This is a genomic window from Streptomyces sp. NRRL S-31 (assembly GCF_000718775.1).
Taxonomy (GTDB): domain Bacteria; phylum Actinomycetota; class Actinomycetes; order Streptomycetales; family Streptomycetaceae; genus Streptomyces.
Map to the genome: position 1 here is coordinate 56,411 of NZ_JOCB01000009.1, position 57,671 is coordinate 114,081.

The following is a 57,671-nucleotide window of genomic DNA, read 5'->3' on the forward strand; positions in this document are numbered from 1 at the left end:
ATCGGCTGACCGAATGGGACTGGGTGAGCGCAGCATGAGTGGCAGCAAGACGTGCACTAAGTGCCATCAGTCAAAGCCGCTAGCTGAATTCCCCCCGGATAATCGCCGGAAGGGAGGGCGACAGAGTCAGTGCCGAAAGTGCAAGGCAAAAGATCAGGCTGAGCGCCGGTCAGAGCAGACAGCCGAAGAGAAGGCGGAAGCGCAAGCCGCGTATCGGGCCGGCATGCGTGACTTCCGATGTGCCATCTGCGGCACGCCTATCTCGGATCAGCACGGCATCTGCGTCACCTGCCAGGAATGCGTAGACGTATTGGGAGGGCTCGAAGGGGTCAGGAAGGCGGTCCGGGCTGTGCGGTACCTGACGGAGCGCGCCGGCCGCTGAGGGCGAGAGGTAAGCCACCTGGGGCGTTCACTGGCTACGGCTGGTGGGCGCCCTTCGGCGTGTCAGCGGGCATGAGCGGGTGGAGTGCCCACACCCTGACCTGCCTAAATGTAGAAGTGTAGTTTCAGATACACCCCCCGTAATAGCTATGGGTTTCTAAGGGGATACCCGGCTCAGCCTGCCCATCTACACTTCTACACTCCAGCCCCAAAATCAGCGGCTTTCCACTCCGACGGGTCAGGCATTCGACTCACTAGATAAGGGGTGAAGCAAGATGATCCCGCGCACCTATCACAGACACGATGTCAGGCGGACCGTTGGCCTTGCTCAGCTCCCTGTTGCTCCCCTGCCTCTCTCCCAGGGTTGTAGTACAGGGCGCGCTTCGCGCTAGGACCAGCCACTTGCGGCGCGTCCCAGAATGCGCGAAGCGCCTGCCCCGTTCGTCTAGTGGTCTAAGGCGCCGCCTTGTCAAGGCGGATATCACCGGTTCGAATCCGGTACGGGGCGCGGCGTAGCCAAAGGGCCGGTGCAGGTGTGGAAGCCTGTTACTGTAAGCGGGATTGACTGCCCCGCACGCGCAGTGCCAGTCAAGCCCAGTGGGATGGGCGCCGGTCTCATAAGCCGGAAGTTCCTGGTTCGAATCCAGGGGTTGGCACTGGTCCCGACAATAGCGCCTGACCGCGCAACGATAGGGACAAGGGGTAAGCACTGTTTGTGCTCTGGCCCTAGTAGCTTCGTCTAGTCAGCGAAGCGAATCGGCCGGCGGATGGGTTGAATTCCCATTACCCCGTTTTGGCTTGTGGCGCAACGGCAGCGCATCCGGTTGTTACCCGGGGGGTTCCTGGTTCGAATCCAGGCAGGCCAGCAAGGCGCAAGTTCCCTGGGGGCGGGTTGGTGTCCGGGCGGTTCGATTCCGCACAGTCTTGCGCTTCACCACTTCCCTTTTCGGAGCATCGTGCGGGCTTCGCCATGTGTTTGCGCAGCATTGGTACCGGTTCGAAACCGGGAGAAGGGGCGCTAGGGACCCGCCAGACTGGCTATGGGATGGGCGCCGGATGGCTCCATGCGGGTGCACGGGCAATGCCCGTAGGCAAGGCCAGTAACTTAGGTCAGTAGCTCAATTGGTAAGAGCGCTGGACTCTTAATCCGGTGGCTGTGGGTTCAAGTCCCACCTGACCTACACATCTGGGATGGCAGGGCGGGTAGCGCTGCCCACTAGCGAAGCCCAGTGGCTTGGGGTGCATAGCTGTGCATTAGCCCGCGAAGCCGTTTGCTGCGCAACATACGTACGGAGTCCTGGTGTACGGCGTAACCAGGGTGCCCGCAAGGTACGGCCGCTGAGGTGGCATGGGTTCGAATCCCGACTACGTGCGCAGCACTCCCGTTGATGGTGGAATGGTATACACGGCAGGCTTAGACCCTGTTGCCCATTGGGCTTGGGGGTTCGAATCCCTCTCAGCGGACTACGCTGGCGCGCACAGGATAAGACCTGAGGTCCCTTCGGGGTGGTCAGGCAACTGGTGCGCTAGCGCCCATTGCGTGTTAGTGCAACGGCAGCACGTCCGGTTCTGGCCCGGGTAATCCTGGTTCGAATCCAGGGCGCGCAGCGTGGGTGTAGTGAAGTGGCATCACGCCTGGTTTGGGACCAGGTAACGCAGGTTCGATCCCTGCTACCCGCACCAGGCTACGCCGGTCAGGCCAGCCCTGATAAGCGACCAGTGTGAGACTCACGGGGCTACCCCGGTCCGCCTGTCCGGCGAAGCCCACATACGAAAATTCGGAGGTGGCCGCATGCCTAGCCGGCCACGTAAGCCGTGCACGATCCCGGGCTGTCCTGAGCTGACAGCCGTAGGCGGTCGCTGCACTGAGCATCGCTCCCAGGATCACCAACTAAGGCGTGAGCGTGGGGCGTTCAACTATGGCTCCAGTCGCTGGCAGCGCGTCAGGCGCGCGTACCTGTACACCCATCCATGGTGTGTGCTGTGTAGTGCCCCTGCCACGGTTGCTGACCATCACCCCCTGTCCCGCCGTGAACTGGTGGCCCGGGGGGTAGAGCCTGACAGTCCCACTCACCTTCGCCCACTGTGTGCTGTCTGCCATAACCGTGAGACCGCCAAGCATCAGCCTGGTGGATGGGCGGCAGAGCGTCGCAAGGTTAAGGAGTAGAAGCGTGGCTGTTGAGGTTCCCATTGTGACCTTCACGCGTTCAGGTAATGCAATGCCTGACGCTGTACCTGGTGACACGTTGCTTGGTCATACAGTGCCGAACGATGGACGTACGGGCCTGGTAGTCAAGAACACGGACACGGCGATGCCGCATGTGCTGACAATCAGCCTGACGCGCACGGTCGATGGTCAGGCCGTTGTGCCGCGAACCGTGACTGTGCCAGCCAGTGCTTCCCTTGCTCTTGGGCCGTTCAATCAGGCTGACTACGGCGCTGATGTGGGCGTGACTGTTGACTCAGCTTCGCTGACCCTGCTTGCTTTCCGTGTGGCGTAACCACCCTGGGGGGTGACCCCCTCCGGTGCCTGAGAGCACCCGGCAGGGAGGGAAATAGCTAGCGACGCAACCTGGACCATTTGCGCGGAGACATCAAGTGCCCCTAATTGTGTGGTTCCTGCTCTCTGAGCTGGTCGCCCTGGCCGTGTGTCTGGGTGTCCGTGCGTGGCTGTTGCGGGCATGAGAAAACCCCCGGGTTTCGCGCCCGGGGGCTTGTCTGGCCCTACTTGCTGGTGCAGTACGTGACCCACTGGCCGGCGTCATAGTCTGGCCGCTCCACTACGAAGGGCATGCGTTCGCTGTCCGTCAGGAGTGCCTTGACGCCAGCCTTACCCCCCTTCTTGGCAGCGTCGCAGATGCTCAGCTTGAGGTCTGCCGAGTACATGTCCCGGGCGGACTCCCATGACTCGCGCTGAGCAGCGTCACGGTCAAATGTGGGGGCCTTGCTGGTGGGTGCTGTACTGGTGGCCGGCGCCGCTGGCTTGTTGTCACCGGAAGAACAACCGGCGAGCGCCAGCGTGGCCCCAACTAGGGCCGGAATGATCAGTCTTCTCATGGCGAGAGTCTATCTTACGGAATGTCGTGTTCCGGTAACAAATTGTGACCGGCGCCGCTGTGCGTGTGGTACCTGAGCATGAGAAAGCCCCCCGGTTTCGCGCCGGGGGCTGACTGGTGGCTTTGTTGCTCAGATGGCCTCAGATGATCCGTCAGGCCACACGCGGTAGTTGCCGATGATGTCTGACTGCATGCCAGCCGGAACCAGGTACTTGCCGTCACGAACGAGAAGCCCACGGTGGCGCAGTGCCCTGACGCTGTGGCCGTTTACCCCAATGGCAGCGTAGGCGTTCAGCCACTCTCCCACCTTACCGGCTGCCTTGATCTTGGTGAGTGCGTCTTGCATCTTCGGGGTCAGCTTCTCTGTCGTCATGGCTGTAGCTAAGCACAGTGCAGAGCATCAAGGCAACCCACATACGATTTTTCGGAGGTGATCTCATGGCTGACCCGATGCGCAGCAAGCCACCACTACAGGTGGTGCGCGAAGGCAACCCGGGCAAGCGCCCCATCAATCCGGGGATCACCATCCCGCCAGCTGAGCTTGCAGAGCCTGACTGGTCTGTTGTGTTCCCCGGGTCTGCCGCTGGCGTCGCTCGCTGCCGTCAGGTGGCTTCGGGGGAGTGGAACCGGGTTATCCCGGTGCTCAAGTACACGGCCGGTATCGGGGCTGTAGACACGGTGGTCTTGACGGACTACTGCGTATGCGTCGCACGAATCGACCAGGGCGAACGGTCTCTGTCGCGTGACGGGGTTTTGATGCAAGGCGAACGCGGGTGGCAGAAGAACGGGTGGACCACCGTGCTTGGCCAGTACCGCTCACAGCTTGCCCGCTACATTGGCGAACTAGGTCTAAGTCCGTCTGCCCGTGGGCGCATTCAGCCGCCTGAGAACGGGGGAGACGATGACGGAGACGTGTTCGACTGAGGCGCTGCCAGTTCCGTATGACGCGCTCATTGAGCTAGGGCTGACGCCAGAAGAGATCGAACAGGCAGCACGTAGCCAGCCGCTGGTGCTGGGCATGCAGGCGGATAAGCAACCAGGCGCCCACTTCTCTGTGGATGCTGCACGTCGCGCCGTGAAGGCCGTTGAGTCCTTCAAGCACACCAAGGGGCGGTGGGGCGCAAGCCCCCTCAAGCTAGCTCCATGGCAAATCGTCTGGGTGATCGCCCCCGTTTTCGGGTGGCTCTGGTATGACCCAGAGATTGACAGGGAAGTGCGCGTTATCCGGTCTGTCTGGATTGAGGTCCCGCGTAAGAACGGCAAGTCAACCTTGTCATCGGGAATTGGCCTGACGCTGTTGCTGGCTGATCGGGAGCATGGTGCAGAAGTCTACGCGGCGGCTGGTTCACTGCCACAGGCTGAGCGTGTTTTTGATGACGCTAAGCGCATGGCGCTGACTTCCAATGCGGTCAAGGGCCGTGTTGAGGTGCTTCGGGGCGTTATCCGGGTTCCGCGTACAGGCGGTGTATTCCGGGCGCTTTCCAAGATTGCCGAAACGGCACACGGCCTGAACGTCAGCGGCGCCATTGTCGACGAAGTCCACGTTCACAAGAAGCGTGACCTAGTTGACGCCATCGAGACCGGAACGGGCGCGCGTGATCAGCCCCTAGTCGTGTTCATCACGACCGCCGACGAAGGCGAAGAGGGTTCGATCTATGACGAGAAGCACACTTACACGCGGCGCCTAGCCGAGAACGTGATTGATGACCCGGGTCATTACGGGGTCATCTGGGCTGCCGAAGAGTCGGACGATCCCTTTGATGAAGCCACTTGGTATAAGGCTAACCCGGGTCTAGGTCAGTCGCCTTCGCTAGCGTACATGCGCCGTGAAGCGGCTAAGGCGAAGTCGACTCCATCATACTTCCCAACGTTCTGCCGGCTGAGCCTGAATCGACGTATGCGCTCGTCCACCAGATGGCTACCCATGCCGCTGTGGGACTCCAACGCTGGTACGGTCGATGATCAGCGCATGCGCTACCGGCGCGCGTGGGGTGGCGTTGACCTTTCCGCTGTCTCTGACATGTCGGCATGGGTGATGGCCGTTGAGTCCCGGCAGCCTGGTGTTGAGCTTGAATTGATCGCACGATTCTGGCTTCCGGAAGAGCGCGTGGACGAGCTTGAACAGCAGCTACAGGTGCCGCTTAGGCTCTGGGTGCGCGAAGGCTGGATTCAGCTAACCGAAGGCGACGCAATCGACTACGGCGCCATTGAGAAGCGCATCATTGAGGACTGCCGCCGGCTGAATGTACAGCGCATCAGCTATGACCGCATGTTCGCAGGTCAGTTGGTGCAGCGCGTTGACCAGAAGACCCGGGGTGTGGACCTGGTGCCGATTGCTCAGACATACCTAGGCATGGGTCCCGGCTCGAAGGAACTTGAGCGCCTGTTGCGCGAAGGGAAGATCCGCCACGGCGGCAACCCGGTTCTTCGCTGGCACGCCTCTTGTGTCGAGATCATTGCGGATGGCAATGACAATTTCCGCCCCGTGAAGCCTGACCGGCAGAAGTCCTCAAGCCGCATCGACGGCATTGCGGCATCCGTCATGGCTATGGATGGCTACATTAGGCGACCCCTCAAGAAGGCGCGCGCCGTTTCCGCGTGACCAACATCCGAAAATCCGTAGGTGCCTAGAAGGGGGTTACCCATGGCGCTGACCCCACTAGACGACCTTAATCGGCTGTACGGAAAGCTCAAGCGTAGAGCCGGTAAGGCTGATGACTGGTCGAAGTATTACGATGGGGAAGTTCCCCTAAAGTTTGCATCCCCGGAGTTCAAGGGGCAGACAGGTGCCCTCTTTGAGGGCTTCTCGGACAACTGGTGTCAGGTGGTGCCTGACGCCACTGTTGAGCGCCTGGTGCCGATTGCTTTCCGCCTCAATGATGGTTCGCTGGATACGGCTGCATGGGATGCGTGGCGCCGTAATGAGTGCGATGTTGAGGTTGGCCTAGCCTTCCTTGAGGCTCTGATCAGCGGCCGATCTTATGGTCTGGTATGGAAGCCGGATGGGATCAATACGGAGATCACGTTTCACGACGTGCAACAGGCCATTGTTGAGTATGTGCCTGGTAAGCGTCGGGTGCGCCGTGCTGGGCTTTTGCTGTGGCGTGACGGGGATCAGGAGCGCGCTTCCCTGTTCTACCCGGACGCGGTCTATCTGTGGGTGCGTAGGGTTGATAGCCCGTATGGCTTTGCCCTGAAGTCTGATGCTGGGTGGGTGTCTGCCGGTATCCTGAGCAACCCGCTAGGGGTAGTGCCCCTGGTGGCGCTGGAGAATCGCGCGCGTCTGCGCGGGAAGCCTACCAGCGAGATTGCCAGTGTGGCGCCGCTACAGGACGCGGTTAACACCCTGTGGGCTCATCTGATGACAGCCGCAGACGAACGCGCTCTGCCGGCGCGTGCAGTGCTGGGCATGGATCGCCCCACCAAGGAGATACTTGACAGCGACGGGGAAGTCATTGGCGAAGAGGATTTGCCCATTGATGAGTTCCGTCGCAATCGTCTTCTCTGGCTAGAGCGTGAGGGTGCGTCGATTGCCGAGTTCAGCGGTGCCGATCTGACGAACTACACCACGGTTATTGAGACCGCTGTGAGGCATATAGCCGCGCAGACCAGAACCCCGCCAAGTTATCTGACTGGGGAAATGGTCAATATCAGCGCTGATGCTCTGGTGGCGTCTGAGGCCGGCCTAGTCGCCAAGGTGCAGGAAAGGCAGCGGTATTTCGGTGCTTCGCTTCGCGAACTCATGCGGCTTGAGGCGCTTGCCGCTGGGGATGCTGCACGCGCTGAGGCAATAAGCATGGGGTCTGTCGTCTGGCGTGATGCACAGTTCCGCAGCGAAGCCCAGTACGCGGACGCCCTGACGAAGTACAAGGCGATCAACGTTCCGGATGAAGCTCTATGGGAGCGGATGCCGGACACCACGCCGGAAGAGATTGAGCGCTGGAAGTCCATGCGGGATGACCAGGCTGCCGCCATTGTGGGTGGGAACATCGCTGGTTTGTTCGGCCCGAAGCCGGATGACACCACAGCGGAAGACCTAACCATAGCGGCGTAGTGAGGGGGCTCCGTGGCCGCGTCAGCCACTTTGGCTGCCACCCGGTACGAAGTGGTGCAGGGGATCACACAGAGCGTTGTAGGGGCCGTTCAGGCCCTTTGGCGTGACGTGCCCCCTGACCGCATCTTCGCTGCCTTACAGGGCGAAACTGGGCGGCAGATTCTCAATGCTGTGATTGCTGGCCAGTTGTCAGCGGCTCAGGGTGCTCAGGCATTCGTGACGGGCGCGATGCTCGCACAGGGTGCAGGAGTAGCGGCGGAAGCCACCTTGAACGCTGGTTCGCTGGCCGGCATCGCCATGGACGGAAGGTTGCTAGCAACCCTTCTGTACGTCCCGGCGGTAACCACGGCTCAGGCGCTATCCGTTGGCCTGCCGGCTGACGTGGCGCTGGCAAGGGGCATGGCTCAAATGGGCACCCTTGTTGCAACTACCATTGCCGACACGGCGCGCACGGCTACACAGGTCGCGATGGCCGCTGAGCCGAAGTGCGTTGCTTACGTGCGGGTGGTGAAGCTACCGGCATGCTCCAGGTGCATCGTCTTGGCCGGCAGACAGTACAGCTACTCAGAAGGTTTCAAGCGTCACCCGAAGTGTGATTGCGGTATGGAGCCCATGAGCGATCAGGAATGGCGCGAGAGCGCCAGCCCGGAAGACATATTCAGGCAGATGACTCCGGAAGAGCGTCGAAAGCGCTTCGGTGCTGCGGGGGCTGATGCCATCGAGAATGGCGCTGACATAGGTCAGGTGGTCAACGCGCGACGCGGAATGGCCACCGCCACTACAGGCAAGAAGGTCACCACCGAGGGGACCACCCGGCGCGGTATCGGCGGTAAGGCGCTTGACGCTGGCTTCGAGAAGACGCCAGGAAAGCGCTACACCCGTTCCCGGGAAGCGCGCCTGATGCCTGAACAGATCCTAAAGCAAGCGGATGACAACCGTGAGCTTCAAATCGCCTTGCTCAAGAAGCACGGCTTTATCACGTAGGGAGCGATTCCCCCATGCCTGAGACCCTCAACCCGAATGGCCCTGACGCTGGCGCTGACACCCCCAAGGATGGGGACCCTGGCAAGGCTGAGGGCACGCCCCCGAAGAACGGGCCGGCCGATGACGGTAAGGGCGACCAGAGCGACGCTGAGGCGGAGCTAGGCGACGCCGGTAAGAAGGCCATCAAGACGGAGCGCGATGCCCGTAAGGCGGCTGAGAAGGAACGCGATGAACTACAGGCGGAAGTCAAGCGCCTACAGCGTTCCAATGCAGCGGTCAAGGGCGCGGACCTTGACGCTATCAAGAGTGAGATCCGGGCGGAGTTTGCCACCCAGCTAGCCGAGACAGCCATCAAGGCTGAGGCCAAGGGGCGCCTACAGGACCCGGCTGACGCTCTGCTTTTCCTCAAGGCTTCCGACGTTGACACCAGCGACGAAGCCGCCGTGACGAAGGCCATTGATGACCTTCTCAAGGCACGTCCCTATCTGGCTGCCGCTGAGTCCGGAGTCAAGCCGTGGGGCTACGTTGGCGGGGGCAAGACGCCTTCCGCTGAGCCTGAGCCGAAGGACGCACTTGAGCGCATGGCGCGTGCGTATGGCAAGGGCAAGTAACCACCTCCGATTTTCGTAGGTGCCTTCTGACATTGGAGACTTTCCATGCCCCTAACTCTGACTGAGGCCGCGAAGCTGTCGCAGGATGACCTACAGCGCGGTGTACTTGAGACCTTCGTTCAGGAATCTCCGGTTCTGGACCGTATCCCGTTCTTGACCATTCAGGGCAACGCGTACGCCTACAACGAAGAGGCGACGCTACCGGGTGTTGCGTTCCGGTCGGTGAATGAGGCTTACCCGGAGTCCACGGGCACGGTTAACCCAAAGTCTGAGAAGCTGGTCATCATGGGTGGTGACGCTGATGTTGACCGCTTCATCGTCCAGACCCGGGGCAACCTGAACGATCAGCGCGCCATTCAGACCCGGATGAAGGTGAAGGCGGCTTCGTACTTTTTCCAGGACAATTTCATCAACGGTGACACCGCCGTCACGCCGAAGGGCTTTGATGGTCTCAAGAAGCGCCTGACCGGTGCTCAGGTCATCGCGACTGCCACCAACGGCATGGGTCCCGTGGCCGGCGGACACGACTTCTTCGACGCGCTAGACGCGCTGATCGCTCAGGTTCCCGGCATCAACGGCAGTAACGGCGCGCTATACACCAACAGCAAGATCATCGCAAAGGTCAAGTCCAGCGCACGGCGTCTTGGTGGGGTTGAGATGATCCGTGAGGCGCTGACCCAGAAGATGGTGGCCACGTACAACGGCATCCCGCTTCTAGACATCGGCCAGACGTCGGCTGGTGCGGACATCATCCCCCAGACGGAGACTCAGGGCACGTCCAGTGCGGCGGGCTCGATCTACGCCGTGAAGTTCGGTTCCGCTGAGGGTGACCAGGCCGTGACGGGTCTGACCAACGGTGGCGTTCAGGTCCGTGACCTGGGTGAGCTTGACGTGATGCCGGTCTACCGGACGCGCCTTGAGTTCTACACGGGTCTCGCGCTGTTCGGCGGTAAGGCGGCTGCCCGTCTGACCGGCGTTCTGGCTGCCTGATCGAAGGAGATTGAGCCTTGCCACCGAAGGCAAAGACTGCCACCCCTGATGTGCCGCACGAAGAGGCTTGCAAGGGTCCCCGGGTGGAGAGTTACACGGCTCTTCGCCCGGATGGCTCTGAGGCTTCCGTGACACGCTGTCAGGAGTGCGGAGCACAGACCACGAAGTAACGGAAGGGGTGCCCCATGGCACTGCCGCCGCTGGCCACGATTGATGATCTGGCAGCGCACATGCAGGTTGATCCGGGCACCCTTCCGGCCGGCGCAGTGTCCGCATTGGACCAGGTCTCTGCGATCATCCGGAAGGAAGCCCGCAACAACTTCCAGCGTCGGACCACCACGCTTACGCGGACTCCGCATCAGGGCGTGATCCGGCTGCCGCTCAGGCCCGTTGTTTCAGTGGACTCCGTGACGCGCGATGGTGCGCCGGTTGACTACCGCTGGGATGACGAGACAGAGCGGCTGTTTGTGGGCGCCTGTGCGCCCGTCACAGTGACTTTCACGCATGGGTACGCATCAGTGCCCGGGGACGTTGTGGCAGTCGCTCTGACAGCCGCTCAGCGCGTTCTGACGAACCCCAATGACCTACGGCAGGAAACCGTTGGTGCGGTCAGCGTCACATACGCGGCTGAGACCATCGGCGCAAGCCTCAGTCAGGCTGACAAGGACCTTCTAGGGCGCTACCGGCGAACGTTCGCTGTGGGCAGGCTTCTATGAGCACGCTGTATGGCGAAACCGTGAGGCTGGTTCGGGCGCCCTTCAAGGTCGACAAGTATGGCAACACCACCAGCGAACGTGACTGGTCGGCTGCCACCCGCACGGAATACACGGGCCTGATGGTTCAGCCGGACGCTTCCAGTGAAGCCACGGGGGACCGACCCACGGTCATCACGGGTTGGCGCCTGATCACTCCGAAGGGCCGTGACTTCCCGGCGCTGGCCACGGACCGCGTTGAGTGGGAGGGCTTGACGCTGCAAGTTGACGGCAAGGTTGGCCGGTTCAAGGTAGGCGGTCGCCTACATCATGTAGAAGCACGGCTCAAGGAGGTTACTGGATGAGCGGCCCACGAATTCGGTATAACTTTGATGCCATCCGGGCGCTGAATACGGCACCGCGTACGCATGCCTACCTTCTCAAGAAGGCGCATGATGTTGATGCCGCTCTTCGCAGCGTCGGTGTGCAGACCCGCGTTGATGCTCAGGCCGGTCCGAATCGTGCCCGCGCGGCTGTGATTGCCGGCTACGAAGACGGAGCCACGGCCGAGGGAACCAGGCGGAACCTCTTGCTAGCCCTAGATGCGGCGGCTGATCCGATTGAGTAAGCCAGTCATCGTCTTCCCTGATGCTGTGCTGGTCACCATCCTGTACCTACGCGAAGTCGTCCCGGGCCTTTCTGTCTACTCACGCGTTCCCGATCCACGGCCGGCGGAATTTGTTCGCGTCGAACGGCTAGGCGGCATGCGGCGTGCGCTGATTCTCGACCGTCCTCGAATGAATGTTGAGTGCTGGTCAGACAGTGAAGAGAATGCGGCAGACCTAAGCGCCCGGGTGCGTGCGTACGCGCTGGCGATGGCTGGCAAGCGTGGCGATACCACGGTCTACGACGTGGTCGAAGTGTCCGGCCCCATGTGGCTGCCTGATTCTGCGTCTGGGCAACCCCGATACTCATTTGCTGTTGAGTTCTCCACCAGGGGAACCAGATTGGAAACCCTATGAGCGGTAACGTCAACAATCCTCGACTATGGGAAGGTGCGGATCTGTGGACTGCACCTGTCGCCACGGCACTGCCACCTGAGCTTGATGACGCCATGGGCACTGTTCCGGCATGGAAGGCCGTTGGTCTTCTCTCCGAGGATGGTGCTTCTGAGGCCCGTGACGAGGATACCACGGACTTCTATGCGTGGGGTGGCAAGCTCATCCGCACGAAGCGCAGCAAGCACAAGCGCAGCATCACGGTTACGTGCCTTGAGGACAACCTAGTTGTCTTCGGGCTGGTGAACCCTGGCTCCACCGTTGAGACCACGGCTGGCGTGAACAAGCGCACGGTCAAGATTCCGAAGACCAACAAGCGTAGTTTCGTGCTTGAGCTGGTAGACGGAGACATTACCCGGCGCCGGCATATTCCTTCGGGAGAGGTTACGGCCATCGGGGAAGTCAAGCTGTCCGAGTCGGACATGCAGGCATTTGAGCTGACCATCACCATCTACCCGGACGCTGATGACGTGCTGTACGTCGACTACGACAACGACACGGCTAACGCTGCCACGGCGTAACTGGCCACCTCCGAAAATTCGTAGGTGCTCCGACTGGTGGGACCAGGATTCTGGGTGGAGTCCTGGTCTCGCCGCATTCCCACCCATCACCCGCTAGGAGACACACAATCATGGCTTCGAAGAACGATGCGCTGGGCACCTCGACTGTCATTGAGTACAACGGCGACACCTACAGCGTTCCACCGGCTGAGGACTGGGACCTTGATGTCCTTGAGGCCATTGACGATCAGCGGATGACCCATGCACTGAAGGCGCTTCTGGGTGATGACCAGTACGCCACGTTCCGCAAGTCCAATCGCAAGGTTGCCGATCTCGGCAAGTTCTTTGAGGTGGCCGGTAGGGCTGTAGGCGCGGGAAACTCTTAAGCCTTCTGAGGCTCATTCGGGAGCACGGGGACGCGATTGAGGCAGACCTAGCATTCCGGGGTGTTGACCTTCTCGACCTATGGCGCCGGAAGATCAGCCCCCGGAAGATGGCCGTTCTGATCTGGGGCCTACCGCCGGACAGCGCCACGCGTCAGGCCATCAATCAGGGCAAGCCACTGTGGTCGACCACTGACTACTTGCTGGCTGACTTGATTGACGTTACGCAGTACAACACATGGGCTGTGGCCAACAAGGACGTTCCGCGTATGGACCAGTCAAAGCCACCTCAGCCCTACCCGCGTCCCGGTATGAATGAGCCGAAGAAGGCGAAGATCACGGCGGCTGCCCTGTTGGACTTCAGGGAGCGCACGAAGGGAAGGTGACCCATGAGCGGCAGCGCTCCGGAGATTGCCGTAGCTTACGTGTCGATTGTCCCTGAAATTCAGGGCTTCGCGCGTCAGCTACGCCAGCAAATCATCGGGCCGGCGGGGAATGCAGGAGACCAGGCAGGCGATCAGGTCAGTGGCGGGCTTAAGGATAAGCTACTCAAGGGTGGGGCTGTTGCAGCGGCAGCCGCTGGGGCTGTAATCGCCAAGGGTCTAACTGACGCCATTGACCAGGCAAACGTGACCAAGAGGCTACAGGCGCAACTAGGGGCCACCAGTGCCGATGCTAAGAAGTACGGTGACGTAGCCGGCAAGCTCTACGCTAAGGGTGTCACGGACAACTTCGAGGCCGGCGCTGATGCCATCAAGGCCGTAGTCAAGGGTGGCCTGGTACCACCCGGCGCCACGAATGCTCAGCTTGAGTCCATAGCCACGAAGATGACAGACGTTGCAGCGACGTTCGGCACCGACATGGATATGCAGTCTCAGGCTGTTTCGGCACTGTTGAAGAACGGACTTGCTAAGAACGCCACCGAAGCACTTGATGTGGTGGCTACCGGCTTCCAGAAGCTAGGTCCGAACGCTGATGACCTTCTAGACACCTTCCAGGAATACCCGGTTCAGCTTCGCAAGCTGGGCCTTGACTCGAAGACTTCCCTAGGGCTTTTCTCCCAGGGTCTACAGGGCGGCGCCCGTAATACGGACATCATCGCTGACGCGCTCAAGGAATTCTCCATTCGTTCCATTGATATGAGTAAGACTTCCAGGGACGCCTATGCGTCACTGGGGCTCAATGCTCAGGAAATGGAACGGAAGATTGGCAAGGGCGGTAAGTCGGCGCAGGATGGTCTACAGCAAGTCCTAGACAAGTTGCGCGGAATGCATGACCCGGTCAAACGTGAAGCGGCTGCCGTTGGCCTGTTCGGTACTCAGGCTGAGGACATGGGTAAGAGCCTATACAGCTTGGACCCGAGTAAGGCTGTCAAGGCTGTAGGGGACGTTGGTGGCGCGTCCAAGAAGATGGGTGACACGCTGCGAAGCGGCCCCATGTACCAGATCCAGACCTTCAAGCGGACCATACAGCAAGACTTCACTGAGGCGATTGGGACGTATCTGATTCCCGCGCTGACTGATGTGCTCCGCTTCGGTAAGGACGCATTCGGCTGGATCAAGGATAATCAGGGCTGGCTACTGCCGTTCGCTGCGGGCGTTGGCGCCATTGCAGCGTCAGTGGCTATCGCCAACGGCGTGATGAAGGGCATAGCCCTAGTAACGCGCGGTTGGGCGATTGCTCAGGGCCTTCTTAACACGGTCATGGCTATGAACCCATTCGTCCTGGTGGCTCTACTAGTCATAGGGCTTGGCGCTGCGCTGGTCGTGGCTTACAAGAAGTCAGAGACCTTCCGCAGCATCGTTCAGGGCGCTTTCGATGCAGTCAGGGTGGTTGTCAGCGACGTAGTTGATTGGTTTCGGAATTCCTTTGTCCCGTTCTTCAGGGACACGCTTCCGGCAGCCTTTCGGGCGCTGGTCGACTGGGTCAAGCAGAATTGGCCGTGGATCTTGGGCGCACTAACAGGCCCTATAGGTCTGGCAGTCGTCTACATCATCAAGCACTGGGACGAAGTTTCCCAGGGGTTCGCTGATGGTTGGGACTGGATGAAGCGTCATGTGTTCTACCCGATCCGGGACTTCTTCACGAAGACGATTCCGGGATGGGGTGGCACTCTGCGCGATAAGATCGTTACCTCATTCGAGGACGCTGCAACGGATGCCGGGAAGGGATTCGACAAGATTCGGGACCTTGCTAAGTCCCCAATCTCGTTCGTAATCGACACCGTCTACAACCGTGGAATCGTCGGAACCTGGAATGCCATTGCTCAGGCGTTTGGCGCTCCGAAGCTAGCCGAGTTCCACCCTAAGGGTTTCGCCGCTGGTGGCTACACAGGTGCCGGCGGAAAGTACGTGCCAGCCGGAATCGTCCACGCTGGTGAGTACGTCATTCCTAAGGAAGCGACTCAGCGAATCGGCCTAGGTCCGCTTGAGTACATGCGTAAGAACGGCAGGCTGCCCGGCTATTCAGGGGGTGGGCTGGTGGACGCGTTGGAGTGGACGAAGAGCACACTAGGTGGCGCCGGCTCAAAGGCATGGGAAGCCGTCAAGAAGGGGACTTCATGGCTCAAGGACAGCATCGAGGCTTCTGCCCGCGCTGGCGTTGACCACGTCGTTAACCCACTTCTGGACAAGATTCCTGGCCTTAATTATGGGTGGGGCAAGGCCGTCAAGCGCCTGCCCATGCGCGCTGTAGATGCCCTGTTCGGCTACTCGAAGGAAGCTGACAAGAAGCTAGTTCCGCATGTCGAATACTCGCCTTCGGCCGGCGTTGCCCAGTGGAAGCCTCTCGTACTCAAGGCGCTGAACATGGTGGGACAGCCCGCCACGCTACTGAATACTGTTCTTCGGCGTATGAATCAGGAGAGTGGCGGCAATCCTAGGGCTATCAATAACTGGGACATCAACGCAAAGAACGGAGTTCCGTCGAAGGGGCTCATGCAGGTCATCGACCCCACGTTCAACGCGTACGCCGGCAAGCTTCGGGGTCGTGGTGTGTGGGACCCGCTAGCCAACGTCTACGCTTCCATGCGCTATGCCCTTGCGACGTACGGCAGCCTGAGCGCTGCTTACGACCGCACGGGCGGCTATGACTCTGGGGGATGGCTACAACCAGGCGCCACCCTCAGCGTGAACCAGTCCGGAAAGCCTGAGCCCGTGTTCACGTCAGGACAGTGGCAGGTGCTCAGTACGCTGGCCGCGCGTGGTGCTGGTGGCCCCCAGGGTGGCCTACAGCCCGGAGACCGCCTAGTCCTGGTGACGGACGGTGGTTCCTTTGAGGCGTACGTGGACCATCGCGCCGATAAGCGGATTGAGTCTGGGCTGACCGGCCCGGCTGCCCTAGGAAGGGGACTGTAAGTGCCTGACGATGGCGAGACCGTACAGACTCCGGTCACTGAGGTGACGGAAACCGACGATGGAGTTGTGGTGATCGGCTACCCGCCCGATACCAGCACCGGAATCAGTGTTGAACCGACCGTGGGTGCCGACGATGGCACAAACCCACAAGGCCCCGAATCTGAAGGGGCGTAAGCATCTAGGGCAGGCACCTCCGAAAATTCTTAGGTGCCTGCCCTGTCACTTGAGGGGGGCTGCATGGCTTACGGAAACCCGAACCTACTGCCTGACGCGTCAAGCGCTTTCGAGAGCGGCTCACATGGATGGGCGGCCGGCGGCAACACCACATTGAGCGTTGTGTCCGGTCAGTTCATAGATGGCGCCCAATCGTTGCGCTTTACGGCCACTTCCGCTGGATCTGTCGCTGCAACTAGCCCTCGAATCGCCGGGGTCATCGCTGGGCTTGAATATGTGATTCGGGCACCCGTTCGCCGGAACAGCGTTACCGCCGGGCAGGTGGCTACCCTCACGGTTACCTGGTTCAATGATGCGGCGGCAGGGACAGTGCTTGGTACCAGCGTTAGCACTCTCGCCCTTTCTGGGGCGACTACTGGCTGGTTCTACTACAACCATCCCGTGGTGGTCGCTACTGCCCCCACTGGTGCGCTGTCCGCCACCGTGACCTTGAGCGTGAGCAATTTGGCTGCCGCTGAATATGTAAACACGGATAGCGTCTATTTCGGCGCGGCAGTGGTGCGACCAGGGAATGTGTACGGCTATAACACGGCGTCTATTGAGCAAGACACGTCTGGCTGGAAGATCGATTCTGGCATCATGGCGCGCGGTAACTGGAATCTGTCAGTTGGGCAGGGTTTCTACGCGCTTGAGGTGGCAAGCGCCGGCGCCGGTTCGCAGGAAATTCGGACCAATAACTTCATAGCGATTACGCCCGGTAAGGAATACACCAGCTACGCGCTGGTGCGGTCTCCGTCCATCACAGCTAACTGGCTGGTGGAATTTCGCTGGTTCGATGCTGCGTTCAACCAGGTCGGGCCGGTCGTGCAGACCGCCTACAGTGTGCCAGTTAATACCACCTCTTGGGTTGGTGTGACAGCTACGGCCCCTACCGGGGTCAATGCTGTGCAATGTAAGGTGTTCTTTCGCCCACAGGCGACGGCAGGGCAGCAAGTCTTTGTTCTGGAAGACGCCCAGTTCTACGCCTCCGCCAGTCGAAACCTTACGGGCAACCTTCTCACCTACGCCGAGTACAGCACTGAGGGAACCGTTCCAGCGTGGACGGTAGACGGTGGTTCGGTTTCGCTGCTTCAGACCACGAGTGCTGTGACTGATGGTCTGTTCTCGCTGAAGGTGACTCCGGATGCTCCGGGAACAGTCCGTGCCACCCTTGGCCGGCTGGTGCCTGTGGCTGCCGGAACTACGTATCAGGTGAAGGCGACGATATTTCGGCACAACACGGATTCGGCGCAGAAGGTCATCAGCGCGGTTCGCTGCCGTGTTGACTGGTATGACTCCAGCGGGGCGCTGTATCAGGCTGACAATCCAGATCAGCTCTACGCGTCCGAAGCGTCAGACGCCTGGTGGACTCAGGTTAATTCGGTTACGCGCACAGCCCCCGATGGTGCTGTGTATGCCAAGGTTGGATTTGAACTAAGCAGCGACAATCCACTGGTCGATTACTGGTTTGTCGATAACTTCTCGCTGATACCAGCCACGGCCGAATACACGCTATCTACGTCCAACGATACCGGCTCTATCACGCTCGCTGTCAACTATGTGCCAGACCACGCTTCTACCGCATCCAACGTGACCATCACGCGCATGGATGACAACGGCAAGGCAGCGCCTATGCGCGCGTACGGTCGAACGTGGAATCTAGCGCCTAACCCGTACTCCGTCATCCTGGTTGAGGACTATGAGGCGCCGCTGGGGTCCCGTGTGTGGTACTCAGTCCAGTGGTCCGATAGCACAGGTGCCAATCGTGGGCCGCGCCTACTGACCCAGACGGTTGACGCTCCGATTCTGCCCGATGGCGATTACGTCTGGTTCAAGTCTCCGGGGGTTCCGGCGCTCAACACGCAAGTGATGGTCGAAGAGCCGCTGTCTTGGTCCCGGGCAGCGCGATCACAGCGCTATGACGTGGTGGGGCGCAAGAATCCGATTCACGTCACTGGTGCGCGTGCAGGCAGGCAGTCCAGTATTACGGTCCTTACGTGGGACCCGGAAGCTAACGCCTTGTTTGACTCGCTACTGGATGCCGGAACCGTGGCGCTGGTCCAAGCCATGCCCGGATACGGCATTGACGGCAACCTGTACGTGTCAATCGGAGATGTGGACGTTGAGCCGCTGAACTCAGATGCCCGCGAATATGGGTGGCGTTGGACGCTGGCCATAACTGAGGTTGACCGGCCTGACGGGGGACTACAGGGCTCCGCTTCTACTACTTGGCAGACCATCACGAACACCTACGCCACATGGGAAGACCTGTTTTCCTCCCACGAGACATGGGCGGACGTTCTCACGAAGGGGTGATCAATGCAGCCGGTAAGCCCGAAGTGGGCGCCGGCACTCACTACGGATCACGGACTGTCCGTCAAGGTGAACGTCCTTTACAACGGCGCTGTGGTCGCTGAGGACATTGCCTTTACGGATGGCACTGTGAGAGTGGATAGGGGCAGCGACGTTCGGCGTTCGCTGTCCCTATCCATTGCTGATCCGCGTGAGTTCCCGGTGAACGCAACAGACAAGTTCGCTGTCTATGGCCAGCGCATTTACGTTGAGGCTGGCATTCAATACCTTGACGGAACCACTGAGCGGGTGCCAGTCGGTACATTCGTCATCACATCTGTAAGTGGCAACATCCACACCGGCCCACTAAGTGTTCAGGCCAGCGGGCTGGAAATCCTACTCAAGCGCGCCATGTGGGACACAGCCACCAGCACGAAGAACTACCCGTCAGCCGCCGCTTTCCTGGCTGCCAAGATTCCCGCCACCGTGCCGGGTGCATCCTTTGTGGACTCATCTACGAACGGTAAGAAGGCTCTGGCGACGAAGACGTGGGATGCATTCACGGACACATGGGCGGCATGCCGTGAGGTTGCTGACAGCGTCGGTGCTGAACTGTTCTGCGACGCTAACGGGACCTTCCGCATGGTAGATATCCCGGACCCCATGAGCGGCACTCGGGTACCCGTCTGGGATGTGGCGGCCGGCGAAGGTGGAGTAATGGTCAGCGCCAATATGGAACTGTCCGCAGACGGGGTCTACAACCGAGTTGTAGTGACCGGTGAGAACAGCTCTGATGACGCGCCACCGGTAAAGGGAATTGCCACAATCAGCAGCACCTCAGACCCCCTGTACTACGGAGGGCCGTTCGGCAAGGTGACGAAGTCCTACAGCTCGTCGCTAGTAACCACTCTGGTGCAGGCTCAGCAGACCGCTACAGCGCTTCTAGCGAAGTACCGGGCACCTAATCGCACGGTGACGCTTGAGGCGGTACCAAACACTGCCCTAGACGCCGGCGACTGCATACGCGTCAGCTATGGAGATGCCGCCCTTCCTGAGCTGCACATCGCCCATAGCTTCGATATACCGCTGACCGTGGGTGGCAATTTCACCATCAACACCGTGAGCGGCAAGGAGGAATCACAGTAGTGGCAGGCATTGACAGGATTCTCACTGCATCCGTAGACGCGGTGAAGCGCTCAGGTGCCCTTGAATCTGGCGCGCTTATGGCAACGGTCAGTGCGGTCAACTCGAACGGGACCGTGGACCTTACCCGGGCGGATGATGAGTACCCCAGCGTGCGTGTGCTGTCCGGGTATCTTCGGCCGGCGGCGGGGGACAGCGTAGAGATGCTGCGCTCCGCTGGTGGGTGGGTCTGTATTGGGAAGTTGCGCACCAATAACAGCCCGCTAATGCAGCGTGGAACGGCCACAACCCCATCGTCGGGGGGCACTACAGGCACTTGGACAGCGGTAGCGGTCACATTCCCACTGTCCTTCGCTTCTGCGCCGACGATTATCGCTACTCCCATTTCATCCGTGACCGCTGGCACCACCGAGATCAACTGGACAGTTACGGGTGCCAGTACCACGGGCTTTGAGCTTCGATGCCGCCGGACCACAGACAACGCGACCACCTTCGGGTGGGTAGCTACTGACTTCTAGGGGGAACTGTGCCACTAACCGACTCCTACGGGCAGGGTATCCAGTACCCGACCCTTACCGACAAGCCCAACGCGCAGACTCTGGGGCAGGGCATTGTTGATGGCCTAACCCCAAAGGTCGTCATGACATACGCCAGCGCCATTGTGCGCGGTGCCACCATCAAGAAGCCCACGGCGGGCATGCTTACTTGGCTGAAGGATGTTGGCCGGCTTGAGGTGTATGACGGTTCCGGGTGGGCCGTTGTTACCGCTGGAACTTCCACATGGAAGACCATTGATCTAGCAACCAGCGAATACTCACACAACGGCAACAGTCAGGGAACGTTCCAGTACCGCCTAATCAACCTGTTTGGTGAAATGGGCCTGATGTTCCGGGGTGGCATCGGTGTCACCTACCCGTACCCGAACGGCTCCCTACCGGGCAATGGCAGGCTTAATGCCTCAGCGCTACCGGTAGGCGCGCGCCCTTCCACGCTTCGAACGGTGGTGGTGCCTTGCTCCGACACCAGTTCAAACCGCATCACCCTCAAGATGGACATCACGACAGACGGAATACTCAAGCTCTTCGGCACTCAGGCGGACAGCAAGCCCCCGTGGGTTGGCTTCAACGGCGTCTTTTGCTCGCTCTAGCACATACGAAAATTCGTAGGTGCCAGCCCCTGGGGGCTTTCCACTCACTAGACATAAGTAGAGACGTATGCCCCACAGGAAGGAGATGCGCAGTGGCTTCTACCGCTGATGCGATGCTGGCTCAGGCGGCTAAGGATGCCGATGCCGGATACAAGGAGGGTAAGAGCAACGACACTAAGTTCGGTCGCTGGTATCCCATGAACTACCAGCCGTGGTGTGACATGGCTGTCTCGAAGTGGGCTGAAGATTCCGGCAACGCCGATATCGTCGGCAAGTTCGCTTACTGCCCTTCGCATGTGAACTGGTTCAAGGCGCGCGGCCAGTGGCATGATCGGGGTGCGGCTGTGAGGCGCGGCGATATTGTGTTTTTTTCCTGGGATGGTGGGCCGCTGGCTGACCATGTCGGTGTGGTCACGGCTGACGCTGCCGCTGGTGCTGACGTGCACACCATTGAGGGGAACACGTCCAGCGGCAATGCCGGTTCTCAGGGCAACGGGGATGGCGTCTACCGGCGCACCCGTGGCCGTGGTGTGATTCTCGGTTTCGGCCGTCCGTCCTACAAGGTTGCCCCTAAGCCGGCCGCAAAGTATGAGCCCTTCCCTGGGGTGGACTACTTCAAGAAGAACCCCCGTTCTTCGGTGATCACTCGCATGGGTGAGCGCCTGGTGGCTGAAGGCTACGGCGGCTACGCGAAGGGTCCGGGTCCACAGTGGACCGATGCTGACCGCCGGGCGTTCGCCTGGTGGCAGAAGGTCTACAGCGCGAAGAACCACCTTGGTTGGTCGGGTAGCGATGTGGACGGATGGCCGGGCAAGGCTTCGTGGGACGCGCTTAAGGTGCCGAAGGGCTAGCCAATGCCACTACAGGAAGAGCCGGGAGCGTGGGTTCCCGGCTCTGAGATTTACGCGGAGCTACGGCGCTTGTCTGAGCTGGTGACCCGGCTGGATGAGCGCCTAGCGCACGACAAGACCGGCGACGACGTGGCGGACCTACAGACCCGTGTGAGCGCCCTAGAGCAGCGTGTGTGGCGCGCCTCCGGGTTCGCTGCCGCCGTAGGTGCCCTGGTTGGTGTCGCTGTGCCATTCCTGACGAAGTGAGGTAGGCCCTATGGGGGCTCACAGCAAGCCCCGCAAGGCGTATGATTCCGCCTTCATGAGTGTGTATGACACTGCGGTATGGATTGCGAAGCATCGACGCAAGGTCTACGCGGCCCTGGTGGTACTTCTTCCGCTGGCTGCACGACTGGTCCCGGGCTTCCCGGCTGACGCACTGCTAGACGCCTGCAAGGTCTTCCTGGGCGCCTAGGCTTTCGACTCACTAACCCCCCAGTGCAGGCGCGAATAGCGCCCGGAGGGAGAGACGTGAGCTATCAGAACATTGCCTTCGTTGGCAAGGCTCGAAGCGGCAAGGACACGGCCGGCGAGCGCCTGGTGCAACACTGGATGTTTACTCGGCTGGCCTTCGCTGACCCGCTCAAGCGCATGGCGCTTCAAGTAGACCCGCTGATTCCCATGAAGCACTTGGACTCACATGCGCGCCTGTCTGCTTGCGTGACTGCCGCTGGTTGGGAAGACGCAAAGGATCGCTGGCCGGAGATTCGCCGGGTGCTCCAGCGCATGGGGCATACGGTCCGTGAGCTTGACCCTGACTTCTGGGTGCGAGCGCTCATGGATAAGGCGAAGGCTGCCGACGGCTGGAACATGCCCGTGGTCGTGACTGACTGCCGTTACCGCAATGAGGCTGAGACGCTGCGCGCGGCTGGCTTCCGCCTGGTTCGCATCAAGCGCCCAACTCCGCTGAAGAAGATGAGGCGCGAAGCACTGCACCCCAGCGAGACCGAACTAGACGGCTACCCGTGTGATGACACGATCATCAACGCGGGCAGCGTCTTTGACCTGCACACAGCCGTTGACGCCCTGGTGCGCCGGCGCTGACCCCTGCCCCCTGGTGGCTCCCTGAGCGGAGTACGCCGGGGGGCTTTTTGCGTAACACTCACCTACGAATTTTCGGATGTGGTGGACACGATGCCCATAGGTGGTGCTACTGTTCTCACGTCGGCAAGAGAACAGCGAAGGTGGGGTAACGGAAGTGCCTAAGAAGGGTGCACGCCAGCCGTGGCGTCTTACGTTCCAGTACGCGACTCAGGCCAAGGCATCCACGCACGCGCACTACACGGAAGAGGACGCACAGCGTCAGGCGGATGAGATGCTCGAGACCGCTGAGCGCCGTTCTAGCTCCGTTAGCCTCACCATCAGCAACCGTGACACGGGGGTGGCCTATGCCTACCCCATCAACCAGGGAGAGACCATGGCTGAGACCACCGTTGAGAAGCTTGACGTCAACGAAGACGCCGGTAAGGCTGCCCTTGAGCAGATCGACGCCAACATTGAGCGCGCTAAGACGCTTGCCACTGAGGGCAACACGGAAGCTCTTGACGCGCTGTTTGAGGAAAACGAAGCACTGATCTCCGCCCTTAGCGGTAAGGGCAGCATTAAGGCCAAGAAGGAGAAGCGCGACGCGTGGACTACAGCCGTAGATGAGGGCACGGCGGCAAAGGCTGAGGTGAAGAAGGTCACCGAAGGCAAGGTGATGGGTCCGGCATGGGACAAGATCGAGGGCGTTCCGGAGCTTGTAAACGCTGCCGCAGAAAAGCTCTCCGAGGGTGTCCGTCTGCACCTCAAGGGTTCCCAGGTGGCCAAGGATGTTGCCGCCGTGGTCTTTGAAGCATGGCTCAAGGTGGAGAACAGCGCGGGGGCCCCGGACATCCTCGGGGACATGGCTGAGTCCAAGAACATCAGCAAGGCCGTTCTGTCGGTTGCTGGTGGCGGCTTCGAAGACAACTGGGACAACAAGGAAGCACTTCGCAAGCTCATGCGGAGCGTGCAGGACTACCGTTCTGACGTGCGCGCTGAGTGGCTTCGGTCGCTGGACGGAGACACGGAAGAGGCTGCCGCCCGGCGTGAACTGATGGCCAAGGTGCTTGAGGGTAAGCCGGAAGACGAGAAGGCATCGGAGTGGGTTGCCAACGTCTACGGCACCTCGACCATCGGTCAGGCGGAGAAGAAGCGCCTTGACTATCAGGAGAAGAAGAGGGCGGCTGAACTGACCGCTGGTGGCTCTGGGGCCGGCGAGGGTACCGGTGATGGCGAAGGCGACGCCGGCGACGACAAGCAGGAACCGGCCGATGAGACCAACCCGGATGAGTACCTGAGGAAGACTGTCGACCGACTCCTGAAGGACATCAGCAAGGCGAAGCCCGAAACGGTGGAGAAGGCCAGCGCTGAGACGAAGGAAGCCCAGCGGAAGCGCCTTGAGAAGGCTCTGGAAGCTCTGCGCGCCATGATCGCTGCCACCCTGTAGCAAGCGCAGAAGGGAAGGCCCGGAGGTACCCCCAGTGCCCCGGGCCTTCATGGTTACACCTCCGAAAATCAGTAGGCATTCGACTCACTAGGGAGCACGGTATGGCCGATATGACCACGGAAGCGATTCAGGCCCGGGATGAAGCCCGGCGTGTGATCGCTGAACTAATCGCCCGGCACGGTGAAGCTCTACCCCTGCCGTTCGTGTCACGCCTTGAGGGCGCCCGGGACTGGCTTGAGAACTATGAAGAGTCTGGCATCACTCCGGAAGAGCCCATGCCGGTGCATCAGCAGTGAGTGAGGATGAGGCACAGACCTTGTGCCACAAGTGTCGTCTGATCCGCCCTATGCGGCTAATGATGGTTGACCCGGAAACGCGCACGATGTTCCACAACCCGCGCTGCGACCTTCCGGGCGGTCTTCTCGTGTGTAACCCGAACCTTGTTCAGTGCGGAGACCCGGAGCACGCCACAGGCAGGCTGTTGCCCGGGGCAAGGCTGGCACCAATCGAAGGGAAGTGGCGTGAGGCTGAGCCATCCCGCATGAAGCCCTGAGCGCCTGCCTGAGCGCCTACTAGCCCCGTTGGGTCCCCGTGCCCGGTGGGGCTTTCGCATGCCCTACAGCGCCCGTGTAGGAGGTGGAACGCCACCCTTACAGCGCTGACCACCTGACCAGCCATAGTGTAGAAGTGTAGAAGTAACCCCCAGTCTCGTAACACATATAGAAGTCTAAGGAGATACCCGGGACACGGCTCCGAACTACACAACTACACACGCGCCTTCGACTCACTAGATAGGTAGTGATACCACTGAGGAAGGCGCCCAAATGGCCAAGGTTGAGAACGACGAAACCGGCGGAAGTCGGGTGTATTTCCGGGCTACCAACCCGGATGAGCGGTACCCCAGCGTGACCACCATTGTGGACATGCTCCCGAAGAAGTTCCTACAGCGCTGGTACGCCAACCAAGCGGCTGAGCTTGCCCTAGACAGCATCGACTACCTACAGCGCATGGTGGACCGGGACCGAGAGGGAGCCCGTAAGTGGGTGGCCGGCGCTGCATGGCGCTACACCCGGGACCGGGCCGGTATCGGCTCGAAGGCCCATGACCTGTTTGAGCGCATGATACGCGGCCAGCAACTACGGCGCCAGCATCCGGACCTTGAGCCGTACCGCCGTAACTTCCGGGACTTCCTTGACACGGTCAAGCCTGAGCTGGTACGCGCTGAGGATGTGGCCTGGTGTGACCTGTACCAGTACGCCGGTTCCTTTGATGCGTGGTTGCGCTTGCGCGTTCTGGTTCAGGCTGACGGTACATGGATGATCGCTCCGGACGATCCGGACGCCATCACGGTGGACGTGATCGCTGACTGGAAGACCAGTAAGAGCGTGTGGCCGAGCGTTGCCCTTCAGATGGCTGCCTACGCGTACGCGGACAAGATCATTGACCCTGACGGCAACGAAGAGCCCATGCCGGTCATCGACGGTGCCGTAGTCCTGCACATCACCCCGGAAGGCTGGACGCTGTACCCAGTCTACGCTCCGCAACTGGCCGAAGCCTTCAATCACTTCGTGTACCTCCGTCACACACTGGAGTGGGAGCGGTCCGGGTCACGCAAGGCTCTGGGTGCTGCACTGGCGTCTTCGCGTGAGCTTACTGGGACGGAGCGACGAGGGTAGGCATTCGGCTCACTAGACCATGGGTACAAGCCGCCAACCCTTGGAGAGACCTTGAAGGACGTTGCCAAGTTTACCGGTGTAGTCGCCCTGTACGCGCTGATCATCCTTGCGACCGCATGCGTACAGGTGTGGCTTGTCATGCTGGCGATTGGCGCCCTGCACCACGCTGCCCACGCTGTCCCTTCGCTGTCGTACTGCGGGTCGTCCTGGTTGGTCGTCCTTGCCTATCTGATGGTGTGGCCGGCCGTCGCCAGTGGCAAGCGCACCGAGAACTAACCCAGTTGAGCCCCCTGGTCCTTCGGGATCAGGGGGCTTTTCTGCGTTCTGGGCCTGGTCCCGCTGGCAGGCATTCGACGCCCTAGACACCAAGTGCAAGAGGAAAACGCGCGGCGGACGGGGCAGGCATTCGACCCCCTAGACCAAAAGCGCAAGGAGATTCGCAGTAGGGGAGCGCCCATGGCGATGGACAAGAGCATTTTCGATGACCCGGAGCGCGGAGAGCGAGAAGAGAAGTTCAAGCGCCCGGAGTACGCGTTCCAGTTCCGGACCGGCATGCAGAACGCGCGCAAGAAGCCTGTGAGCCTTGCCAAGTTCCGTGTCCTTGCGGCCGGCGAAGAGACCGCGAAGGGCATAGCGGAACTGATGGGCGGAACCCCGTCCGAGAAGTTCCCGGAGAAGGATCACAACTTTGAGATCCTGACGGATGCTTCCAGCGTTGAGATTGTCATCAGTGGCGCTGACGCCATTGAGGACAAGTTCATGCAGTGGGGGCCGAACGGGCTTCCCATCCATGAGTGCGACGGGCGCCTGTCGCTCATGCCGGATGACAAGGGTGAGCCGTGCGGATGCACTGGCACGCTCAAGGAGCGCAAGGCAAAGAGCCGTGCGGGCAAGGGCGCTGGCCCTAACATCATCGTCTCGTTCCGGCTGGCTGGTCTCGGCTATGAGCTTGGTATGGGTCGGTGGATTGCCACTTCCTGGCAGTTCGCTGAGACCGTGCACGATGTCAAGGATGCTCTTGACGACGTGGATGGAGAGGCCCTATGTCGACTGGAGATCGTGCAGGAGGAATTCGAGCTTGACGGAGAGCTGATCAAGTACAAGAAGCCCGTCATTACGGTTCTCGGTTCCTACTCGGACGCCATTGCCGAAGAGCGCTAGGGGCATGCCCGATGGCACTGTCTGAAAGCCAGCGTGAAACGGCAGTGCGAATCATCAGGGGGGCGGCTGACGAATATGTCCGGCTGCCCCTTTGGGAGTTCCACCCGTACTACCGCCCGTTGATCCTGTCCGAACGGACCCGGCGCGGTTTCAACCTTGACCCTGAGCCTACGGGCGATCACGAATACAACTAGGAGAGCATCACATGGCTATCTACGGAGTTTTCCGCACCGACGATGTCCAGCCGGGTGAGTTCGTTTCCGCTGTGGTGATCGCACCGGGTGTGGACCAGGCGCGGCGCGCTGTGGCTCATCTATCCGGTGTGGTTGCGACCGGCAAGGGCCGGAACGTGAAGGCTGAGAAGCTGGACACCACGGGCGCAACGCGTCTGGTTTCCATCTACGAGGATGAGCGGACCCCTGAGCCGGCGGAGGATGACCCGGCTGACAACTACCCCTATGACGACATGATCGGCTGACCTTGTGCCCGGTGCTTGCGCTTCATGCGCTGGTACCGGGCTTGAGGCATTGGGGGGCAGGGTGCCCCAAAAGGAGAGACGACGATGACGTTTCAGGCTGGCGACAAGGTCAAGTACGCGAAGATGCGTGACGCTGCGGAGATCCTGAGCGGCCCGCACGCGTCCCAGGGTGGCGCTGACCGGTACCTGATCGAGAAGGCGGATGGTAACGTTTCGCTGGTCAAGGTGACTGAGCTGTCCGAACTCGACGGCCGGCGGGAAGTGGTTGCGGCTGCCATTCACCAGGCGCTCTACCTGCGAAGCCTTAGCAAGGCCAGCCGTGTGTCGCGCTCTCGGGTTATTGAGCTGGCTGACGCTGCGCTGGCTGCACTGGACGGTATCGAGAAGTCCAGCCCGCTGGCAAAGGGAGATCGCATCCGCATCACGAAGCACGGCCTTGAGTTCGCCACGGTGATCGTGGGCGACGTGCTCATGGTGGATAACGTGGACGCGTACGGGGATGGCACCGTTTTCACGACAAACGCGCCCCGGTCTACCGGCATGCGTGACTGCTGGTACTTCCGCCACGACAGTGAAGGCCGTGGGTGGGAGCGCGTCTAACCCTGTTGCCCGGTCTCTGGTGGCGCTTCGTGCGCTGCCGGGGTCCGGGCCTTTGGCGTTAGGGAAGTCATATCGATAGGGGAGATCATGACTGTTGGTGAGCTTCGAAGGTTCATGAACACGCTACCGCTGGACAGCGACGATATGCCTGTTGTTGCGCTGGACGGTGATACTGCGGAGTTGTTCCAGGTGTTCAAGGCCACCCAGGGGACGATTGGCGCATCGAGCGCGCTGGTGCTAGGGATCGAAATTAGCGATTAGGAAGGCGTAGCCGTATGGCTAAACGTGGGGTAGTCACGGACTATGCCGGCAACGAACTGCACCCCGGGGACCTGGTGGCATACAGCGCACGTCAGGGCAACCGGGTCCGCATGGCTGACGCTGTGGTACTTGAAGCAACAGCGAAGCCCGCGCAAGTAGAAGGTGTTGGCCTGGTCCTGGTGCCGGTATTGCGCGTGCAGCCAACTGGGGTGGAATCGGGGTTTGTGAAGCGCAAAACCTCGACGCCTCAGTGGATTACCACTGAGCATGTTCGACTAGTGACCCCGGGCTTTGACCCGGCAGTCACATCCGAAAATCCGTAGGTGCCCAGTGGTCATTTCTGGCGAGTCTGCCCCCGCTCTGGGTGATGTGCGGGCTGCATCTTTCGGTGAAACCATCTGGCTCAAGCCGGGCGTAACCAATCGTAAAGACTGGCCCCGGTATGCGGATGCGCTGATTGTGGCGCTCACGCGCGGGGCCGCTATCTGCTGGCGTGGGAGGGAACTGCCCTAATGGAATTCGATGCGGTTCGGGACAACCTTACGGCCCTGATCATGGAGACTGAGCATCATATGGGTCCTGCCGTGGACTCGGTGGATCGGATGCGCGGTGAGTTGATCGGGCGCGGCTGGTCCGAAGGTGGAGCCGAACGCATGGCTACAGCCTGGTTCTCTTGGCTGGTGTCGGGAGTGAAGCGCTGATGGCGCACGGGTGCATCATCAAGGCTCTACAAGCCGGCACGGAGCGTGATTCGCGTAAGTGGACTGTGCGTAAGCGTGATGGCGTCTGGTGCGTGTACCCGCGCGGCCAATGCTGTCCGGCTTCCACATTCTGGGACTTCGCGCGTGCCATTCAGCGTGCGCAAGAACTAGCAAGGGGGATTCGCTGATGGCTCTTCGCGCGGTGCGTGACGCTGACGGAGATATCTGGGAAGAGCGCGAAGGTGGCGTGTTCCGTACGACCTACGAAGATGGGTCCTACCGTGAAGAGACTTCCTTCGCCCTTCTTGATTTGTGGTGGGGTCCACTTGCGGAGGTTGCGCAGCAATGAAGGTCTGCCGACTATGTGGGCGGGGAAAGCCCGCTGATCAGTTCCTTGCCGGTAAGGCCAAGAAGCCTAGCTCTGCATGCGCGGCGTGCAGGCGAAATCGCCAGCGTCAACATGTGCGCAGCTATTACGCTCGGTTGAGCCCTGATAAGCGCCACGAGCTGACGCACAAACGCCGGGCGGAGTCCTACGGTGTGGAGCACAAGGCGTACAGCCGCACGGCCATACTCGTTCGCTGGGGGTACGCCTGTACCTACTGCGGGGCGCATGCGAAGCATCTTGACCATGTCCACCCGCTGAGCAAGGGCGGCAAGGATGTCGAATCCAACATCGTGCCGGCTTGCCAGCGTTGCAATTTGAGCAAGGGTGCCAAGACGCTAGCTGAGTGGTCGCTGAACTTCGGACCTGATCCGGAGGTTGCGGCTGGCACAGGCTACCCGTTCTGAGCGCGGGCACGCATTCGACTCACTCACCTCCCAGTGCAACCAAAAGGAAGGGGCACTAGTGCTTTTCGTTGACATTCTCGGCAAGTTCCGGGACGTGAGTGAGCACGATGACGGGGGCTATATCGCGCTGTGCCCGGCGCACAAGGACACTGACCCGTCGCTGCGGATTTGGCGGGGAGATGACAACAAGGTTCGGCTGACGTGCCGCGCGGGATGCTCCACAGGGGCCATCATTCAGGCCGTTGAGCTGGGTTGGCCGGACCTGTTCAATGCCGAAGGCGAAGGCTCCACGGTTCCGAAGGAGAGGCCCGCCATGGTCGGCACCACCCAGATTGCCGCACTGGCCGGCTACGTGGATGATGCCCGGGACCGGCTGAGCGACGGAGGGGGAGAGTACACGGCGGCAGCGCTGGCCTATCTCGCTGACCGGTTCGGCATGGACGCTGACACAGCCTATGAACTGGGCATCGGGTACCACGGGCCGGACGTCATTGACCCGTTCCCGTTCCTGTCACGGAGCTTCAAGGCGTTCCCCCGGGTGACCGTGCCGCTGTGCAACTTCGCTGGGAATCCCAGCGGCTTGCAGGGTCGAGACATTACGGGGGAGTGCCCCGGGCGCTGGGTTGGTCTCCGTAATCCGGAAGGCTTCCGCTGGGCTCAGTATGGCGTCTTCCGGGGCCAGGGTGGCTACGGAGTCATCCTGGTGACCGAAGGCCCGGGGGATGGACTTACAGGCGTGGCTGTGGGCTATGACGTGGTGTTGATACGTGGCGCTGCCCTGGTGGGGAATCCTGAGCTTCTGGCGGAGCTTGCCGAGGGGCTTAAGGGCTATCAGGTCATCGCGTGTGGTGACGTGGACTCCGCTGGCCAGGGGTTCAACGCTCGGCTGGCCGAAGGATTCAAGCCGTACGGCATCATGGTCTATGCTCTGGACATCCCGCGCCTGAGCGCTAAGACGGACCTGACTGAGTGGCGTGAGTCGGAGCCACAGACCTTTGCGCTGAGCCTGCACCGGGCTGTCAAGGCGGCTAAGCCTGTGGCGAAGCCTGAAGAAGCACGGCGCGAAGCTGTCAGCGAAGAGCTTGCCGAAGCCACTGGGGCGGACATCGTCAGCCGGGACCAGGGCAACGAAGCGGCGCGCATCCTGGCTGGTCTTCTGGAACGCTACGGCGACACGGACGCCATGAATGCTCACGCGCTGGTTGCCTGGTGTGACGGACGCATCAAGTATGCGCCTGGACTGGGGTTCTACGTCTGGGATGGCCGTACGTGGGTGCGTTCTGAGGTCCGAGTGCGACAGGAGATCCATCGCATGGGCGCCGCTCTGGTGCTGGCCGGTAGGGTCAAGGAAGCTCGGGGTTTCACCATGACTTCGCGCATCAACGACCTGATGACAGAGCTTCGGAGCGTTCCCACTGTCTACGTGGAAGCCTCCGAATTCGATAACCGGCCTGATCTCCTGAGTTTTCGGAATGGGACTGTTGAGCTTAACACCGGGCGCCTTCGTCCGCACAGGCCGGCGGACATGCTGACGTACTGTCTCGATATCGACTATGACCCGGACGCTCAGTGTCCCCGCTGGGAACAGTTCTTGACGGAAGTCTTCCCGGACAACGTTGACCTGGTGCCCTATATGCAGCGCGTCATCGGGTACGGCATTACCGGCTACACGGACGAACAGTGTTTTTGTGTTTTTTGGGGAAAGGGAGCCAACGGCAAATCCGTACTGACTGACACGCTGTCCAGCGTCTTCCGGACCATCAGCAAGACCACACCCTTTGCCACGTTCGAGGAAAAGCCTAACGGCGGCATTCCCAACGATATTGCTGCTCTCCGGGGGTCCCGTCTGGTAATGGCGTCTGAGGGCGAGTCAGGCAAGCCCATGTCTGAAGCCGTGCTCAAGCGCGTAACGGGAAAGGACATGATTGCTGCCCGGTTCCTTCGTCAGGAGTTCTTCGAGTTCAAGCCCAGTTTCTTGCTCATGCTGGCTACGAACCACAAGCCCAAGTTCAGGGGGCAGGATGAAGGTCTCTGGCGCCGGGTCAAGATGATTCCGTTCACGCGCTACTTTGCGCCCCATGAGCGAGACTACAACCTTGACAAGAAGCTTGAGGCGGAGGCACAGGGAATCGCGGCGTGGGCCGTTCGTGGCGCGGTTGCCTGGTTCGCTGAGGGTTTGTGCGATCCGGAGTCCATCAGCGCTGCGACGAAGGAGTACAAGGAGACTTCTGACGCGCTGGCTGGCTTTTACTCGGACGATCCGAGTATGCCGGCCGTCCTGGTGAAGGATGACAGCACGCGCATCGACGGGTCGGAGGCGTACCAGGCTTACCGCGACTGGTGCGAAGCTGAGGGCCTGCCAGGTAAGGAAGTGTGGTCCCGACGCGCCTTCTACGGAGCCATGGAAGAGCGGGGTATCACCCGCAAGCGTTCTTCCAAGGGAATGGCGCTGGTAGGCGTTCGACTCACTAACAATCAGGCGCAAGCGGGTCACGGCATTTTCGCTGGCGACTGACACAACCACAACCACATACCGATAAGGGTCACCTCCGAAAATCCGGGGGTGACCCTTTTGCATGGACGGAGAGACCATGCCAATCCTTGAGCTGTGTGCGGGGTACGGCGGGCTAGGCATAGCTGTTGAGCAACTGACCGGAGACAAGGTCACGGTGGTTGCCGAAGTCCACAAGGCAGCCTGTCAGGTGATGGCCTATCGCTTCCCGGACGCGCCCAACGTGGGTGACGTTCGGTACGCCCCATGGGAAGAGCTACGGGGTGAAGTGGACACCATCACGGCGGGGTTCCCCTGTCAGGACATCAGTAACGCGGGCAAGCGTGAAGGGATCAAGGGTGAGCGCTCCGGAATCTGGTTCAACGTTGCAGACGCCATTCGGATTCTTCGACCCGGATACGTCTTCTTGGAGAACGTCGGAGCGATCCGAAATCGGGGACAAGGCGCAGTGCTCACATCGCTTCACGAAATCGGGTATAGCGCTGCATGGACAGCTATTCGAGCGTCCGACACCGGAGCGCCGCACGAAAGGCTCCGATGGTTCTGCGTTGCCACTCCTACCCACTCCGACCGTGTCTGACGCTGACCGGGGGCCGGATTTCGCCAAGGCGTCGCGCCCCGGTGCTGGTGGGGATGACCTGGTGACAGCCGTGGCCCGACTGTTTCCACGGGACCGGGCTGACAAGCTCTTCAAGACGCCTACGGCGAATCTGGGTTCAAACGGCTCTGCCCAGCACCCGGACAAGCGCAAGGCTGGCGGGCACGGGCCAACGCTTGAGGACGAAGTGGTCTTCTTGCTGAACGTGACGCCGGAAGACGTAAGCGTGGTGCACTGGAAGGACGATGGTCCGCACAGTCCGGCTGAGTGGTGGAACGAGTACGCACCAGCCGTGTATCGCTGGGAAGTCATCAGGGGCACAGCCGCCCCGGTGCCAGTGATCCGGGGTCCGCGTGGGGGAGTGAAGCTGTCCCCGGAGTTCGCTGAATGGATGATGGGCCTAGATCCTGGGTGGGTCACCAACGTCCCAGGGCTGACGCACAAGGAAAAGCTTGAGCGCATCGGCAATGGCGTGGTGCCGCACCAGGCGTTCTACGCTTTTCGGCACCTCAAGGCGCAGCTTGATGAAGCGGTCACGGCGGAGGTGCAGTGATGCAGTGCGAATGGATCAGCTATGCGCCTGGTAGGTGTGAGAGCTGGAAGTGTCACCACACGCGGAACGGGGTCAGGAAGGCAATTGCGTACGGGACTGAGGGGCTGACCCTCTTCTCCAGGGGCCGACTGCCGGGGAGCGGCGCCGTGGTCTTCGTTGAGGTTCCCCGCGAGAACTGGGAACAACTCTTCGGCGCGTAACCGAATAGCAGAAGGGGTCACCTCCGAAAATCCGGGGGTGGCCCCTTTGTGTTGAGGGGAGACAGCATGAAGGTTTTCAACTACGCGATAGCCGGCGAACCGGTGCAGGTCAAGGTGCCTGAGTCCTATGACGACTTGCTCATGTTCTGGGCTTGGTTCGTAGAAGCGGACAACAGGGGGCCTATTGGTCTCGACACGGAAACCACGGGCCTTGACGTATATTCGCCGGGCTACAAGCTCCGCACTGTCCAGTTTGGCGATAGGCATACCGGGTGGGTGATCCTGTGGGAACTGGGCGGCTACTTTCATGAGTTCGCGCTTCGGGCGCTGCGCCATGGCAAGAAATTCCAGATCCACAACGCGCCCTTTGACTGGGCTGTCTTGGACCGGCATGCGCCGGGCATGAGCATTGAGCTTCTGGCCCAGAAGACCATCGATACCCGCTTGAAGGCTGGCCTGGTGGACCCGCGCCAGCCCCAGGAAGGTGGACGGGGTACGGCACTCAAGCCGCTTATGGCCTGGTACGTGGACCCGAAGGCACCGGACACCCAGGGAGACCTTACGGCGGTCTTCCGGTCGCTCAAGCTCACGAAGGCAACTGGGTGGGCCGGTATCGACCTGATGCACCCTACATACCTTCTGTATGCCGGCCTTGACCCCATCTTCGCTGCCCGGCTGGACACTTGCCTTGACCGTGAACTTGACATGCTCGAAGTGCGGCCCCGGCTGGTCCAGTATGAGCACGAGATAGCCCGTATCTGCGCAATCATGCAGCGCAAGGGCATGGTGCTTGACGTGGACTACACCCGCGAGCTTGATGAACGGCTGGCCAGCGAAGCCCTGATGCATGAAGCGGCCTGTCTTCGCTATGGGGTCACCAATGTCAACGCGCCGGCACAGCTTCGGGAAGCGCTCAAGGGTATGGGGGAGGTGTGGTCAGCGGATGAGCTGACCGCTACCGGGGCGCTCAAGGTGGACAAGGCAGTCTTGCACCGGTTCGCTGACCTTGACTTTCAGACCGGCAAGCCGCTAGGAACGCGCAAGCCCAACCCGCTGGCTGAGGCCATCATCAAGAGTAAGCGGGCCGGTAAGTGGCGCAGTGCCTATACCCAGACCTTCCTTGATGTCATGGACAGCGACGGGCGCCTGCACAGTTTCGTGAACAGCATGCAGGCGCGCACGGGCCGCATGAGTATCACGCGTCCTGCACTTCAAACGCTGCCTTCTGGTGACGCAATGATCCGGCGCTGTCTGATGGCTGATGAGGGCGAAGTGGTGGTATCCACGGACTTTGCCGCTGTTGAGATGCGCGTGCTTGCTGCGTTGGCTGATGTCAAGCGCATGAAGGAAGCCATTACCAACGGTGAAGACCTGCATGCCTTCACAGCACGCCAGGTTTACGGCGAAGGCTTCACCAAACAGCATCGCAAGGTTTGTAAGGGCGTGGGCTTCTCGAAGGTCTATGGGGGTGGAGCGGCCACGACTGCAAGGCAGACCGGTGCACCCCTTGCGGACGTTCAGCGCGCCATGACTGCATATGACCGGGTGTATCCGGAGATTCGGCGTTACTCCAACCGGTTGCAGCGTCAGGCGTATGACAACGGCTTTGTTGGCGTGAGCATCACCGGCCGACGCCTGCCTGTCGACCGGGACCGGGTCTATGCCGTGACTAACTACGCCGTGCAGAGCGCTGCCCGTGACTGCCTTGGTCAGAGCCTGATCAACCTAGAAAACGCCGGGCTTCTGGACACGCTCCGCTTGCCGATCCATGACGAAGTGCTTGCCAGTGTGCCGAAGGCGGAATCGGCAGACTACGCAAAGGCCATTGAGAAGTGCATGACCTTCGACCTTATGGGAGTGCCCATTGAGGCCGAAGCAGAGGTAGGCAAGCGTTCGTGGGGGTCGCTGTACGGCGCTGAGGTGTGATCCGCGCCACTCCTGATGGTGACTGCCTGTGGCATATGCCGCTACGGGCAGTCACCTACGGATTTTCGGAGGTGGTCCGTTCGAAAAGTTCCCATGATCTTTTGTCCGGTTCGCCTGATGGCCTCTCGAAGGTCGGCACCTTCGTAATGCAGGCGTGATCCCCGGTATGCGCCTACCGCGCCCCTACATCTGAAGGATGATGGCGGGTTACGCCTTCGAATCTTCAGGCAACCGTCTTGGCCGGCCCCGGGTCTAGCTGGTGTCTCTGCGCCCCAAGGCGCTTGCACCACCTACGAAAAAGCGTTCTACTCAGTCCAGCGTTCGAGGGGTCCGGCCGGAACTTCGAACACAAGCGGAAGCCCCTGGAACGGGGTCTAGTCCCGCCTGTGTCTCCTACTGCCATGCTGCGGCACCCCCATGCCCAAAACAGGGTGTGACGCGCGTCACATGTAGTTCCGGCCGGACCAGCCCCGTTCCGGGCTTTCGACTCACTCACCCATCAGTGCAGCGATCGAAACCCGGAGGGAAACCCATGTCTGAGACCCTGACCCTTGAACTGATCCGTGACGCACAGAACAACGGACTCAAGGGGCTTGAGGCGGTCAACAGCGCCATGGCTAGCCGCATACGCAAGCTGGCTGACGCTGCCGCCCGGCGCATGTCGGACAGCTACAGCCGTATCGATGACCACCGTGAAGACTTCCGACAGGATGCCGCCGTGGCCCTGTTCGAGGCCCTGCCGCGATTCAAGGGAAACACCGTTGAGATGTTCTACGGGTTCATGTGGGGGACCATTGAAGATCGCCTCAAGGACAAGGTCCGCGAAGAGCGAAACGGCGGGGCGGACATGGACGCTGTGAAGGTCTTTGGCGCCATGGTTGAGCGTGCTGGCGGGGATGTCTTCCTGGCTGAGAAGATGGCACAGACTGTGCCCCCGAAGGGGCGTAGGCTGAGCGCTGACCGGGCGGCGGCTGCCCGGCTGGCTTGGCAGGGCGCTGCATCCCTTGACTTCCCGTTCACCACCTTCTACAACACGGACGGTGGTTCCAGGACAGCACCCGATGGAACCGTGACTGTTTCGCTGGGTGAGTATCTGGTGGACCGGTACAACGACATGCCGGAAGACCTGGTCACCTCCGAAGATGTGACCAAGGAAGTGAACCGAGTCAAGCACGCGCTTGTTCACGCCGTTCTGGACAGCATGGGCGCCAACCAGGCCAATGCGCTTCGACACTCCTATGGCATTGGCAACGTGAGGTGCTACGGCACGGGGGACAGCGGAGACCTTGAGGGGCTGGCCGATGAACTGGGTATCACGCCGTTGCAGGCCCGGGATGCCCGCACGAAGGGGCATAAGGCTTTCGCCAAGCGCTACATAAAGGCAGTCGCCCGGGACGCTGCCCACGAGGCAGAGCTGACCGAAGCGGCTGCCATCAACCTGGGTCGGGGTGGACGCAAGTAGGTGCAACCCCTGTATGCCGCCCTGTACCTGTCTCAGCGACGAGTCAGGGCGGTCCCCTACAAGCGCGCCGAGGTGTTCACACGGTGGGGCGGTACATGCGCCTACTGCGACGCGCCGGCCGAACACCTAGATCACGTCAAGCCATTTGCCCTGGGTGGTCGTGACGTACTGTCAAACGTCATCCCGGCATGCGCTGACTGCAATCGCAGCAAGGGTGACCAGTCTCTAGCCCAGTGGGCGGCTGGCTGGCATTCGACTCACTAACACCAGGGCACACACCGCGTGAAGGAGAGAACACGGTGAAAGTCTGGCGAGTAGAGCACAGCACGGCTAATGGCTGGTGCGCACCCCTGGGGCCGTACCGCACCAGTTACAGCGCACTGCCTATCAAGGATCGAGAGATCCTGCACGGCATGGGGCGGTCGCATGCCGATGGCACACATAGGGCTCCGGGCCTTGACCCGGATATCCGGTATATCGACGCTGATGAAGTATGCGGGCTTGACTCGCGCGAAGCTCTCGACACCTGGTTTCAGGGCTGGCACACCGAGTTGGAACGTACCGGATTCATGGTCAGTGTCTATGAGGTGCCCACGAAGTCTGTTCGGTGTGGCAGTAACGGGCAAGTCGTCTTCAAGGCGCATGCCGCCGTTCGGGTCGGCGCGGAATTCTGGGAAGTGGTCCAGTGACTTTCAATCTCGCCAGTGGGCACCGTGTGCGCACCATGCCCCTGCCGGACGGCAAGACGGAGTTTGAGACCAGCAATCCGGAAGGGCGCACCATCAGCACGGTGGTTCTGTCGACATGGGAAGCACAGCCCTTGCTTGCTGCGCTGCGCCGGTCTCGCTAACGGAACGGTCACAGGATGGGCACCTACGGATTTTCGTAGGTGCCCTATAGTGCTTGAGTAGGAGATAAGTTCATGGTGTTCATCCGACGAGCCACCTTCGGATTGACGTAGGTGGTGTGCCAGTGTAGCGTCTTCCGAGTCAGTAACGACGAAGGGAAGAAGCGATGATCGTGCAGTGCGGCGGATGTTCGGCAAGTATCCAAATTACGCGGATGCAGTGGCGGAAGGACTCCGTTGCTCCGTGCAAGAAGTGCCCGGAAGGCGCGGACCTGATCCACGCAAGGGCGCATGCCGACACCGACTGACAAGCATATCCGACAAGGCCCCCAGTGACCCGCTGGGGGCCTTTCTCTGTAGGAGGGGTATGAGTACGCCAGTACCGCACACCGGGCGCTCACGGAGTCACAGAAGGCGCAGCAAGGGGGTCAGCGCAAACAGCCGTACCCTGCCGCACAGGTACCCGGATGAAGGCGACCGAGGGAAGAGGTATCGCCGGCTGATCAGGCGTGTTGAAGGTCGACTGTGGCGACGAGACCAGGACTAGGCGCCTACGAATTTTCGGAGGTGGCTTGTGCGCACCACCTACGCCGTGCCATAGTTGGTGCCGCAGGGAACACCACCTACGGAGGGGCGAAGATGGTCGATGTCATCAAGCTGGTATGCAAGGTCCACGGCAAGGAGTGCGACGGCAACCCGAAGCACGCGCACGTATTCCACTGGGTGAAGAGCTGAGATTAACAATCAGCCCCGGGTCTGGTAAGGGCCCGGGGCGCGACAGGGGAGTGGGCTAGATGACGGGCCTGACGGAGAACATCAAGCGCGTGATAGGCGTCACCATGGAACGGGGCGAAGAGGGGTTCAGCTACGCGGCTGTACAGGTGGAGACCCGGGGTGGCATCAAGAAGACCATCCGCATTCCGCACTACTGGGCGGAGATGCTGCGCATGGGAATCGAGAATGCGGTAGAAGGAATGGACAGCGACGAACGGCGTGCGTCCTGGTGGGAGAGCGCACCGGGGACCGCTGAGCGCAAGACTGAGCTTCTGGGGGCTAAGCCGTGAACATTCGAGCCATGGCGGTATTCGCCGGAACTGTAACAACCGCAGTGGCTGCCAGCTTTGCCGGGGCCATCATTGCGGCTTCGCCGGCGGAAGCACCCACGCTAGACCAGTGCGCACCCCAGTGCCCCGTAGTTACCCAAGGTAACGTACGATGGCAGCCGAACACGGACCGCGAAGGGTGGCGCCTGCCCCTCAAGTCATCGGACCGCTGAGTGTGACCATAGCCCCTCGGTATCACGCCGGGGGGCTTTTCCGTGCCCACAGCATGACGTGTACGCATCAGGAATAAGCCCTTCCGTTCGCACGTTTGTTCTATTAACGTTGAGTACACAGGGGTGAGCGAAGCGCAAGGTTTCGGCCAACGGACCTTCACAGCATGGTCACAAGCGGGACGGGTGTCTAGCAAGGTCTGCGTCCGATTCAAGCACTCCGCTTAGCATTGATGAACACGAGTGTGTCCGGAATGATGGGGGATGATGAGCCGTGATCACTTTCGCTGATCTTGCGCCGAAGCCGCACATTCGCCTAGCGCTCAAGGTACCGGTTCCGCTGTCATCAGGTGGGTGGACCTGGGGCGAATCGTCTGCATACCCGGGTGAGTTGGCGAGGGACTACGCCTACAGCGACGACGAGTGCACTTCGCTGGTGCATGCGTACGGGCGGACCATAACGCGCGTCATGACACGCAATCAGATAGGTGATCGATTCCGCATCTGCGCATCGGGCGTCACCACAAACCTGACGGTTGGTATGCGTGAGTGGGAGTGGTCCGCTGACCTGCGCGACTACCGAAGGGTGGGGGAGTACCTGAGTGGCTGGAAGCAAGCTGTCAAGGCTTACTATCTGCTCACGGGTGAATACTTCGAAGACAAGCGCTTTGAGGCCCGTAGCGGCCCAGCGCCGTTCAATGACCCGGTGAGATGTCATGTGCTCGACGCAACGCGGGTCCTTGACGCTGTACCGGCTCAGCCGGCTCCAGTCTCTGAGCTTCCCCGTGTGCGCGCCCTGAGTGGTGTCCAGCCCGAAGGCGCGTCGATGCGCCTGTACAGGCTTCGGAGCGCCTAACGCCGGTAACCTGCCGCCCATGGACACACCTATGCACGAAACGGGTACGCGCGCCGAACTCACCGACCGGCTGAGGGACATGGCTGAGGGCTGGCACCACCTTTGCAAGGACGAGCTGAGCCGGGCGGCGGCAGACGGAGCACGCGACATTGAGGCGGGACACGAATCGGTGAAAGTTGGTCACACTACCTACACGGTGAGTGACTAACAGGCGTACCCTGGCTCAACTGGTCCGGTACAGGACCGGACCTGACGCCTAGTTAGGACAACCGAACAATGACCGCCAGCGGACAGCGCATGAGCGCTGAGAATGTCGCTGCACCCAACCCCACCCAGGGAACAGGGGCAGCGCAGAAACCTGAGCTTCCAAAGGGGTGGGGATCGTTTCGTTCTAAGCCCAGTTGCGAGTCGCCAGCGCGCTGGTATGCAACGGCGCCGTGGAACGCCTATGACCTCATGAAGCGCTACGGCAAGCAGATTGAGGGCTTTTGGCGGCTGGACAACATGGTCAGCGCCAAGACCGTGGAACAACTGGTAGTAGAAGTTCAGAACCAGGTCGACCTTCACGCACGGCTGATGGCGGAGGTGGCAGACCTTGAGTCAGCGTGCCGCTGAGCCAACCGGCGACGAAGCGTTCTGGACCGCCTACGCCAACTTCCTGTACCACGTACAGCCCTTCAAGGCGGACCAGGGCGGCAAGGATGTACCGGCTGATCCGTGCGTGGCTTGCTATGAGGCAAGCACACCGGAGAACGGCTGTGACGAAGGGCGCCGGCTGTGGGGCCTGTACCGACTGGCCAGGATCGAAGGGAGCAAGGCTAGAAAGTCAGTGGTAGCCAGGTAGCCGTTCCGCTACCGTTCGTGGTGCGCGTCTTCTTGTATCCCATGCCTACGGGCAGGTGTGGACCCTAGCTGAACCAGGGTCTCTAACCTCTTGGGTGCAGGGGGGCGCGCATTTTTTTCTACGTCTGGCTACGTCCTTACGTAGGGTTTTCCTCGAAGTGCCTCGCCGACGGTGATCCTGCCCTGACGGGCCAGGCCGATGCCGTGCCAGACGACCGCGATCAGCAGCAGGCCGGGCAGCAGCACCTGGACGGCGGAGATCAGCGACCACATCCGGGCGCTGCGCACGGCGGCGTGTCGTACCTCCTGCGAGGCCCGGCGGTAGCGGTCGAGGAACAGCTCCTCGCCGCCGATGCCGCGCAGCACCCGGAGTCCGGCGACCGTGTCCGAGGCCAGTTCGGTTGCCCGGCCCGCCTTCTCGCGCTGTACGTCGGCCCGGCGGGTGGCGCGGGGCAGCAACGGCAGCACCGCCAGTGCCACCACGGGCAGGCCCGCGGCGACGAGCACGCCGAGGGCGGGCTGGTACACGACGAGGCCGACGCCGACGAGCACGACCGTCAGCGCGGCGGCGGTGAAACGGGAGACGGCCTCGACGAACCAGCCAATCTTCTCCACGTCACCGGTGGAGACGGACACCACCTCACCGGCGGCCACCCGCTGGGTCAGGGCGGAGCCCAGTTGGGCGGCCTTGCGGGCCAGCAGCTGCTGGACGCGGGCGGCGGCGGTGATCCAGTTGGTGACGGCGGTCCGGTGCAGGAAGGTGTCGCCGACGGCGATGCCCGTTCCGCACAACAGCATCAGAGCACCCGTCAGGGCGAGCCGGGTGCCGGAGCGGTCGACGGCCGCCTGGACGGCGAATCCGACGCAGAAGGGCAGGGCGGAGACGGAGACGAAGTGGAGCAGGCCCCAGGCGAGCGACTTGAGCTGCCCGCCCAGCTGGTTGCGCCAGAGCCACCACAGGAATCGGGGACCCGAGCGCACGTCGGGCACGCCCGGATCGGGATACGGAAGGTCTTGGATCTGCATGACGTCCCAGTGGCTCGTGTCAGGGAGGTGAGGAATCTCAGGCCGCGGTGAGCGGCAACAAGCCGTGAAAGGTTGACGTCGCAGAGTGGTGGATTTCAAACGGTTTTCTCGACGGCCGCCCCGGTCCGCCTCTTCCGGCCAGAGGCCAGAGGCCAGGGCCAGAGGCCAGAGGCCAGGGCCAGGGCCAGAGACCAGATGCCTGAGGTTGGAGCCGGGGCCGCTCGGGAGGCCGGACGGTCCCACCTCCGGCAGTGGCTCCCCGGAGGACGGGCAACCGGGTCCGCGTCGTGCCACGAGTTCCGGCTCCGGCAGCCGGGCGTCGGATCCCGGCTGCCGGAGCGTCACTGTCCGGCCGGGTCGGCCTGCTGCCCCTCCGGTCCCGCGGTGGTGGCGGTCGAGTTCACCACGTCCACGTCGCTCGCCCGGACGTACCCGAGCCGGTGGCCGAACTGGATCTCGTAGTACCGCTCGCGGCCCCACACCACCGGGTTGGGCGTGTCGGTGAAGGTCTTGGCGGTGTAGGAACTGCCGACGCCGGCCTGCGTCACGTACCGCTGTCCCGCCTGGAAGCTGTACGGCAGCGGCGACTCCTCCGGCTCGTCCATGTCGGCCGGGTAGGCCTCCTCCTCCGGCAGGGCCCGCCCGTACACCGGGATCTCGTCCAGCCCCTCCTTGGGGGTGACCATGCGCCCGGCCGCTCCGACGGCGGTCGGGTGGGCCTTGGGGTTCTTGAACCAGGCCTTGTTGCCCTGGAACCAGATGGCCGTCCAGTCGCCGCTGCGGTCGGCGACGGCGAAGGTCTGACCGGCGGAGACCCGCGATCCCAGGTCGTTGACGTCCTCGGTGGAGGCGTCACCGTCCGGCTTGCGGCCCGGGTCCTGGATCAGCGGGGAGCGCTCGTTCGGTTCGGTGTACAGCCGGACGGCGCTGGAGCCGTGCGGCCGACACGGTGAACCACTGCGGGTGCAGCCCGTGAACCGCGGCTCGTTCGTCGCGTAGTCCGGCAGGATGGTCACCATGTCACTGTCCGGTCCGGCCGTGGCTCGCAGGGGTGCGCCGAGGAGGTCGAAGTAGTGCCGCCAGTCCCAGAAGGGGCCGGGATCGTCGTGCATGTCGGGGATACTGTCGGCGGTCGGGGCCGGTACGTTGTCATGGCCGAAGATGTGCTGCCGGTCGAGCGGGACGCCGTACTTCTTCGCCAGGTACCGCACCAGGCGCGCCGAGGTCTGGTACATCCGCTCCGTGTACCAGGTGCCGGGCTGTGTGAGGAAACCCTCGTGCTCGACGCCGATCGAGCGGGCGTTCACGAACTGGCTGCCGGAGTGCCAGGCCTCGTCCTTGGTCCGGACGTGCTGGGTGACATGGCCGTCGCTGGAGCGGATCGAGTAGTGCCAGGATGCCTCCGTCGGGTCCTGGACCGTCTGGAACATGCTCGCCAGCGACGCCTCCGTGTCGTGGATGACGATGTACTCGATCGGCTGGTCCCTGGGGCGGTCGCCCAGGTCGTGGTTGCCGTACGCGCCGTCTTCGATCTCCTCGTACGGCGCGCCGAGCCAGTCGCAGGCCAGTTCGGCGGGGCACTCGACCTGCTTCGGCCGCTGGGGGCCCTGGGACCGGGGGGTGCGCTGGTGCGGCTGCACACCGGGACTGGCGGGGAGGGCGACGTCCTGGCCCTCGGCGGTGGTGCGGTGCGCGCCCCGGCGGAGCACGGCGAACACATCGGAGGCATAGGCAGCGGCTGACGTGACGTCACGTGTGCCGGGGAAGCGCGCCACCGCCTCCCACCAGTCCGCCGGGTCGCTGCTGAGCGGCTTGCCGAGCTGGACCTGGGTGGCGGCCAGCAAAGCCGCTCCACCGCGTACGTTGGCGACCGCGTCCGTCCGCAGACGTCCGGCCGGAAGCCGGATCAGCCGGGCCGCGTGTTGCAGATCCGCAGGCTGTACGGCGTGACCGCCCTGGGTGAGGGAGGTGTCCGAGTCGGCGGAGGTGCCGACCGAGGCGCCGGCTGAGGCACCGGTGGTGTTCGGGATGCCGGTGCCGGGAGTGCTCGGGGCGCTGGAAGGGCCTGGGGTGCCGGAGGTGTTCGAGGTGCCGGGGATTTCGGCACTGCCGGTGGTGCCGGCACGGCCGGTGGTGTCCACGTTGCCCGTGGTGTCACCGGGGCCGGTGGCTCCGGTGTTCGTGGTGCCTGTGGCGTCCGGCCCCGCCGCCTCCGCGGGGGGCCGGACCGGGACGCCGTCCGCCGACTGCGGGTCGGGCGACAGCGCCGGGATCTTGACGAGGTCGGTGTCCAGCAGGTGCATCGGTCCGAAGCCGCCCGCGACACTGGGCGCGCCGGGGTGGGAGTCCCAGCGCGACTGCATGTAGGACACACTCATGAGCACACTGCGCGGCACCTTGAACTCGCGCGCGGCGTCCGTGAAGGCGTCCTGGAGACGGCGGTCCCCCGGATCGTCGGCGCCGGACATCGGGAGGATCAGCAGCGGCGGCAGCAGCGCCGCCCCCGCGATCAGACAGGCCGTACGGCGGCACCTCCGGACGGCACCGGGGACACGAGCAGCGACAGTTCTTCTCATTGCAGAGCCTCTCCCAACCACGCTCGTTCGCAACCAGGGCAACGGAGTTGCCCGTCGCGCCACCCCTCGTACGTTTCCGTGCCCCGCGCGCCGTGTCGTGGCGAGCGTCACCGGGGTGGACCAGCGGCCCCCCAGAGGCCACCCGGTCGGCGGCAGTGACTCCGCTGCCCGGGGCAACCAAACCCGGCCGGGCGCGGGTCAGTCCTCGACCGGGTCCACCCGCCAGTCGGGGTGACCCGGCATGGGCGGGGTGTGCGCGCCGTACAGCCACGGCGTCAGGAACGGCGCCAGGTCCTCGCCGGCGACCCGGGACGCGAGCGCGACGAAGTCCCGGGTGCCGGCCACGCGGCCCCGGTAGGTGCCCACCCAGGCCCGCTCGATCTTCTCGAAGGTCTCCTCGCCGACCTTCTCCCGCAGCGCGAACAGCACCAGGGCCGAGCCGTCGTACCGCATCACCTTGAACAGCGTCGCCTCGGTGGGCTCGGCGGGCGCTCCCTCGTCGTGGCGCCACTGGTCGTGCTGCTCGTAGGCCGCCCGCATCGCCGACTCCAGGCCGGTGCCGCCGTGCTCGTCGGAGTACAGGCGTTCGTAGAAGCGGGCGTGACCCTCACTCAGCCACAGGTCGGACCAGCGTCGGATGGCGACGCTGTCACCCGTCCAGTGGTGGGTCAGTTCGTGGACGAGATCGCGCTCGGCGTCGACCCGGTCGCCCAGCAGGTCGTCCCGGGGCAGGACGGAGATTGACTGGGTCTCCAGCGCCACCGGCAGATCGGTGTCCCCGACGAGAACGCCGTAGCGGCGGAACGGGTAGGGGCCGAGCCGCTGTTCCAGCCAGGCCAGGTGGTCCGGGGTGAGCGAGCGGTACTCCTCGGTGTCCGCGACCAGGTCGTCCGGCACCACGTCCCGGACCGGCAGCCCGCGCGGACCCTCGCTGTCCACGAACGTGAACCTCCCGATCGCCATCTGCACCAGCTGTGCGGCGATCGGCTGCTCGGAGTCGTAGGTCCACCGGGTGCGGCCGTCGGGGTGCCGGGTGGTGCCGACGAGCCGGCCGTTGGCCACCGCGCTGAGCCCCGGCGGGGTGGTGATCCGGAAGGTGACGGGTGCTCGCAGGCTTGGGTGGTCGTTCGCCGGGAAGATCATCTTGGCGCCGTCGGGCTGGGCGCAGACCACGGTTCCGTCGGCCGTGGGAACCCAGCCGTAGTCCTGGATCGCGTCGTCGCGGTGCCGTCCCTGCGTCGGGTCGGCGGTGTACGCGACGCGGACGGTGAACGCGCCGCCGCGCGGGATCGGCCTGGCGGGGGTGACGACGAGTTCGTCACCGTGACGTTCGGCGGCGGCCGGGGCGCCGTCGACGGTGACACGGTGCAGTGCGTTGCCCGCGAAGTCGAGGTCGAAGCGGGACAGGGCCTGTGTGGCGGTGGCGCTGATGGTGGCACCGGCCGCGAAGGGCGTGCGCGGCGCCCGCCAGTCGAAGTCGAGCGTGTAGCGGCGCACGGTGTAGCCGCCGTTGCCGGCGTTCGGCATGAGCGGGTCGCCGATGCCCGGCGCGCCGGGGGCGGGGGCCGCACCGGCCGAGGCGCCGGGGGCGGGGGTGCCGTGGCCCGGGCGCGGGCCCGCGCCGTCGGACTCGGCGTTCCTGGCGAGGGTGGCGGCCGCGGCCACCGCCACGGCCGTTGCGAGGGTGACGGCTCCGGTGACCGCCTTCACCGCAAGGTCCCGTGGATGTCGCGGGGGTGGGGGGCCGGGCTCGTGGCCGGGCGTCCCGAGGGGCTGTCGGCGGTCAGGATCTCCATGTCCGCACTATGCCAGTATGATCCGCTTATATCACTGAATGTTCCTTCCGGGGGCCCGCGCGTGGTGCGTGCGTAGCCCGCATACACCCGTGCGCACCCCGCGCACGGTCCGCGTGCTGGTTGCCCAAGCCGTCCACATCGCGCCGGTTGGTCCGAGGCGTCATTGCGGGGGCGGGCGGTCTCCCCATAGAACACGGCCATGAGTAGACGGTTAGTCATGTCCACGCTCGCAGGGGCGGCCCTTCTGGCGGGCACGCTCCTCGGTACGGGAACCGCGACCGCCCGAGCGGCGGACGTACCCGCCGAGTTCGGCACCGACTGGCACGACCCGGTGACCGCCGCCCCGCCCGTCGACCGGCCGCACGGCCGTTCCTGCCGGGTCACCCTCGCCGACGCGCGGTTCCGCGACTTCACGCCCTACCGTGGCACCTATACGCCTCCCAAGGGGTGCGGCGACCGCTGGAGCAAGGTCGTCCTGCGCCTCGACGGCAAGGTGAAGGGCCGTCAGTACGACCGGCTCGGCCATCTGGACGTCGGCGGCGTCGAGATCCTGCGTACCTCCACCCCGGAGCCCTCGCCCGACGGGATCGAGTGGCACGTGGAGAAGGACGTCACCCGTTACAGCGACACCTTCCATGGCACCCGGGACGTCGAGATGCTGATCGGCAACGTGGTGGACGAGACCTACACCGGCGTCATCGACGCGCGCGTCACCCTGACCTTCTATGCGGGACGCCCCGCGGCGCCGGCCCCCGACCGTGTCCTCACCCTCGCCGACACGCCGGCCGGTACGACGCTCACCACGCCGCGCAACAGCGAACGGATCGTCGCCGAGGTGTACGCGACCGGTTCGGGCGGCGGCTGCGAGGAGTTCTGGTACCTGACCGTGGCCGATCCGGCACCGTACTCCTGCAAGGCCGGTCAAGGGCCGTACCGCGAAGTGCGGATCAGCGTCGACGGCCGGCTCGCCGGCATCGCGGCGCCGTACCCGCACGTGTGGACGGGCGGCTGGTCCAACCCCTTCCTGTGGCACGTCGTCCCGGCCCCACGCGCCTTCGACGTCCGGCCCGTGGAGTACGACCTTACGCCCTTCGCGGGTCTCCTCGACGACGGGCGCCCGCACCGCGTCGAGGTGTCCGTCGCCGGTGTGCCGGCGGGGCAGCCGGGCTGGACCACCACGGTGAACGTCCTGGTCTGGCGGGATCCGCACCGCGCCCGACTCACCGGCGCGCTCACCGGCAGCGAGGCGACCGACCTCCGCAACTCCTCGGTCCACACACCGGGCACCGAGCACCGCGTGCGCACGGAGGCCGGGCACCGGCTCACCGTCTCCGGGTACCTCGACACCTCGCACGGCCGTGTGACCAGCACCGTCACCCGGACGCTCGCCAACACCTCCGTCCACCGCTGGACCGACGGCGAGGACACGGACGGACTCGACGCGACCTGGACCGACGACGAGACCGTCACCGTCGGGGGTCCCGGAGCCCGAGTCGGAGCGGGGGTCGCGCCCGGACACGGACCCGACGGCGGTACCGGCTCCACGCGGACGACGCGCACGCACCGGACGTACACCATGAACGGTGCCACCACCCTCGGTCCGGACGACCGGCTGCGCACCGTGCTGGCCCTTGGCGACCGGGCGTCGGTGGTGACGCGCGAGGGCGGGCGGCGCACCGCGTGGTCACGGCTGGACGACACCTACAGCGGCGACGCCGCTTACACGCTCGGCGTCCCGCGTGAGCAGCGGCACGCGGTCGGCGTGTCGGCCGAGCGCTACCGCCTGTCCGGCCCGGACGCATGCTACGACCGGTCGCTGGCCACGGTGCAGGGAACGCTGGTCCAAGGGCCGCTGGCGAGGGGCGGCGGGCCGCTGGCACCGGACCGCTGGGCGCCGGCGACGGGCAGCGGGGTGCTGGCGACGGGCAGCGGGGTGCTGAGGGAGGACGGTGGGTCGCCGACGGGGGACCATCGGGTGCTGACGGAGGGCCGTGGTCGCTGCTGACCGGCGGCCGGACGTGGTCACGGCCTTCCGCTCCGCCTCCCGTGGCGGGGGCCGGGGCCGATCAGCAGCGCGGGGCCGCGTCCCCGTCGATCAGCGTGTCCAGCAGTACGCCGAGCACCTGGCGCTCCTTCTCCGTCAGCGGCGCCAGTATCTCCTCCGCCGCCGAGTGACGTGCGCCGCGCAGTTCGCGCAGGGCCACGCGTCCCTCGTCCGTCAGCTCGATCCGGGTCACGCGCCGGTTCGCGGGGTCCGGCGCCCGGCGGACCTTGCCGCTCGCCTCCAGCCCGTCGACCAGCGTCGTCACGGCCCGGGGCACGACCTCCAGGCGTTCGGCGAGGTCTGCCATGCGCGGGGGCGAGGCATAGTGCGCGAGCGTGCGCAGCAGCCGGGACTGGGCCGGGGTGACGCCCAGGTCGCGCTGTTCCAGATGGCGCTTCTGGATGCGGTGCACCCGGCGGGTGAGCCGTAGCAACTGCTCGGCGAGCAGTCCGTCGGGATCTGGGGTCGTCATGCGGGAACAATATCAGGGCGCCGTTCATTGTGAGTATAGGTAACAATGAGCTACGATCCGTCAGGCATGGCCGGCCGTTCTCCGGCCGGCCTCCCCTCACCTCCGTAGGAGCCCATGCACCCCGACCGTGAACCCTCCTGGACCCCACCTGCCGACGCCGGCGAACAGCCCCGGCAGGTGCGCCGCATCCTGCGGCTCTTCCGTCCCTACCGCGGGCGGCTCGCCGTCGTCGGCCTCCTCGTCGGCGCCTCGTCGCTGGTATCGGTGGCCACGCCGTTCCTGCTGCGGGAGACGCTCGACGTCGCGATCCCGCAGGGTCGCACCGGCCTGCTGGGACTGCTCGCGCTCGGCATGATCCTCAGTGCCGTCCTGGCCGGCGTCTTCGGTGTGCTCCAGACGCTGATCTCGACCACCGTCGGCCAGCGGGTCATGCACGACCTGCGCGCGGCGGTCTACGGCCGCCTCCAGCGCATGTCCCTCGCCTTCTTCACCCGCACCCGCACCGGCGAGGTGCAGTCCCGCATCGCCAACGACATCGGCGGCATGCAGGCCACCGTCACCTCCACCGCCACCTCCCTGGTCTCCAACGCCACCAGCGTGGTCGCCACCATCGTCGCCATGGTCGCGCTGGACTGGCGGCTGACGATCGTCTCGCTGCTCCTGCTGCCGCTGTTCGTCTGGATCAGCCGCCGCGTCGGCAACGAACGCAAGAAGATCACCACCCAGCGGCAGAAGCAGATGGCCGCGATGGCGGCCACGGTCACCGAGTCGCTCTCGGTCAGCGGCATCCTGCTCGGCCGCACCATGGGCCGCTCCGACTCGCTGACCGAGTCCTTCGCCACGGAGTCCGAGCGCCTGGTCGACCTGGAGGTCAGGGCGAACATGGCCGGGCGCTGGCGCATGGCCGTGATCACGATCGTGATGGCCGCGATGCCCGCCGTCATCTACTGGACCGCGGGCATCGCCCTCCGGTTCGGCGGCCCCGAGGTCTCCCTCGGCACCATCGTCGCCTTCGTCTCGCTCCAGCAGGGCCTGTTCCGCCCGGCCGTCAGCCTGCTCGCGACCGGCGTCCAGATCCAGACCTCGCTCGCGCTCTTCCAGCGCATCTTCGAGTACCTGGACCTGCCGGTCGACATCACCGAGCGCGAGCGGCCGGTGCACCTGGACTCGATCAAGGGCGAAGTCCGCTTCGAGGACGTCGAGTTCCGGTACGACGACAAGGGCGGTCCCGTCCTCGACGGCATCGACGTCGCCGTGCCGGCCGGCGGCAGCCTCGCCGTCGTCGGTCCGACCGGCGCCGGCAAGTCCACGCTCGGCTATCTCGTGCCCCGTCTGTACGACGTCACCGGCGGTCGCGTCACCCTGGACGGGGTGGACGTCCGCGACCTCGACTTCGACACCCTCGCCCGCGCGGTCGGCGTCGTCTCCCAGGAGACGTACCTCTTCCACGCCTCGGTCGCGGACAATCTGCGCTTCGCCAAGCCCGACGCCACCGACGAGGAACTGCGTGCGGCGGCCGGTGCGGCGCAGATCCACGACCACATAGCCGCGCTGCCCGACGGCTACGACACGATCGTCGGCGAACGCGGTCACCGCTTCTCCGGCGGCGAGAAGCAGCGCCTGGCGATAGCCCGCACCATTCTGCGCGACCCACCGGTCCTGATCCTGGACGAGGCGACCAGCGCGCTCGACACCCGCACGGAAGCCGCCGTCCAGGAGGCCATCGACGCCCTGTCCGCCGACCGCACGACGATCACCATCGCCCACCGGCTGTCCACTGTCCGCGACGCCGACCAGATCGTGGTGCTGGACTCCGGACGCGTCGCCGAACGCGGCTCGCACGAGGAACTCCTGGACCGGGACGGCCGGTACGCGGCCCTGGTGCGCCGGGACGCGCAACTACAACCGACAAACTGAATATATGCCGGGTTTGTGGCGATATGCGTATTACCGTGCCCGCATGCAGACGAAGACTCCGCCCCGGAGCACGATCCGACTGACCCGCCGCGGCAGGCTCCTCACCCTCGTGGCCGGCGCCGTCGCGGCCGGCACCGCCGTGGCGGTGCCGCTGCTGATGCTCTCGGGCGACCGCGAGCAGACGAAACCCGCCGCGCTGGTCATCCCGGAGGGCTGGCGTGCGAGCCAGGTGTACGACGCGATCGACAAGGCGCTCCGGCTGCCTCCGGGCAGCACCCGCAAGTCCCTCGGCAAAGCCGCACTGAAACTGCCGAGTCAGGCCGGGGGCAACCCGGAGGGCTATCTCTTCCCGGCCACCTATCCCATTCGCGAAGGCGCGACGCCCGAGTCACTGATCCAGGCCATGGTGGACGCGGCCAACGACAAGTACGGCGGCGCGCCGGTGGCGGCGGGGGCCCAGCGCAACGCGATGAACCTCTACCAGGCCGTCACCGTCGCCAGCATCGTCCAGGCCGAGGCCGCGACCCAGGCGGACATGGGCAAGGTCGCCCGGGTCATCCTCAACCGGCTGGCGCGCGGCATGCCGCTCCAGGTGGACTCGACCATCAACTACGCGCTGAACCACGGCGCCCTCCGCACCGGCCAGGACGGCACCCAGACGGAGAGCCCCTATGACTCCTACCAGCGCATGGGCCTGCCTCCGACACCGATCGACAACCCCGGCGAGGACGCGATGCGCGCCGCGCTCAACCCGACACCGGGCGACTGGCTGTACTTCGTCACGGTCAAGCCCGGGGACACGCGCTTCACCTCGGACTACGACGAGCACCTGCGCAATGTGGCCGACTTCAACGCCCTCCACCAGAGCACGGTGACCCCGGCCCCGAGCGGCGACCCGCTGGGCTCCCCGGCTCCCTGAGCCGCCGAGGGCGGCCGGACCGGCCGAGGGTCACGCGGCGACGGGCTCCTCGGCCAGCAGCCGCCGGATGTCCCGGACGGCCGCGCGCCCGGCGCGGTTGGCCCCGACGGTGCTGGCCGAGGGACCGTAGCCGACGAGGTGGACCCGCGGATCGGCGACCGCGCGGGTGCCTTCCACCCGGATGCCGCCGCCCGGCTCGCGCAGCCGCAGGGGAGCGAGATGGTCCAGTGCGGCCCGGAAGCCGGTCGCCCACAGGATGATGTCGGCGTCCACCTTCCGGCCGTCCCGCCACTCCACGCCGTCCGGGGTGATCCGGTCGAACATCGGCAGCCGGTCCAGGACCCCGTCCGCGAGGCCCCGCCGGATCGCGTCGTTCAGGGGCAGCCCGGTGACCGACACCACACTCCGCGGCGGCAGCCCCTCGCGCACCCGCTCCTCCACCAGCGAGACGGCCGCGCGGCCCGCCTCCTGGTCGAACGGCCCCTCCCGGAAGACCGGGGGGCGCCGGGTGACCCAGGTGGTCGCGGCGGCGTACGGGGCGAGCTCCAGCAGGTGCTGGGTGCCCGAGGCGCCACCACCCACCACCACGACCCGCTGCCCGGCGAACTCCTGCGGACCGGTGTACTGGGCGGTGTGCAACTGCCGCCCGCGGAAGGTCTCCTGGCCCGGGTAACGCGGCCAGAACGGCCGGTCCCAGGTGCCGGTCGCGTTGATCAGCGCCCGCGTCGACCAGGTGCCGTCCGACGTCTCCACGAGCAGCCGTCCCCCGGCGCCCGCACGCACCGCTCGCACGTCCACGGGCCGCCGTACCCGCAGGTCGAAGGTGCGCTCGTACCGGTCGAAGTACTCCCGGACCACCTCGGCCGAGGGCCGCGCCGGGTCGGCGTCCGTCAGCTCCATGCCGGGCAGCGCGTGCATCCCGTGCACCTTGCCGAACGTCAGCGACGGCCAGCGGAACTGCCAGGCGCCGCCCGGACCCGGGGCGTGGTCGAGGACCACGAAGTCGCGGTCCGGCTCGAAGCCGGAGCGTCGCAGGTGATAGGCGGCGGACAGACCGGCCTGGCCCGCGCCGATGACGACGACCTCGACCTCGCGTACTGCGTTCACGCCTCTGCCAACAGGGAGCCGGTCACACATCTTCCCGGGCGCCATCGGCGGGGGATCGTCACGGCGTTCCGTTCCCCGGCATCCGTCAGCCCTCCTCGGCCTGCCTCAGCTCCTGGCCGGGGTCGTCGACGGAGGCAGGCCGCCGTTGTACCGCTGGTCCACGAAGCCGGCGAAGTCGACCTTGCGCGGGATGAGCTTCAACTCGGCGAAGGCGTCGGCGATCCGCTGCTCCGAGGCGACCAGCGGCTGGTCCACGGCGACCGGGACGCGGGTGGAGTTCGTGCGCCTCACCGAGGCCAGCGCCACTTGGTACGGCAGCTTCGTGTCTTTCGCCCACACCTTGGCCCACTCCTCCTGGTGGTCGTACACCCAGTCCGTGCCCCGCCGCAGCCGTCCGAGGTAGTCCTTGACGACGGCGGCCTTCCGAGGGTCGTGCAACGCGGTGGGGGAGGCGACCTGGAAGGTGAGACCGTTGGTGATGCCGTCGCCGGTGGTCAGCACCCGGCCCTGTCCGGCCTGGAGGATCTGTGAGGTGTACGGGTCCCAGACCGCCCAGGCGTCGACCTTTCCCGAGGTGAACGCGGCGAGCGCGTCGGCGGGCTGGAGGTACTTGACCGCGACGTCGGACAGGCTCAGTCCCACGGCCTTGAGCGAGGCGACGAGCTGGTAGTGGGCGGACGAACCCTGTGCGACGGCGACGGACCTGCCCTTCAGTTGCCGTGGACCGGTCAACGCGGAGTCCTTCGGCACCAGGATGGTGTCGCCCGCGGAGGTGCCGTGCCAGGCGGCGACGACGGAGATCTTCGAGCCGGCGCCGGCCGCGAAGACGGGCGGGGTGTTGCCGACGCCGCCGATGTCGACGGCCTTCGCGTTGACGGCTTCCAGCAGGGGCGGGCCGGAGGTGAAGGACGACCACTTGATCTTGTAGTCCAGGTCCTTCAGCTCTCCGGCCGCGCGCAGAATGGCTTCGGAGCCGCCCTTCTGGTCGCCGACGTTCAGGGTGACGGAGCCCTTTCCGTCGATGTCGCCGCCGGTGCCGGTGGACGAGTTCCCGCCGCAGGCGGTGAGCAGGAGCGCGCAGGTGAGGATCAGTGCGGCGGGGACGAGTCGTCGTCGCATGGCGGTTCCGTTCGTCTGGAAGGGACCTGTGGGAAGGCAGTCGTCGGGGCTTTCCGAGGAGGAGCCTGTGGTGTCGGGTGGGGCCGAGGACCAGGCGGCTCGGTTCAGGCGGTTTCGGCGGCGGTGTCGACGCCCAGCAGTCCGAGCAGCCGGGCGCGGAGCGCGGCGAACCGGGGATCGGTGATCTCGCGCGGCCGGTCGAGACCGACGTGCTGCTCGTGGGCGATCCGGCCGCCGTCCATGACCAGGACACGGTCGGCGAGCAGTACGGCCTCCTCCACGTCGTGCGTGACCAGCAGCACCGCGCAGCCCCGGCGCTGCCACAACTCCCCGACCAGCCGCTGGGCCTTGATCCGGGTGAGCGCGTCGAGCGCGCCGAACGGCTCGTCGAGCAGCAGGAGATCGGGCTCGCGCACCAGGGCACGGGCGAGGGAGACGCGCTGGGCCTCGCCGCCGGACAGGGTCTTCGGCCAGGCGTGCACGCGGTGACCGAGGCCGACCTCGTCCAGCGCCCGCTCGGCGACGACGCGTTCGGGCCTGCCGGGCAGTCCGAGCAGGATGTTGCGCCACACCTTCTTCCACGGCATGAGCCGGGGCGCCTGGAAGGCGACGGCCCGGCGCCGCGGGACCAGAGCCGTGCCCTCGATGTCCCGGTCGAGGCCCGCGAGGATGCGCAGCAGGGTCGACTTGCCGCAGCCGCTGCGGCCGAGCAGGGCGACGAACTCCCCGCGGGCGATGTCGAGTCGGAGGTCGTCGATGACGGCGCGGCCGTCGAAGGAGCGGGTCAGCCCCTCGACGTGCACCGCCGGTCCGGTCACCGTCCGGTGAACGTCGGTCGCCATCGCAGCAGCAGCCTTTCGAGGGAGCGGACGATGAAGTCGGCGAGCAGGCCGAGGAAGGCGTAGACGATCAGGCAGACCACGATCACGTCGGTCCGCAGGAAGTCGCGTGCCTGCACCATCAGGAAGCCGATGCCCGCGTCGGCGTTGACCTGCTCGGCGAAGACGAGCGCGAGCCAGGCGACGCCGAGCGAGAAGCGCAGCCCGGTGAGCGCCCCGGGCAGGGCGCCCGGCAGCACCACGTGCCGTACCAGCCCCCACCGGGAGAGCCCCAACGACTCACCGGCCTCGATGAGTCGGGCGTCCACGCCGCGGACGCCGGCGTAGACGTTGAGGTAGACGGGGAAGGTGACGCCGAGTGTGATGATCGCGACCTTCGGGGCCTCGCCGATCCCGAACCAGATGATGAACAGCGGAATGAGGCCGACGAACGGCACCGTCCGCAGCATCTGGACCGGCGCGTCCACCAGGTCCTCACCGATCCGGAACAGCCCCGAGAGCAGGGCCAGTCCGGTGCCGGTCACCGTGCCGAGCAGCAGTCCGAACGCGACCCGCCGGAGCGAGGTCGCCATGGCCGACGGCAGCGAGCCGTTGCTGATCAGGTCCCAGCCGACCTGCGCGGTGCGGCCCGGTGAGGCGAGCACGTCCGCCGCCAGCACCCCGGTCATGACGAGGAGTTGCCACAGGAGCAGCAGCAGGAGCGGGCCGGTGGCACGCCGTAGCCAGCGGGGGATTCCGGTGCGGCGGGCGGAGGCGGGGACGACCGGCTGGAGAGTGGGGTACGCGGGCGTCGAAGCGCCCTGGTCCCAGTCTTCCTTGTGCGGCATACCCGAAATATCGGGTTCCGGTGAGTGGGGCGGGGCATGGCTGGTGCTCATGGGTGCTCCACGGGGAGAGGGCGGGGAAGGAGCAGGGAGAAAACGGGGTCAGGGGGAGGCGGCCCGGCGTCGCCTGGTCATGCCCCGGCCGGTGGTCGATCGGGGAGGACGTGCGGACGGGGCGAGGGGGTCCGGGAAGGGAGAGGAGAAGGGCGTCAGCGGGCGCGGCGACACGCGGCGGAGACCACCCGCAGCAGGTCGATGTGACCGCGCGTGGTGAGCAAGGCTGAACGCAGCATGCGGCCGAACGTAGTCAGCTGGACGTGCACAGGTCAACGGTGTCTCGTCTGCTGGACCGCATGTATCAGGGAATGGTCGCGCCGGGGGGTGTGAAAACCGGTGCATGGGTCAGGATGGGGGCATGTCCGATGCCTTGACCACGCGCATGCTGCACGTTCCCACGGGTTCCCGGGAGCGTGTCGTCGATCTGACAGCCGACTGCGAGGAGTTCCTGCGGGAGGCGGCGGCCGGCCGGGACGGCCTGCTCAACATCTTCGTCCCGCACGCCACCGCAGGGATCGCCGTCATCGAGACGGGCTCCGGCAGCGACGACGACCTCCTCGCGGCCCTGCACACCCTGCTGCCCGCCGACGACCGCTGGCAGCACCGGCACGGCAGCCCCGGCCATGGTCGCGACCACGTCCTGCCCGCCATCGTCCCGCCGCACGCGACCCTGCCGGTGATCGGCGGCCGTCTGGAACTGGGCACCTGGCAGTCGGTGTGTCTGGTGGACACCAACAAGGACAACCCCGACCGCAAGGTGCGGCTGAGCTTCCTCGGCTGAGCGCCCCGCGCGGTAGGGCCGGCCGCACATCAGGAGGCGGGGGCGCGTGCGGGGCGGAAGGGCCGGTCGCGTCGAGGGAGAGCGGGGCCGGCCCGTCGCGGGACGTGCGCGAGGTGGAAGGGCCGACGGCGGGAAAGGATCAGCCGCGGGGCGGGGCGACGCGGAAGGGTCAGTCGCGCCCGGCGTCGCTGTCCGTCTTCTCCCGCTCGCGCTTTTCCTGCTCGCGCTCCTTCAGCCGCGCGGCCTCCTTGCGGACCTCGGCCTGCGTGGCGCGCTCCTTCTCCAGCCACTCGGGCCGCTCCTGCTTGAGCGCCTCGATCTGCTCGGTGGTCAGCGGCTCGGTGACGCCGCCGCGGGACAGACCCGCGATGGACACCCCCAGCTTGGCGGCGACCACCGGACGCGGGTGGGGGCCGTTGTTCCGCAGCTCGCGCAGCCACTCCGGCGGATTGGCCTGGAGCTCGTTCAGCTCGGCGCGCGTGACCGCACCCTCCTGGAAGGAGGCGGGGGTGGCGGGGAGGTACACACCCAGCTTCTTCGCCGCGGTCGCGGGCTTCATCGTCTGGGTGCTCTGCTGCGACTTCATGGGGTCAAGGGTATCGGCCGGGGGCACGGGCGCCGACCACGGCCGGTGCCGGGGGGCAGCGGACGGCCGGTAATCTGGCCTGGTGACAGGCTCGGAGGAATCACCGTCGTTCCGGCTCGCGTACGTTCCCGGGGTGACGCCCGCCAAGTGGGTGAAGACCTGGAACGAGCGCCAGCCCGGTATCCCGCTCACCCTCGTCCAGGTCCCGGCCGCCGAGGCGCCCGAGGTGCTGCGCGCGGGCGAGGCGGACGCGGCTCTGGTCCGGTCGCCGGTCGACCGTACGTTCTTCAGCGCGATCCCGCTGTACACCGAGACCACGGTGGTCATCGTCCCCAAGGACCACGTGATCACGGCCGCGGAGGAGGTGACCCTGGCCGATCTCGCCGACGAGGTGGTCTTCCATCCGCTGGACGACGTCTTCGACTGGGACGCCCCGCCGGGCGAGCCGGCCTTCGAGCGCCCGGCGACGACCGCGGACGCCGTCGAGCTGGTGGCGGCCGACGTCGGCCTCCTGGTCGTCCCGCAGTCGCTGGCCCGCCTGTACCACCGCCGTGACCTCACCTACCGCCCGGTCGTCGACGCCCCCCGGTCGAGCGTCGCCCTGTCCTGGCCGGAGGAGGCCACCACCGACCTGGTGGAGGACTTCATC

At 64.0% G+C, this 57,671-nt stretch carries 53 protein-coding genes, 7 tRNA genes and 2 pseudogenes (2 of these 62 running past the window's edge); 51 read left to right on the top strand and 11 right to left on the bottom strand.

Translation table 11 applies throughout. The features are described from left to right. The 9 genes from IF37_RS41620 to IF37_RS44305 all read left to right on the top strand — a co-directional run. Positions 1–38, top strand: the 3' end of a protein-coding gene (locus IF37_RS41620; protein ID WP_301540312.1) for a recombinase family protein. 1,513 nt of this gene lie to the left of the window's left edge; 38 of the gene's 1,551 nt are visible here — the last part of the coding sequence; its start codon lies off the left edge, out of view; its stop codon occupies positions 36–38. Between the two features lie 777 nt (positions 39–815). Further along, positions 816–889: transfer RNA gene (locus IF37_RS0105820), tRNA-Asp, on the top strand. A 75-nt stretch (positions 890–964) separates the two neighbouring features. After that, a tRNA-Met gene (locus tag IF37_RS0105825) sits at positions 965–1,037 on the top strand. A 138-nt stretch (positions 1,038–1,175) separates the two neighbouring features. Beyond that, positions 1,176–1,247: transfer RNA gene (locus tag IF37_RS0105830), tRNA-Asn, on the top strand. 241 nt (positions 1,248–1,488) lie between these two features. Continuing rightward, a tRNA-Lys gene (locus IF37_RS0105835) sits at positions 1,489–1,562 on the top strand. Positions 1,563–1,763: 201 nt separating this feature from the next. Further along, a tRNA-Leu gene (locus IF37_RS0105840) sits at positions 1,764–1,845 on the top strand. Between the two features lie 73 nt (positions 1,846–1,918). Next, positions 1,919–1,989 (top strand) — tRNA-Gln (locus tag IF37_RS0105845). 1 nt (position 1,990) lies between these two features. Beyond that, positions 1,991–2,064: transfer RNA gene (locus IF37_RS0105850), tRNA-Pro, on the top strand. A gap of 488 nt (positions 2,065–2,552) precedes the next feature. Beyond that, complete coding sequence (locus tag IF37_RS44305) at positions 2,553–2,882, top strand: hypothetical protein (protein WP_158727282.1); 330 nt, start codon at positions 2,553–2,555, stop codon at positions 2,880–2,882. A gap of 223 nt (positions 2,883–3,105) precedes the next feature. Here the strand turns inward: IF37_RS44305 and IF37_RS44310 are convergent, their stop codons facing one another. Both IF37_RS44310 and IF37_RS44315 read right to left on the bottom strand, forming a co-directional pair. Further along, the gene (locus IF37_RS44310; RefSeq protein ID WP_158727283.1) at positions 3,106–3,438 is read right to left on the bottom strand and encodes a hypothetical protein; all 333 of its coding nucleotides are present in this window, start codon (positions 3,436–3,438) and stop codon (positions 3,106–3,108) included. Positions 3,439–3,567: 129 nt separating this feature from the next. After that, complete coding sequence (locus IF37_RS44315; protein WP_158727284.1) at positions 3,568–3,810, bottom strand: hypothetical protein; 243 nt, start codon at positions 3,808–3,810, stop codon at positions 3,568–3,570. A 65-nt stretch (positions 3,811–3,875) separates the two neighbouring features. On the opposite strand from IF37_RS44315, the gene IF37_RS40705 reads away from it, so the two are divergent. The 37 genes from IF37_RS40705 to IF37_RS44340 all read left to right on the top strand — a co-directional run bounded on the left by IF37_RS40705 (position 3,876) and on the right by IF37_RS44340 (position 40,731). Continuing rightward, positions 3,876–4,361, top strand: a complete 486-nt coding sequence (locus IF37_RS40705; protein WP_106981719.1) for a P27 family phage terminase small subunit — start codon at positions 3,876–3,878, stop codon at positions 4,359–4,361. Then, positions 4,303–6,039, top strand: a complete 1,737-nt coding sequence (locus tag IF37_RS0105860) for a terminase large subunit (RefSeq protein ID WP_253915654.1) — start codon at positions 4,303–4,305, stop codon at positions 6,037–6,039. Before IF37_RS40705 ends, IF37_RS0105860 begins: the two co-directional genes overlap by 59 nt. Positions 6,040–6,081: 42 nt before the next feature. Beyond that, a complete protein-coding gene (locus IF37_RS0105865) occupies positions 6,082–7,491 on the top strand; it encodes a phage portal protein (protein WP_052844991.1) in 1,410 nt (469 codons plus the stop codon). Positions 7,492–7,503: 12 nt separating this feature from the next. Continuing rightward, positions 7,504–8,475: a hypothetical protein gene (locus IF37_RS0105870; protein ID WP_253915655.1), complete on the top strand. Its 972-nt coding sequence runs from the start codon at positions 7,504–7,506 to the stop codon at positions 8,473–8,475. A gap of 14 nt (positions 8,476–8,489) precedes the next feature. Beyond that, positions 8,490–9,086 carry a hypothetical protein gene (locus IF37_RS40710; RefSeq protein ID WP_052844992.1) on the top strand — a complete coding sequence of 199 codons (597 nt, stop codon included), beginning with the start codon at positions 8,490–8,492 and terminating at the stop codon, positions 9,084–9,086. Positions 9,087–9,131: 45 nt separating this feature from the next. After that, positions 9,132–10,076, top strand: coding sequence for a major capsid protein (locus tag IF37_RS0105880; protein ID WP_030737195.1), 945 nt, complete (start codon positions 9,132–9,134; stop codon positions 10,074–10,076). Between the two features lie 185 nt (positions 10,077–10,261). Beyond that, positions 10,262–10,792 carry a hypothetical protein gene (locus IF37_RS0105885; RefSeq protein WP_030737198.1) on the top strand — a complete coding sequence of 177 codons (531 nt, stop codon included), beginning with the start codon at positions 10,262–10,264 and terminating at the stop codon, positions 10,790–10,792. Further along, positions 10,789–11,133 carry a hypothetical protein gene (locus IF37_RS0105890; RefSeq protein ID WP_052844993.1) on the top strand — a complete coding sequence of 115 codons (345 nt, stop codon included), beginning with the start codon at positions 10,789–10,791 and terminating at the stop codon, positions 11,131–11,133. Before IF37_RS0105885 ends, IF37_RS0105890 begins: the two co-directional genes overlap by 4 nt. After that, complete coding sequence (locus IF37_RS44825) at positions 11,130–11,396, top strand: hypothetical protein (RefSeq protein ID WP_173456735.1); 267 nt, start codon at positions 11,130–11,132, stop codon at positions 11,394–11,396. The genes IF37_RS0105890 and IF37_RS44825 overlap by 4 nt, the downstream gene beginning before the upstream one ends. A 25-nt stretch (positions 11,397–11,421) precedes the next feature. Further along, positions 11,422–11,790: a hypothetical protein gene (locus IF37_RS41625; protein ID WP_253915656.1), complete on the top strand. Its 369-nt coding sequence runs from the start codon at positions 11,422–11,424 to the stop codon at positions 11,788–11,790. After that, a complete protein-coding gene (locus IF37_RS0105895; protein ID WP_030737205.1) occupies positions 11,787–12,347 on the top strand; it encodes a hypothetical protein in 561 nt (186 codons plus the stop codon). Before IF37_RS41625 ends, IF37_RS0105895 begins: the two co-directional genes overlap by 4 nt. A 110-nt stretch (positions 12,348–12,457) precedes the next feature. Next, complete coding sequence (locus IF37_RS0105900; protein ID WP_030737207.1) at positions 12,458–12,712, top strand: hypothetical protein; 255 nt, start codon at positions 12,458–12,460, stop codon at positions 12,710–12,712. Positions 12,713–12,819: 107 nt separating this feature from the next. Then, complete coding sequence (locus tag IF37_RS40715) at positions 12,820–13,095, top strand: hypothetical protein (RefSeq protein ID WP_052844994.1); 276 nt, start codon at positions 12,820–12,822, stop codon at positions 13,093–13,095. A gap of 3 nt (positions 13,096–13,098) precedes the next feature. Beyond that, positions 13,099–16,065 (top strand): phage tail tape measure protein, encoded by a 2,967-nt coding sequence (locus tag IF37_RS39065; protein ID WP_037855764.1) that lies wholly within the window; start codon positions 13,099–13,101, stop codon positions 16,063–16,065. Between the two features lie 495 nt (positions 16,066–16,560). Beyond that, on the top strand, positions 16,561–18,594 hold the full coding sequence (locus IF37_RS44320) for a hypothetical protein (protein ID WP_158727285.1): 2,034 nt from the start codon (positions 16,561–16,563) through the stop codon (positions 18,592–18,594). A 66-nt stretch (positions 18,595–18,660) separates the two neighbouring features. Further along, entirely contained in the window at positions 18,661–19,716 is a 1,056-nt protein-coding gene (locus tag IF37_RS41170; protein ID WP_158727286.1) for a DUF5047 domain-containing protein, read from the top strand. Positions 19,717–20,239: 523 nt separating this feature from the next. Beyond that, positions 20,240–20,860: a hypothetical protein gene (locus IF37_RS44325; protein ID WP_063886362.1), complete on the top strand. Its 621-nt coding sequence runs from the start codon at positions 20,240–20,242 to the stop codon at positions 20,858–20,860. Positions 20,861–20,952: 92 nt separating this feature from the next. Continuing rightward, the gene (locus IF37_RS43385) at positions 20,953–21,711 is read left to right on the top strand and encodes a peptidoglycan-binding protein (RefSeq protein WP_158727287.1); all 759 of its coding nucleotides are present in this window, start codon (positions 20,953–20,955) and stop codon (positions 21,709–21,711) included. Between the two features lie 510 nt (positions 21,712–22,221). Next, on the top strand, positions 22,222–22,794 hold the full coding sequence (locus IF37_RS0105930; protein ID WP_030737226.1) for a hypothetical protein: 573 nt from the start codon (positions 22,222–22,224) through the stop codon (positions 22,792–22,794). 373 nt (positions 22,795–23,167) lie between these two features. Further along, on the top strand, positions 23,168–24,220 hold the full coding sequence (locus IF37_RS0105935; RefSeq protein ID WP_158727288.1) for a hypothetical protein: 1,053 nt from the start codon (positions 23,168–23,170) through the stop codon (positions 24,218–24,220). Between the two features lie 101 nt (positions 24,221–24,321). Further along, positions 24,322–24,516: a hypothetical protein gene (locus IF37_RS0105940; protein ID WP_030737233.1), complete on the top strand. Its 195-nt coding sequence runs from the start codon at positions 24,322–24,324 to the stop codon at positions 24,514–24,516. Positions 24,517–25,044: 528 nt separating this feature from the next. Next, positions 25,045–25,896, top strand: a complete 852-nt coding sequence (locus IF37_RS0105945; protein ID WP_030737237.1) for a hypothetical protein — start codon at positions 25,045–25,047, stop codon at positions 25,894–25,896. A 51-nt stretch (positions 25,897–25,947) separates the two neighbouring features. Next, positions 25,948–26,172, top strand: a complete 225-nt coding sequence (locus tag IF37_RS0105950) for a hypothetical protein (protein WP_030737239.1) — start codon at positions 25,948–25,950, stop codon at positions 26,170–26,172. Between the two features lie 180 nt (positions 26,173–26,352). Next, positions 26,353–27,057 carry a hypothetical protein gene (locus tag IF37_RS0105955; protein ID WP_052844996.1) on the top strand — a complete coding sequence of 235 codons (705 nt, stop codon included), beginning with the start codon at positions 26,353–26,355 and terminating at the stop codon, positions 27,055–27,057. 205 nt (positions 27,058–27,262) lie between these two features. After that, a complete protein-coding gene (locus IF37_RS0105965) occupies positions 27,263–27,535 on the top strand; it encodes a hypothetical protein (RefSeq protein WP_030737247.1) in 273 nt (90 codons plus the stop codon). A gap of 84 nt (positions 27,536–27,619) precedes the next feature. After that, positions 27,620–28,135: a hypothetical protein gene (locus IF37_RS0105970; RefSeq protein WP_030737250.1), complete on the top strand. Its 516-nt coding sequence runs from the start codon at positions 27,620–27,622 to the stop codon at positions 28,133–28,135. Between the two features lie 87 nt (positions 28,136–28,222). Beyond that, a complete protein-coding gene (locus IF37_RS44330; protein ID WP_158727289.1) occupies positions 28,223–28,396 on the top strand; it encodes a hypothetical protein in 174 nt (57 codons plus the stop codon). Between the two features lie 1,163 nt (positions 28,397–29,559). Continuing rightward, positions 29,560–29,889 carry an HNH endonuclease gene (locus tag IF37_RS41640; RefSeq protein ID WP_216725827.1) on the top strand — a complete coding sequence of 110 codons (330 nt, stop codon included), beginning with the start codon at positions 29,560–29,562 and terminating at the stop codon, positions 29,887–29,889. Positions 29,890–29,947: 58 nt separating this feature from the next. Then, positions 29,948–32,404, top strand: a complete 2,457-nt coding sequence (locus IF37_RS0106000) for a phage/plasmid primase, P4 family (protein WP_030737264.1) — start codon at positions 29,948–29,950, stop codon at positions 32,402–32,404. Between the two features lie 61 nt (positions 32,405–32,465). Next, positions 32,466–32,981, top strand: coding sequence for a DNA cytosine methyltransferase (locus IF37_RS41645; protein ID WP_253915657.1), 516 nt, complete (start codon positions 32,466–32,468; stop codon positions 32,979–32,981). Then, positions 32,974–33,552 (top strand): DNA (cytosine-5-)-methyltransferase, encoded by a 579-nt coding sequence (locus tag IF37_RS0106010; RefSeq protein ID WP_253915658.1) that lies wholly within the window; start codon positions 32,974–32,976, stop codon positions 33,550–33,552. The genes IF37_RS41645 and IF37_RS0106010 overlap by 8 nt, the downstream gene beginning before the upstream one ends. A gap of 266 nt (positions 33,553–33,818) precedes the next feature. After that, complete coding sequence (locus IF37_RS0106020; RefSeq protein WP_030737283.1) at positions 33,819–35,678, top strand: DNA polymerase; 1,860 nt, start codon at positions 33,819–33,821, stop codon at positions 35,676–35,678. Between the two features lie 532 nt (positions 35,679–36,210). After that, positions 36,211–37,140 carry a hypothetical protein gene (locus IF37_RS40720; protein WP_052844997.1) on the top strand — a complete coding sequence of 310 codons (930 nt, stop codon included), beginning with the start codon at positions 36,211–36,213 and terminating at the stop codon, positions 37,138–37,140. A gap of 72 nt (positions 37,141–37,212) precedes the next feature. Continuing rightward, positions 37,213–37,404: an HNH endonuclease gene (locus IF37_RS46570; RefSeq protein ID WP_367647051.1), complete on the top strand. Its 192-nt coding sequence runs from the start codon at positions 37,213–37,215 to the stop codon at positions 37,402–37,404. Positions 37,405–37,439: 35 nt separating this feature from the next. Beyond that, positions 37,440–37,829: a hypothetical protein gene (locus tag IF37_RS44335; protein ID WP_030737294.1), complete on the top strand. Its 390-nt coding sequence runs from the start codon at positions 37,440–37,442 to the stop codon at positions 37,827–37,829. A 952-nt stretch (positions 37,830–38,781) separates the two neighbouring features. Then, positions 38,782–39,051: a hypothetical protein gene (locus IF37_RS0106055; protein WP_030737300.1), complete on the top strand. Its 270-nt coding sequence runs from the start codon at positions 38,782–38,784 to the stop codon at positions 39,049–39,051. Positions 39,052–40,392: 1,341 nt separating this feature from the next. After that, complete coding sequence (locus tag IF37_RS44340) at positions 40,393–40,731, top strand: hypothetical protein (RefSeq protein ID WP_158727290.1); 339 nt, start codon at positions 40,393–40,395, stop codon at positions 40,729–40,731. Positions 40,732–41,121: 390 nt separating this feature from the next. Here IF37_RS44340 and IF37_RS0106070 read toward each other — a convergent pair. The 3 genes and pseudogenes from IF37_RS0106070 to IF37_RS0106080 form a co-directional block, all read right to left on the bottom strand. Then, a pseudogene (locus IF37_RS0106070) lies at positions 41,122–41,985 on the bottom strand (ABC transporter transmembrane domain-containing protein); the annotation flags it as partial. A gap of 341 nt (positions 41,986–42,326) precedes the next feature. Then, positions 42,327–44,453, bottom strand: coding sequence for an N-acetylmuramoyl-L-alanine amidase (locus tag IF37_RS39075; protein WP_253915662.1), 2,127 nt, complete (start codon positions 44,451–44,453; stop codon positions 42,327–42,329). 306 nt (positions 44,454–44,759) lie between these two features. Beyond that, positions 44,760–46,271 carry a M1 family metallopeptidase gene (locus IF37_RS0106080; protein ID WP_253915659.1) on the bottom strand — a complete coding sequence of 504 codons (1,512 nt, stop codon included), beginning with the start codon at positions 46,269–46,271 and terminating at the stop codon, positions 44,760–44,762. Positions 46,272–46,556: 285 nt separating this feature from the next. On the opposite strand from IF37_RS0106080, the pseudogene IF37_RS0106085 reads away from it, so the two are divergent. Beyond that, positions 46,557–48,203 (top strand): annotated as a pseudogene (locus IF37_RS0106085) (peptide-N4-asparagine amidase); the annotation flags it as partial. Positions 48,204–48,423: 220 nt separating this feature from the next. Here the strand turns inward: IF37_RS0106085 and IF37_RS0106090 are convergent. Then, a complete protein-coding gene (locus tag IF37_RS0106090; RefSeq protein ID WP_030737313.1) occupies positions 48,424–48,873 on the bottom strand; it encodes a MarR family winged helix-turn-helix transcriptional regulator in 450 nt (149 codons plus the stop codon). 114 nt (positions 48,874–48,987) lie between these two features. Between IF37_RS0106090 and IF37_RS0106095 the strand changes: the two genes are divergently transcribed. Continuing rightward, complete coding sequence (locus tag IF37_RS0106095) at positions 48,988–50,790, top strand: ABC transporter ATP-binding protein (RefSeq protein WP_030737315.1); 1,803 nt, start codon at positions 48,988–48,990, stop codon at positions 50,788–50,790. Positions 50,791–50,833: 43 nt separating this feature from the next. Next, positions 50,834–51,709, top strand: coding sequence for an endolytic transglycosylase MltG (gene mltG, locus IF37_RS0106100; RefSeq protein WP_030737317.1), 876 nt, complete (start codon positions 50,834–50,836; stop codon positions 51,707–51,709). Positions 51,710–51,739: 30 nt separating this feature from the next. Here mltG and IF37_RS0106105 read toward each other — a convergent pair whose 3' ends face one another. From IF37_RS0106105 to IF37_RS0106120, 4 genes are all read right to left on the bottom strand, one after another. Continuing rightward, entirely contained in the window at positions 51,740–52,816 is a 1,077-nt protein-coding gene (locus IF37_RS0106105) for an NAD(P)-binding domain-containing protein (RefSeq protein ID WP_030737319.1), read from the bottom strand. Positions 52,817–52,921: 105 nt separating this feature from the next. Next, positions 52,922–53,935, bottom strand: coding sequence for an ABC transporter substrate-binding protein (locus IF37_RS0106110; protein WP_030737321.1), 1,014 nt, complete (start codon positions 53,933–53,935; stop codon positions 52,922–52,924). A 104-nt stretch (positions 53,936–54,039) separates the two neighbouring features. Continuing rightward, positions 54,040–54,777 (bottom strand): ABC transporter ATP-binding protein, encoded by a 738-nt coding sequence (locus IF37_RS0106115; RefSeq protein ID WP_030737323.1) that lies wholly within the window; start codon positions 54,775–54,777, stop codon positions 54,040–54,042. Next, positions 54,750–55,652, bottom strand: a complete 903-nt coding sequence (locus IF37_RS0106120) for an ABC transporter permease (RefSeq protein WP_030737326.1) — start codon at positions 55,650–55,652, stop codon at positions 54,750–54,752. Before IF37_RS0106120 ends, IF37_RS0106115 begins: the two co-directional genes overlap by 28 nt. A 361-nt stretch (positions 55,653–56,013) precedes the next feature. On the opposite strand from IF37_RS0106120, the gene IF37_RS0106125 reads away from it, so the two are divergent. Then, on the top strand, positions 56,014–56,436 hold the full coding sequence (locus tag IF37_RS0106125; RefSeq protein WP_030737327.1) for a secondary thiamine-phosphate synthase enzyme YjbQ: 423 nt from the start codon (positions 56,014–56,016) through the stop codon (positions 56,434–56,436). Between the two features lie 169 nt (positions 56,437–56,605). On the opposite strand, the gene IF37_RS0106130 is transcribed toward IF37_RS0106125, so the two are convergent. Next, positions 56,606–57,022: a DUF5997 family protein gene (locus IF37_RS0106130; protein WP_030737328.1), complete on the bottom strand. Its 417-nt coding sequence runs from the start codon at positions 57,020–57,022 to the stop codon at positions 56,606–56,608. An 82-nt stretch (positions 57,023–57,104) separates the two neighbouring features. Between IF37_RS0106130 and IF37_RS0106135 the strand changes: the two genes are divergently transcribed. Continuing rightward, positions 57,105–57,671 carry the 5' portion of a LysR family substrate-binding domain-containing protein gene (locus IF37_RS0106135; RefSeq protein ID WP_030737330.1) on the top strand. 222 nt of this gene lie beyond the right edge of the window, so 567 of the gene's 789 nt are visible here — the first part of the coding sequence; it begins with the start codon at positions 57,105–57,107; its stop codon lies beyond the right edge, outside the window.

Excerpts from the sequence above, each read along its gene's own strand:
- IF37_RS0105955 (WP_052844996.1), top strand. The coding sequence starts at position 26,353 with ATGGCGATGGACAAGAGCATTTTCGATGACCCGGAGCGCGGAGAGCGA.
- IF37_RS40720 (WP_052844997.1), top strand. The coding sequence starts at position 36,211 with ATGTCTGAGACCCTGACCCTTGAACTGATCCGTGACGCACAGAACAAC.
- IF37_RS0106095 (WP_030737315.1), top strand. The coding sequence starts at position 48,988 with ATGCACCCCGACCGTGAACCCTCCTGGACCCCACCTGCCGACGCCGGC.
- IF37_RS0105885 (WP_030737198.1), top strand. The coding sequence starts at position 10,262 with ATGGCACTGCCGCCGCTGGCCACGATTGATGATCTGGCAGCGCACATG.
- IF37_RS0106125 (WP_030737327.1), top strand. The coding sequence starts at position 56,014 with ATGTCCGATGCCTTGACCACGCGCATGCTGCACGTTCCCACGGGTTCC.
- IF37_RS44825 (WP_173456735.1), top strand. The coding sequence starts at position 11,130 with ATGAGCGGCCCACGAATTCGGTATAACTTTGATGCCATCCGGGCGCTG.
- IF37_RS0106115 (WP_030737323.1), bottom strand. The coding sequence starts at position 54,777 with ATGGCGACCGACGTTCACCGGACGGTGACCGGACCGGCGGTGCACGTC.
- IF37_RS0106130 (WP_030737328.1), bottom strand. The coding sequence starts at position 57,022 with ATGAAGTCGCAGCAGAGCACCCAGACGATGAAGCCCGCGACCGCGGCG.
- IF37_RS44330 (WP_158727289.1), top strand. The coding sequence starts at position 28,223 with ATGACTGTTGGTGAGCTTCGAAGGTTCATGAACACGCTACCGCTGGAC.
- IF37_RS41645 (WP_253915657.1), top strand. The coding sequence starts at position 32,466 with ATGGACGGAGAGACCATGCCAATCCTTGAGCTGTGTGCGGGGTACGGC.
- IF37_RS0106055 (WP_030737300.1), top strand. The coding sequence starts at position 38,782 with ATGACGGGCCTGACGGAGAACATCAAGCGCGTGATAGGCGTCACCATG.
- IF37_RS0105940 (WP_030737233.1), top strand. The coding sequence starts at position 24,322 with ATGGCCGATATGACCACGGAAGCGATTCAGGCCCGGGATGAAGCCCGG.
- IF37_RS0105865 (WP_052844991.1), top strand. The coding sequence starts at position 6,082 with ATGGCGCTGACCCCACTAGACGACCTTAATCGGCTGTACGGAAAGCTC.
- IF37_RS0105890 (WP_052844993.1), top strand. The coding sequence starts at position 10,789 with ATGAGCACGCTGTATGGCGAAACCGTGAGGCTGGTTCGGGCGCCCTTC.
- IF37_RS40705 (WP_106981719.1), top strand. The coding sequence starts at position 3,876 with ATGGCTGACCCGATGCGCAGCAAGCCACCACTACAGGTGGTGCGCGAA.
- IF37_RS0106090 (WP_030737313.1), bottom strand. The coding sequence starts at position 48,873 with ATGACGACCCCAGATCCCGACGGACTGCTCGCCGAGCAGTTGCTACGG.
- IF37_RS0105970 (WP_030737250.1), top strand. The coding sequence starts at position 27,620 with ATGACGTTTCAGGCTGGCGACAAGGTCAAGTACGCGAAGATGCGTGAC.
- IF37_RS44340 (WP_158727290.1), top strand. The coding sequence starts at position 40,393 with ATGACCGCCAGCGGACAGCGCATGAGCGCTGAGAATGTCGCTGCACCC.
- IF37_RS0105945 (WP_030737237.1), top strand. The coding sequence starts at position 25,045 with ATGGCCAAGGTTGAGAACGACGAAACCGGCGGAAGTCGGGTGTATTTC.
- IF37_RS39065 (WP_037855764.1), top strand. The coding sequence starts at position 13,099 with ATGAGCGGCAGCGCTCCGGAGATTGCCGTAGCTTACGTGTCGATTGTC.
- IF37_RS39075 (WP_253915662.1), bottom strand. The coding sequence starts at position 44,453 with ATGTCCGGCGCCGACGATCCGGGGGACCGCCGTCTCCAGGACGCCTTC.
- IF37_RS44315 (WP_158727284.1), bottom strand. The coding sequence starts at position 3,810 with ATGACGACAGAGAAGCTGACCCCGAAGATGCAAGACGCACTCACCAAG.
- IF37_RS0105965 (WP_030737247.1), top strand. The coding sequence starts at position 27,263 with ATGGCTATCTACGGAGTTTTCCGCACCGACGATGTCCAGCCGGGTGAG.
- IF37_RS0106020 (WP_030737283.1), top strand. The coding sequence starts at position 33,819 with ATGAAGGTTTTCAACTACGCGATAGCCGGCGAACCGGTGCAGGTCAAG.
- IF37_RS0105935 (WP_158727288.1), top strand. The coding sequence starts at position 23,168 with ATGGCTGAGACCACCGTTGAGAAGCTTGACGTCAACGAAGACGCCGGT.
- IF37_RS40715 (WP_052844994.1), top strand. The coding sequence starts at position 12,820 with ATGGCCGTTCTGATCTGGGGCCTACCGCCGGACAGCGCCACGCGTCAG.
- IF37_RS44310 (WP_158727283.1), bottom strand. The coding sequence starts at position 3,438 with ATGAGAAGACTGATCATTCCGGCCCTAGTTGGGGCCACGCTGGCGCTC.
- IF37_RS0105880 (WP_030737195.1), top strand. The coding sequence starts at position 9,132 with ATGCCCCTAACTCTGACTGAGGCCGCGAAGCTGTCGCAGGATGACCTA.
- IF37_RS0105900 (WP_030737207.1), top strand. The coding sequence starts at position 12,458 with ATGGCTTCGAAGAACGATGCGCTGGGCACCTCGACTGTCATTGAGTAC.
- IF37_RS0106110 (WP_030737321.1), bottom strand. The coding sequence starts at position 53,935 with ATGCGACGACGACTCGTCCCCGCCGCACTGATCCTCACCTGCGCGCTC.
- mltG (WP_030737317.1), top strand. The coding sequence starts at position 50,834 with ATGCAGACGAAGACTCCGCCCCGGAGCACGATCCGACTGACCCGCCGC.
- IF37_RS0106120 (WP_030737326.1), bottom strand. The coding sequence starts at position 55,652 with ATGAGCACCAGCCATGCCCCGCCCCACTCACCGGAACCCGATATTTCG.
- IF37_RS0105895 (WP_030737205.1), top strand. The coding sequence starts at position 11,787 with ATGAGCGGTAACGTCAACAATCCTCGACTATGGGAAGGTGCGGATCTG.
- IF37_RS40710 (WP_052844992.1), top strand. The coding sequence starts at position 8,490 with ATGCCTGAGACCCTCAACCCGAATGGCCCTGACGCTGGCGCTGACACC.